Genomic DNA, 57,671 nt, shown 5'->3' with positions numbered 1-57,671 from the left:
CCCACCTGCTCGCCCGGATGGCCAATCACAATACCATGGCGTTCCGGCAGGCGATCGCGCAGGGCGCTGAAGGCGATGCCGCGATAGTCCGCCTGGATACCCAGCCATGAAGAGACCAGCGCCGCGGCGCTGAAGACGTCAGCTGAGGGCTTCGCCCCATAGGCGACCGCGATGTCCGCCGGGGTCATCTGCATGCTGTCAAAGAAGGGGCGTGGGAAGTGGCTCAGGTCGTCGCTGATGTTCAGTTGCTGGCTTTCCCAGCTGAAATGCGACGTGGGCAGCACCGTCACCCGCGATGAATCATGAATGTCACGCTGGCACTGCAGGGTATCGCCATCGTTGATCTTCACGCTCAGGTTATTGCTGGAGACCATCAGCGCAGGCGGAATATCCAGCTGATAATGGGAGACATCCTCGCCATCAGCACCCAACGGCAGGGTGCCGAGGGGCTGACCGTTGAGCATCAGTTGCAGGGTGGCGTTGCGGCTCGCCATTTCCGGCGATACGCGGACGGCAAGGCTGAGCTGGGAATGGATCACCACCTGGTCGGAAGGCAGCGTAAAGCTAACGCCCCCCTGCCGCTGGCCGCCGCTGAGGATAATGCCATCCGGCATCCCCATTTGCGCCAGATTCAGATCGCCTCCCCAAACCGGGGCGACGGGGATGACATCGGGCGCAACCGTGTCGCTCACCGGCGGGGTTACTGCGGGCATCTCAGGCACAGGCGTTGTCAACGCCGCATCGCCAGCGGGGGCGGTCGCTACCGCTGGCGTGGCCTCTTCTGGAGCGGCCGCCGGAGGTTCGTCACCGGGCTCATTGTCCGCCGCGCCGTTGAGCTGCGGAAAACTCAGCGGAGCTGAAGCGCCAGTAGCCGGCTCTTCACTGTGCAGCGCAGGCGCAGAGAACATCCCCGCCAGCAGCGCCAGCGTCGTTAATCGCTTCATAACGTCCCATCCTCCTGCGCCGTTTTCGCCACAGCCGTCCGGCTGCGCTGGCTGCGACGGGTTTTCCACGTCAACCAGAACAGTTCGAACACGCAGCGCAAAATGGTGAAGAAGGAGCGGAACGGGTTATCCTGCGGGCGCGGCGGATTAATCCAGGCATCCGCGCGGGCCAGCACCACCCGCACCAGTTCACGGCGGCGCGAGAGAGGAATATCTTCATCAAACTTGAGGCGCAGGAAGCGCTCGTCTGAGGTGACCAGCTGAGCCGGAATGGAGATAGCCCCGGACTGCAGGATCAGCTCAATCTCTTCGATATCATCCTCCAGATGGCGCATATCCGGCGCGGCCACGCGGCAGCCGCCCATCGACAGGTCCGCGGTATGGCTGCGGGAAACGATACCGCTGGCGTAATGGATCACCACCGGAATGTCGACATCGATACGAATGGTTTTTCGCACCTGCCGCGTTTCGCGCGCCACGGCAATCGCCGCCAGCAGGAAGATCAGACTGTAGATCCCCCACCCGACGTTGAGGGCGATAACGTTGGGATCCGAGCCAAAGTAGTCATGGCCAATCGCCCGGACGATGCCGACCACCACCCCCAGGGCCAGCAGGCAGGCCACCACCAGGTGCGGCCGCACCACGGTGAAATCGAAGTAACCGACGTCAAGCAGGCCACCCTTATCGGTAACGTTGAATTTGCCGCGTTTGGGGAAAATCATCGTCACCAGTGTCGGCAGCACCAGGTGGAAGGCCAGCACAATATCGTAGATCTCCCCCCAGAAGCTGTAGCGATAGCGGCCGTTCATTCGCGAACCAACGTAAATAGCGAGGAACAGATGCGGCAGGGCATAGGAGACAATCAGGCTCGCTGAAGAGTAAATAATATTGAGGTTAAACAGCAGATAAGCCAGCGGGGCGGTGACAAACACCACCCTCGGGAGCGCGAACTGGTAGTAGAGCATAGCGCTCAGGTAGCACAAGCGCTGCTGGAAGGTCAGGCCGCGACCAAACAGGGGATTATCGACGCGAAAGATCTGCGTCATCCCGCGCGCCCAGCGGGTACGCTGGATGACGTGCACCACCAGACGTTCGGTGGCGAGACCAGCCGCCAGCGGAATATCGAGAAAGGCCGACTTCCATCCCAGACGCTGAAACTTCAGCGCCGTATGGGCGTCTTCGGTCACCGTTTCGACAGCGAAACCGCCGATCTGCGCCAGCGCCTCACGGCGGATCACCGCGCAGGAGCCGCAGAAAAAGGTGGCGTTCCAGTTGTCGTTCCCCTGCTGAATCGGGCCATAGAACAACATCCCTTCGTTCGGGATGTTGCGCCCGACGGAGAGGTTACGTTCAAACGGGTCCGGGGAATAGAAATAGTGCGGCGTCTGCACCAGAGCCAGCATCGGATCTTTCAGGAAACCGCCGACGGTGGCCTGCAGGAAGACGCGCGTGGCGACGTGGTCGCAGTCGAAAACGCAGATAAGCTCCCCGTGGGTCAGGGTCAGCGCATGGTTAAGGTTCCCCGCTTTGGCGTGCTTGTTGTCGTTACGGGTGATATAGCCCACGCCGACGTCGGCGGCGAACACGGCAAACTCACTGCGTTTGCCATCATCCAGAAGATAGATCTTCATTTTATCTTTTGGATAATCAATGCATTGTGCCGCCAGGACGGTATCGCGCACCACCTCTAACGGTTCGTTATAGCTCGGGATATAGATATCGACCGTCGGCCATTTACTCATATCATCCGGCAGTGGAACAATGCCGCGCTTCAGCGGCCAGACCGTCTGCAGGTAGTTAAGCAGCAGCATCACCCAGATATAAACTTCCGCCAGAAAGAGTCCCATCCCGAGAATGGCTTCAATGGATGAGTTGAAGTGCAGGGTCTGCGTGAGGCGAAAATACATGTAACGCGTGGACATCAGCAGCGACGTGACGACCATAATGACCGATACGCTGCGGCGCTTGCTGAAGCCCATCAGAAAGAGAATACCGATACTAAGCAGACCAAAAATATACTGCTTTTGGCTGTCCATCGGCGTGATCACCACCAGCACGGCGACGGGAGACAGCACCAGCGCCAGCAACCAAAAAAGAGATTTTTTCATTCAGCAGCCCTGCAATAAGTTAAAGCCCTGACATGCGTGGCTGGCTGTGCACCGTGCCATCGCCAATATGGATACCCAACAGCGAAGATATTTTTTTAGCCATGATTTCAATATCAAAGGCCGCTGCGGAGGAGGCGTTGAAGTCCAGGATCGACTTCTGCGAGGCATTAGCCTCTACCACGCTTTCATCACGATGGATCACGCCAAGCAGGCGCTCGCCCAGTTTCTCTTCCATCAGGCTGGTGACGTCCCGGCTGACCTGGCGACGGCTATCGCTTTGGTTTATGACGAAATAGTGCCCGTGCTTATGATTCAGCGCCCCGCCGGTCAGGCGCTGCTTTTCCACGTGCGCCAGGGTCGACATTGAGGCGGTATCCGCCAGCAGCGGGATCAGATGCAGGTCCGCCAGCCCCGTCAGGGCCTTCAGCGCCGGTGAAGGCCCTGGCGGCATATCGGCGATGGTGATAAGCCCGGGATAGTTGAGCAGCGCCGACAGACCGCGCTGGAGAAAATGGTCATTGTGGGTCAGTTGCTCATCAAACGCCTGACGCTGCGCTTCGCTCACTTCGCCGTAAGGCAGGACGAAAATATTGCTGCCGGCGCTCAGCACACACTGGCTCCAGTCATGCAGTTCCAGCGCCTTCGCCACGTAGCCCCGCTCATCGCTCAGCGGCACGCCAAAATGCAAACGCAGCGCATTCTGGACGTCAAAATCCAGCGCCAGGACTTTGCTGCCGGTCCGCGCCAGCGAATAAGCTAAATTGGCCGCAAGGGTCGTTTTCCCCACGCCACCTTTCGGTGAACAGACGCAAATCAACGGCATGTTGCGATCCTTTCCAGAAGAGATTTCAAAGGCTGGTCTTTATTTTTCGCCACCGGCTCCGCGGTTTTTGCCGCGAACAGGTGGGCATAGTTGTCGGCGCCCGGCGCAGGCCGCGGGGCCATCCTCGGCGGCGGGGCCATCACCGGTTCAGGTACTGGCGTCGCTGCCAAGGGCTCTGCCGTCATCGCTGGCGCCGGAGCGACAGGTTCCGGCATTGCAGGTTCTGCGACCGGCAGTGGGATCGCGGCAATAACTGGGGGGACTGGCGCAACCGGAGGTGATGCTGGCGCGGCGACCACAGGGTCGACACGCTGGAAGAGATCCGCAGGCACGGGCTGCGGCAGTGGCGCGGAGACCGACCCTCCCAGCGCCAGAGAAGCGGGTTTCCCGGCGTCGGGATTCAGCTGATTGAGGATCGCCCAATCCCCATGTTCCCGCGTGGCGGCTTGCGAAGAAAGATCCTGAAATTTGAGGTTTTGCGTCCGCGTTTTTTCTTGAAAGCGCTGCAGATCATCATAATGGTTCATTGATAACCTCATGATTTTAAAAATTTCATATTAAGTTTGTTGTTATTTTCTGGGTATATTAAAAATATCGTGACGCTTCTGGTATGGCAGATAAAGCGCCGGTGGTGACGTACCAATACACACGATTGACAGGGTTATAATAGTTTAGAATTTGATTTTTGGGATGATTCCACGGCAGAAGTATCGCTACACTAACACTTCCCTTTCAGAAGGATAGCCCCATTTTTTAGGTATGCGTACATCCTTAACCCCCGCAACCATCGCGCTTCCCAGTCGTTTTTATATAAAAGTATTACGCAATGATGAAATCATAGCGTCAGTTGGACGAAAGAATAAACCTGAACCATTTTAATTTCTCTTTAATTCTATAAAAATGGACTGAAAGGCTTATTTTTTCGGATAATCGACGAAGAATGCTCCGAGAGTATGGCAGAAACTGCGGTAATAAACGGTGTTGCCAGGTTTCCTCTCCGGCGGAAGAGAAACTCCCGGTCCTGGGACCGGGAGTGTGCCATCAGGCGTGGGGTTTTTGCGGATTCTCATCCTGATCGACGGCAAAGCAGGCTACCAGCTGGCCGCCGTAATCCTTAAGCTGCGGCTGAAGCTGGGTGCAGGGACCAAAGCGTCGACGGCAGCGCGCGTTAAAGGCGCAGCCCGGCGGTGGGTTCAGCGGGCTCGGCAGTTCGCCGGTCAGCTTGATCCGCTCGCGCCGATCGTCCGGATTCAGACGCGGCGTCGCCGACAACAGCGCCTGGGTGTACGGATGACGCGGATTGTTGAAGATCTGGTCCTTGGTGCCCTTCTCCACGCAGCGGCCGAGATACATCACCATCACTTCATCAGCGATGTGCTCGACGACCGACAGGTCGTGGGAGATAAACACGTAGGACAGCCCTAAATCCTGCTGCAGATCCATCATCAGGTTCAGCACCTGGGCACGTACCGAAACGTCCAGCGCGGAAACCGGCTCATCGGCAATCACCACGTCCGGATCCAGCATCAGCCCGCGGGCAATAGCGATACGCTGGCGCTGACCGCCGGAAAACATATGCGGGTAGCGATCGTAATGCTCGGTTTTCAGGCCGACCTTCGCCATCATCGCCAGCGCTTTTTCACGGCGCTGCTCTTTACTCAGGCTGCTGTTAATCAACAGCGGCTCTTCCAGAATCTGCCCCACTTTTTTACGCGGGTTTAGCGAACCATACGGGTTCTGGAACACAATCTGGATTTTCTGCCGCCGGAGCTTCTGCGCCTGCGGGTCGTGCTTAAGCAGATCCTGCCCCTGATAATACAGCTCACCGCCGGTGGGGATCTCAATCATTGTCAGCAGACGACCGAGGGTCGATTTGCCGCAGCCCGACTCTCCCACCACCGCCAGCGTTTTACCACGCTCAAGGGTAAAGGAGACGCCGTCCAGCGCTTTCACCAGTCGTTCCGGGGCGAATATTCCCTTCTTCACCGGGTAGTGTTTTTTCAGATCAATGGCCTGCAACAGCGGTTGTTGCGTGGCGGCCTTTTGCGTACTCATAATCCAGGCCTCCCGGCATCATCGAGTGGGTAGTGACATTTAGACTGACGGCCGCCGGTAAGATCCGCGAGCGCGGGCTCTTCGCTCCGGCATTTATCCGTGGCATAGGGGCAGCGCGGGTTCAGCAGACAGCCGACAGGACGGTCATATTTCCCCGGCACCACGCCCGGCAGCGACGCCAGACGCGCCTTATCCTGGGCGAACTCCGGCAGCGCGCGCAGCAGCGCCTGGGTGTACGGATGACGCGGCGCGCGGAAGATATCCTTCGCATCACCGGTCTCCACCACCTGACCCGCATACATGACGATAATTTTATGCGCCGCCTCGGCCACCAGCGCCAGGTCGTGGGTGATCAGCACCAGCGCCATATTCTCCTGCTGCTGCAACTCCAGCAGCAGCTCGATGATCTGCGCCTGAATAGTCACGTCCAGTGCGGTGGTCGGTTCATCGGCAATCAGCAGTTTTGGCCGACAGGCAATCGCCATCGCGATCATCACGCGCTGACTCATCCCGCCGGAAAGCTGATGCGGATAAACGTCAAGCCGCGACGCCGGATCGGGAATGCCCACCAGGTTCAGCAGGTCGATGGCCCGCTGGCGGCGAGTTTGCTTATTGCCACCCTGATGGACCTTGATCGCTTCCATAATCTGGTAGCCGACGGTATAGCACGGATTGAGGCTGGTCATCGGATCCTGGAAGATCATCGCCACTTCCGCCCCCACCAGCTGACGCCGCTCTTTTTCAGAGATGCGCTGCAGGTCGCGGCCATTGAACTCCAGTTTGTCCGCCATCACCCGGCCGGGATAGTCAATCAGGCCCATAATCGCCAGCGAACTGACGGATTTACCGGAACCGGACTCCCCCACAATACCGACCACTTCACCCTGATTCACGCTATAGCTGATGCGGTCTACGGCGCGGAACGGCGCGTTCTCATCGCCGAAATGCACCGATAATTTATCTACATTTAATAACGCCATCTCGAACCTCTTACTGCTTCAGTTTGGGATCGAGCGCGTCACGCAGACCGTCACCCATCAGGTTAAATGCCAGCACCGTCAGCAGGATCGCCACGCCCGGGAAGGTCACCACCCACCAGGCGCTTTGCGCGAACTGCAATACGTCGGAGAGCATGGTGCCCCACTCAGGCGTCGGCGGCTGCGCGCCCATGCCGAGGAACCCCAGCGCTGCCATATCGAGAATGGCGTTAGAAAAGCCCAGCGACGCCTGAACGATCAGCGGCGCGAGACAGTTGGGAAGAATATTGACGAACATCTGGCGCATCGCGCCGGCGCCCGCTACGCGGGAAGCGGTCACGTAGTCGCGGTTGACCTCCACCAGCACCGCGGCGCGCGTCAGACGCACATAGTGCGGGAGCGCCACGAAGGTTAGCGCCAGCGACGCGTTGACGATAGATGGCCCGAAGATAGCCACCAGCACCAGCGCCAGCAGCAGGCTCGGCAGCGCCAGCATAATATCGACGACGCGCATAATGATGGAATCCACCACCCCGCCGAAATAGCCCGCCACCAGACCGAGCACCACGCCAAGGATCAACGACAGGACCACCACCAGGCAGCCCACCAGCAGCGACAGGCGGGCGCCGTACATCAGACGCGACAGAATATCGCGGCCCACGTCGTCGGTGCCGAGCAGATGCGCCAGGCTGCCGCCATCCTGCCAGAACGGCGGCGCCAGCAGCGAATCACGGAACTGATCCGCCGGGTTATACGGGGCGAGGAAGTTGGCGAACACCGCGATGATAATCATCACCGCCACGTACACCAGACCGACGACCGCGCCTTTGTTGCGTTTGAAATAGTGCCAGAACTCCTGCAGCGGGGTCATTGGCACCGGTGCAGCAATCGCTTTATTCTCAGTAACTTGTGACATGATGGCCCCTTACTTCTTATGCCGGATACGCGGGTTCACCACGCCATACAGCAGGTCGACCAGCAGGTTGACGAGGATAATCATCGTCGCCACCAGCAGCACCCCGCCCTGCACCACCGGGTAATCACGACGCTGCAGCGCGTCGATCAGCCAGCGGCCTAAACCAGGCCATGAGAAAATGGTTTCCGTCAGGATGGCGCCCGCCAGCAGCGTGCCCACCTGCAGGCCAATGACCGTAACCACTGGCAGCATCGCGTTGCGCAGCGCGTGGACCACAATCACTCGCATCCGGGTCAGCCCTTTGGCGCGCGCGGTACGAATATAGTCTTCGCCGAGCACTTCCAGCATCGACGAACGGGTCATACGCACAATCACCGCCAGCGGGATGGTGCCCAGCACGATAGCCGGCAGGATCATATGCATTAAGGCGTCAATAAAGTCGCCCTGCTCGCCCCAGATGGCGGTGTCGATCAGCATGAAGCCGGTCAGCGGCAGGGTATCGTCAAGGAACACCGTATCGCTGATACGCCCGGAGACCGGCGTCAGGTTCAGCTGCACCGAAACCAGCATAATCAGCATCATGCCCCACCAGAAGATAGGCATGGAGTAGCCGGTCAGCGCCAGACCCACGGCGGTGTGGTCAAAGATGGATCCGCGTTTTACCGCAGCCAGCACGCCCACCGGAATACCGACGGCGACAGCGAAAATCATCGCGCAAACGCCCAGCTCAAGGGTGGCTTTAAAGCGCGGGACAAACTCTTGCCACACAGGAATGCGGCTTTTCAGCGAGATGCCTAAATCACCGTGCAGTACGCCCCAAATGTAATGGGCATATTGCTGCCACAGCGGCTTATCAAGGCCCATTTCGGCCAGCAGCTGCGCGTGACGCTCGGGGGAAATACCACGTTCACCTGCCATAATCATCACCGGATCGCCGGGGATCATATGGACGAAGGCAAAGGTGAGAAGGGTGATACCGATAAATGTCGGGATGACGAGTCCCAGACGTCGGAGAATAAACTGCAACATAACCCGGATTCTCTCTAGTGACGCCCCGCCTGGCGACAGGGCGTCTGTATTGCTCACAAAAGCATTCCCCGGAATAGCGGGAATACGCCCCCTACCTCTCCCGCAAGGGGAGAGGAGGTCAGGCATCGTGCTTATTATTCGACGGAGACGTTATCGAAGTGGTGTTTGCCCAGCGGATCCACCACATAGCCTTTGACTTCTTTACGCACCGGCTCATAGACGGTGGAGTGGGCGATGATCAGCGCTGGAGCCTGGTCATGCATCACTACCTGAGCCTGTTTGTACAGTTCAATACGCTTGTTGTGGTCGTCGGTAGCGCGGGCCGGCTGAATCAAATCTTCAAACGGCTTATAGCACCAGCGCGAGTAGTTGGAGCCGTCTTTCGCTGCGGCGCAGCTGAACAGGGTCGCGAAGAAGTTATCCGGATCCCCGTTGTCGCCGGTCCAGCCCATCATTACGGTCTGGTGCTCGCCCGCTTTCGCCCGCTTCAGATATTCACCCCACTCATAGGTAACAATCTTGGCCTGGACCCCGACTTTCGCCCAGTCAGCCTGGATCATTTCAGCCATACGGCGAGCATTCGGGTTGTACGGACGCTGTACTGGCATTGCCCACAGGTCGATGGTGAAGCCTTTTTCCAGGCCCGCTTCTTTCAGCAGCTGTTTCGCCTTCTCCGGATCGTAGGTGTAGTCCTTAACGTCGTCGTTATAGCCCCACATGGTCGGCGGGATCAGGTTCTTCGCCGCCTGGCCTGCGCCCTGGTAAACGGCTTTGATGATCGCTTCTTTGTTCACCGCGTAGGTCAGCGCCTGACGAACTTTGACGTCGTCCAGCGGTTTCTTCTCGGTGTTGAAGGAGAGATAACCGACGTTCAGGCCCGGCTGTTCCAGCAGGGTAATGTTCTTATCTTCCTTCATGCGCGCGATGTCCGCCGGGTTCGGGTACGGCATCACCTGGCACTCATTTTTCTGCAGTTTGGCATAGCGCACGGAAGCGTCCGGGGTGATGGAGAAGACCAGACGATCGATCTTCGGCTTGGTACCCCAGTAGCCCGGGAAGGCTTTATACAGAATGCGGGAATCTTTCTGGTACTGCAGCAGCTGGAATGGGCCGGTACCGATTGGATTGAGGTCCACTTTTTCCGGCGTGCCAGCTTTCAACATGTTATCGGCATACTCTTTCGACAGGATGGAGGCGAAGTCCATGGCCAGATCAGCGAGGAACGGCGCTTCCGGGCGAGTCAGGACGAACTGGACGGTTTTATCGTCCACTTTCTTCACTTCGCTAATCAGGTCCGGTAATCCCATCCCTTCAAAGTATTCATAGCTGCCGCCAGAAACTTTATGGTACGGGTTATTGGTATTCTTCTGGCGATCGAAGGAGAACACGATGTCATCGGCGTTCAGGTCACGGGTGGGTTTGAAGTCTTTATTATCTTGCCACTTCACGCCCTGGCGCAGATGGAAAGTATAGGTTTTGCCATCAGGACTGACTTCCCATTTCTCAGCAAGCCCTGGAATAACTTCCGTGGTACCGGTTTTAAATTCGACCAGGCGATTATAGATCGGTACGGAACTGGCGTCATAGGTGGTGCCAGAGGTGAAGAGCTGTGGGTTAAAGCCTTCCGGCGAGCCTTCAGAACAATAAACCAGGGTTTTCGCTTGCACGCTGGCGGCGACGGTCATGGCGACCAGGCTCAGACCAAGCTTCAGCATCCCTGATTTCTTCAAGGAAATACTCATTATTCTGCTCCAAAACTGTGATGTTGTTTGCATATATCCGCCGGACCTTTATTTATTTTTATTCGTCCTATTTCAAACAACGGATGCGTTGGCTGCGCTCGATCATCCCAGTCACATCGTTATCTATGCTCAGGGGAGCTCGTACACTTGCCGCCTTTCCGCAGCTCGAACTATTTAGAATATACCCGGTCCAGTCGGTGGTGCCCGAAGGCGTAGAGAGAGATGGGGATTCCTTTCGCAAAAACGACTGAGTTGCAGTACGGATTCTCCATGAAATGCCCCTCATGCCCTACAATCTGTCAACAGAATGGGGAAACGTCAATACAGCCAGCCGGGTTTTACATCCAGCGTGAGAAACGGCAGGCAAAGATTAAAAAAACTTCAAGGCGCTATTTTCAGCAGAGAAATTTATGCTACGGGTCAATAAGCAGAATAATGACCTTAATAATTTGCAACACGCAGAGGGAAACAATTCCAACAAATGAGAAAAATTTCTTGCCGTGTGACCAATATGTGAGCGATTAATAGCGCGAACGTTAAAGCGCACAGCGGAAAATGCTACATTTAGCCATAAGCTTCGCGAAAAAAGATCTGTTCATCGATAAAAAAATGCAATGGAAGATGTCACAAAATAGCGAATAGCTGGCTGGAAACGTGGGTAAAGACGTTTATTGTGATTTTGGTGGAATTTTTGGCCAGTGGCGCACTGATGATGCCCGGCGGCGCTGCGATTGCGCGGGCCTACGGAACACAAGTCGAACTCTGCCCCCGGAGGTTCTCATCCTCACAGGCCTCAGATGCAAAAAAGCCTGCTCGTTGAGCAGGCTTTTCGAATTTGGTCGGTGATAGAGGATGACTCACCACTTCGTGGCTCGCCCTGCGGGCCGTTGCTGACGCAACGTTCTCTCGCTTCGCTCGAGTCGAACCTCCTGCCCCCGGAGGTTCTCATCCTCACAGGCCACAGATGCAAAAAAGCCTGCTCATTGAGCAGGCTTTTCGAATTTGGTCGGTGATAGAGGATGACTCACCACTTCGTGGCTCGCCCTGCGGGCCGTTGCTGATGCAACGTTCTCTCGCTTCGCTCGAGTCGAACCTCCTGCCCCCGGAGGTTCTCATCCTCACAGGCCACAGATGCAAAAAAGCCTGCTCGTTGAGCAGGCTTTTCGAATTTGGTCGGTGATAGAGGATTCGAACCTCCGACCCCTTCGTCCCGAACGAAGTGCGCTACCAGGCTGCGCCAATCACCGAATGCGGGGCGCATCTTACTGCTGGGATGCCTACCCGTCAATGCCTTATTTTCAAAAAATCGCTCAACCGGCGAGAAACTCAGCAGCCTGAGCAGCGAATCGCCGGTTGGTCATCGTTTTCAGCGGCAGGTCACCTCAAACGCTTTGCGATACTCGGATACCTTACAGGTCACCGGCTCACCGAGATAGGTCGAGCCCGCCGGGTTGAATTTAAATTCCCCCAGCAGCATCGTCAGTTCCCCCAGCTCCGGGCAGGATTGCTGATGACGCATAATATCCGGGCGGGTATCGTTATTCACCGCGCGGGCGATGTCGCTGTATGCCAGCTTGTCGGCAAAGGCATTAGCACAAAACTGCAGTTCACTTTGCGCCATATGCGCGGCCTGCCCCTTCAGCTCGGCATGCTGCGCCAGCAGCAGCTGGCGAACCTCGCCGGCCCGGCTGTAACCGATCGCCGTATAGCCGGCCTTATTGCTGAGGTTGACGCTGGCGCCAGCCTCAAGCAGCGCCTCGACATTGGCTTTATTATTCATTTTGACCGCCAGCATCAGCGGGCTGAGGTCGTTGGCGGAGACCTGGTCCACCTTTGCGCCGCGCTGCACCAGCGCCGCGATCACCGCAGGCGACCCCTGACCCGCCGCCACCTGCAGCGCCGTGAGTCCTTCACGGTTCGGCTTATCCACCTCCACACCGGAGGCCGACAGCGCCAGCACCAGATTGGGATCATCCCCCGCCGCCGCCAGCATCAGCGGGGTGGTGCCGGATTTATCCGCCAGGCTGGTGTCCGCCCCGGCGTTGGCCAGCGTCGTGATGGTTTCCGTCGAACGCGCGTGATCGACCGCGAGGAAAAAGGCCGATTCCCCTGACGCATTGACGGCCTTCACGTCCGCCCCATGCCTGATCAGCAGCGCCACGATCTCGTCGACGTTCTTCTTAAACGCGCCGGGCGCCAGTTGTAACGCCATGTCTTCGGTCATCAGCGCGCGGTTACCCGTCGCCAGCGATTTCGTCGCCGTTGCGCCGACAATTTTATCCAGCGCGCTCTCCTTCTCGACAGGCGCATCGGGCTTTTTCATCGCCAGAATATGCTGATAGTCGTTTCTGACGTCCCCGCCGTCGGCAATGGCGGACATCAATGCCGTACTCTTCTCGACGCTGGTCTGATTTACCGACGCGCCGGCCTGGAGAAGATCGCCGATAATCGCGGCATCGCTGCCGCGCGCCGCCGCCAGCATCAGCGCCGTGACGCCCTGGCGCGTCTGGAGATTCGGCTTCGCCTGACGCTTAAGCAGTAACGCTACCACATCACGACGATTTTCCGCGGCAGCGACCATCAGGCCACTTAAGCCGGTTTTATCCTGACCATCCACATCGATGCCATTATTCAGCATGGCTTCGATCGTCGCTGGCGCATCGTATTTACAGGCCAGCAGGAACTGGCTGGTCTCTTCCTCAGACTGGCAGCCCGCGAGCATCAACAGGCACAGTAAGGCCAACCCCTTTATCACCTTCATCCTTTCTCTCCATGAAAAGTTCGTGCACAGGGGGAGCGAGAAAACTGGAGGGTAATCAAAGAAGAAGAGGCAACCTGCCAGACACATCCACTGTGCGAAAAAAATCCCTCGCGCGGCGTCTGCCGGCGAGGGATTAGCTTATCCTGGGCTCAGGAAGGGAGAACAGACCCGAGAATCTGAAAATAAACCCCGAGCCTTACTTTTTCCACCGGCACCAGTTGTTATTCTCATTGATCCCGCCATCCGGCGAGGTATAGCCGAGACAGCCCATAATGGTGTCATACAGCTCGACGTGACGGCGCGGCACCTTCATCGCAGCCTGCTGCTGCAGATGGGCAAACGCGGCGGCATGATCGGGGTTCTCCAGGTATTTATCCGACATCCACACCATCATCGGCACGCGGAACTGCTCCGGCGGCGCCATCTTGCGCGGCGTTCCGTGCAGGTGTTCGCGTTCATTAATCGACTCCCCATGATCGGCGGCATAGAACACAATCGCTTTCTTATCCCGCAGCTGGTCGAGGACGCTGACGATAAAGTGATCGACGTAGGTCACGCTGTTATCGTAGGAGTTAATCAGCTCCGCTTTCGAGCACTTGTTGTCGACGCCGACGCACTCCGGCTTCCACTGGGCGAAGCTGCGCGGGTAGCGTTGGGTGTAGTTAAAGTGGGAGCCTTTGGTGTGGAGAATGATCAGATGCTTACCGGAGGCGTTGCCCTGCGCCATACCGCGCTTCATCTCATCCACCAGCAGCATATCGTCAACGCTCTTACCACGGTTGCGCGGCTCGGCGCCAATTTGCTCGCGGTAGGCGATATTGTTGGCCATCGTGTTGCTGTAGAACCACATCTCGCTCTGCATGGCATAGAGATTGCCGTTGAAGCCCAACTGATGAAGCACGGCAAAGACGTTCTGCTCTTTGAGCGTTCGCTGCGGGTTATCCTCCGCCCCGCCCTGACGCACAAACATACAGCGTAATGACAGCTTGGTGGCGGTATCGCAGGAGTAGCCGCGGAAAGCGACAAGATTCTTCTCTTTCTCCAGCTCTGGCGTGGTATTGCGGCTATAGCCAAGGATACCCATATGGTCCCAGCGGGTCGTTTCGCCAATGATAAACACCACGTAGGTGTCATCCAGGCCTTCCGGCGCGACGTAGGTAAACTTCTTCGCCGGGTTAATCAGCGATTTATTATCCGAGGATTCATCCACCTGCGCCCAGGCGTACAGCCCCAGCGCCGACAGCCAGTTTGATGGCAGATAGGAGTTGGCGATCACCCCGCCATAGCTCGGCATATCCACTTCCGAATGGCGCTCCACATCATGCTGACGCAGCTCAAGCAGGCGGATGGGACCCCAGACAATGAGTCCGGCCAGCACGACGATCAATACGTTTTTAACCCGCTGACCCGGGGTGCGCAGTTGGCGCAGCAGCGTATGGCGGCAGCGGTTGCTCCAGATGAACAGCAGCGGCGGCGCGCTCACCACCACCAGCCAGAGGATCAGGTGCCAGCCAATGACCTCTTTCGACAGGTCGATATCGGTGGTCATCACCGAAGCGATAATTCCGTAGCCAATCACCACATTGAGGAACGTCATGTAGTAACTGGCGGCGGCGGAAAACAGGACAATCAGCGTCGCCAGAATGCGCCAGATGCGGCGACCAAACAGTGACAGCAGACGTAACAGGAAGAAGGTGACAAAGACCGTGGCGACCAGTTCAACGACACCGGAAAGCCCTTTCCAGAAAGTGAACTCTTGAGCATAACCATCGAAACGCCGGAAAAAAACGGCGATGTTCATAAACCAGCCGATGTACAGCGCCAGCCAAAAACTAAGCTTCTGCTGCGTCATCGTTCTAATATATTTCATGCAAGCAAACCTGGAAAAAGAAGAATAAAACACCGCCTGACGCTGTGGCACGAGTCAGTAGGCTAATAGGGTGCGTTAGGGTTGGTTATCAGAAACCTCTACAAAGCGCGATAAGTAGACCACAGGGAACGGGAAAAGTATCAGGAGGGAATGTGATCCAGCCAAACATTTACAAAACATTTGGCTGGATTGGCACTATTTGCTTAGGGGATTAACCAGGGGCACGTTTCACGCTGCAGGTTTCAGGCGTGCGCCTCGCTATAAACACTGCCTTTCGGCTGACGGATGGTGGTGGACAGCGCCAGCGACAGAATCAGCAGGGCGAAGATCACGCAGAAGGTCACGTAGAAGCCGCCGAACAGCGAAGCGATGAGAGAGCCGCAGATGCTGCCGATACCAAAGCCCAGATAAATCACGCCGTAGTTTTTCGCCAGATTGTTCAGGCCAAAGAACTCACTCACCAGCGACGGGAAGACGGTGATGGTGCCGCCGAAGTTAAAGGCGACGCAGGCGATGGCGGCGAAGAAAGTCATGGCATTCAGCGGGGCGAACAGCAGCGCGGCCATCCCTACCAGCGACACGATCTGACCGAGGGTAATCACACGAATGCGGGAGATCTTGTCGGACAGGATGCCTAACACCAGGCGGCCGCTAAGGTTAGCAATCGAGATAACGGTTACCGCGTTTGCCGCCGTGGCGACATCCAGGTGGACCATCCCCTGGGCAATATCTTTCGCCACGCCAATCACGTACAGTCCGCTCATGCAGGCCGTCAGGAACATCACCGCCAGCATCCAGTACTGCGGTTTGCGCATCGATTCGGCGAGAGTAAAGTCATTTTCCACGACGCCGTTGGCCGCGGTGGTCGCCGTATGATTCGGCGCATCTTTCATCAGGGTCGCGCCAAAGACGATCATCACCAGCACGATAGCGCCCCAGATGACGAAGGTTTTTTCCAGGCCGACGGTGGCCAGCAGATGGGAATCAATGAATTTGAACCCCAGGCTGCCGAGCCCATAGGAACCAATGGAGAAAGCAGAGATCAGCCCTTTACGCTCCGGGAACCACTTCACGCAGTTCGACAGGGTCAGCAGATAGCCGGCGCCGTCCGCCAGCCCCACCAGCACGCCCGCGCTCAGCCACAGCATCATCAGGCTATTGGAGTGCGCGGTCAGGAAGAAGCCCAGACCGAGCAGGATCCCGGAGGCCATGGTCACACGCTTAACGCCAAAGCGTTCCTGCAACTTTCCGGCGACCGACGAGGAGAGCGCCAGCCCGAGGCTCAGCAGGCCAAAGGAGAAAGCCACCTGGCTGACCGGCTCGCCCAGTTTGTCAGACAGCGAACTATTAAACAGGCTCCAGGTATAGACCGAACCGAGAGCAAATTGGGTGATGATGGTGCCGATTAGCGTAAGCCAGCGGGTCGATTGACGGTTTGCAGCGTTCATAGCAGTTGTCCTGATAAATTAACTGCCGCCACAATAGCGAAGGCCCCTCATCCTGTGGGGAAAAAGGCATGAACTGCCACCAGCAGGGAATGAAATGCATTAATGGCGGAACGAATGACATTGCAAAACATTCATTCCGCGAATTTCAGGAAAAAAGTTAGTGTGCGCTATCTCACAGAAATGCGCCATTACTGAGATTTAACAATAACCGCGTCGTTTCAAACGCGTAACAATATCGGTCAAAAGTTGGCGCTGACGCCCATCAGATAGAGCGTATTTTCCCCGGATGGGACATTGTCCGCCTGCGACAGCGTCGCCCATGCCGCAACATGGGATCCCAACCGCATATCGGCGCCCAGGGTGACATCACTCCAGCCGCCCTCTCTGGCGCGGGTCGTCGGCGACCAGGCATCGCTGGTAAGCGACTGGTTATAGCTCACCTGAGCCCAGGGATGCACGCCCCACAGCGACTGATAATCCATGCGCCAGCCGAGCGTGTTGACATACCCCGTCTCGCCAGCGCTTCTCGTCACTGGCGCGGTGACGTCACTGCGCAGGCTGGCCACCGGCCCGGAGGTCATGCCATTAGCCAGCAGATAATTCCAGCCAACGCTCTGACCACGGCTGCTGTCCGGTGGCGCCAGCGCCTGGTTTAATGCCAGCCCGCCAGGCGCCTCTGAGGACTTCATCCGCTCAGCGAGAATATCTTCGTAACGTGGTTGGTGATCGCTATCCCATGTATAGCGTTCCGGCGTATTACTTTTTGTATCGATAGCGATATATTCCTGTTGCCAGGCATTCGCTCCAGAGACACACGTCATCCAGACGGATACGCTCGCCGGGAACAAGAAGCCCCGGAGGCCATTGCATTTCTTTATTATCATTAATGCGACTCCAGAAAAGAGCCGAATCGGCAATATTGCTGTGTTTTTTTTGGGGATACGATTTCCCTGTATTAACTATTATCTTTATCTTTCAGCCGTCAAGCCGGGGCGTCCACTTTTTTAGCGCAGAGGGAGAAATAGCTATGCAACGTTGCGGATGGGTGAGTCAGGATCCGTTATATATCGAATATCACGATACCGAATGGGGTGTGGCGCAAAAAGAGGGCCGCCAGCTGTTTGAAATGATCTGCCTGGAGGGCCAGCAGGCCGGTTTGTCATGGATCACGGTGTTAAAAAAACGGCAGAACTACCGTCAGGCTTTTCACCAGTTCGACCCGGTGCGCGTGGCAGCGATGGGGGAAGACGATGTCGAGCAGTTGCTGCAGAATGCCGGCATCATTCGCCATCGGGGAAAAATCCAGGCCATTATCGGCAACGCCCGCGCCTATCTGGCGATGGAGGAAAATGGCGAGTCGTTCACTGATTTTGTCTGGTCCTTCGTCAACAATGAGCCGCAGGTGACCTGCGCCGCGACGCTGGCGGAGATCCCCACCACGACGCCGGCCTCCGATGCGCTGTCGAAGGCATTGAAAAAACGCGGCTTTAAATTTGTCGGCTCGACAATCTGTTATTCCTTTATGCAGGCCTGTGGGCTGGTCAACGACCATATCACCGGCTGCTTCTGTCACCCTGGAGGTCAGGATGATCCGCAAGTGGGACACTAAAGATACCGCGCCGCTGCTGGCCCTGTGGCTGGACAGCACGATTCATGCCCATCCTTTTATCAGCGAAAGTTACTGGCGCGACAGCGTCGCGGTGGTACGGGATGTCTATCTTCCCGCCGCCAGCACCTGGGTCTGGGAACGCGATGGGGAATTAAAAGGCTTTGTTAGCGTGCTGGACTCCCGCTTCGTCGGCGCGCTGTTTGTCGCGCCGGACGCCATCCGCCAGGGCATTGGCCGGGCGCTGCTGGATGAAGTCAAACAGCACTACGCCTGGCTTAGTCTCGAGGTTTACCAGAAGAACGAATCGGCGGTCAGTTTCTACCATGCGCAGGGCTTCCGGATTGAAGACTGCGCATGGCAGGACGACACTCAGCACCCGACGTGGATTATGCGTTGGCCGGCGGATCAAATGCTGTAAGCGGCAGCGTCGGGCCGGTATATTTCTCCAGCCACGCCAGGGCGGTGTTCCCGGCACAGCCGTTGCCCAGCCGGGATGTCGGGATATCTTTGGTTAAGACATTCACCGCCCCGTTTTTGCAGATGCCCACCCGCGGATCCAGGTCGGGCCATGCCCCTTCATGCAGGCAAATCACCCCCGGGCGGATCCCCTCCGTCACCACCGCGCCGGCCAGCACCTGACCGCGGGCGTTCCACACCCGCACCAGATCGCCATCGGCAATCCCCCGGGCCCGGGCATCCTGCGGATGAATAGTCACCGGTTCGCGTCCGGCGACAGCATAGCGTTCGCGCAGCGTGGTGTGGTTCAGTTGACTGTGCAGACGGTGGGCCGGATGGGCCGACAGCAGCTGCAGCTGCCCCGCCTCAGCGTTGCCATGCCACTCGTCGGGCTCCAGCCACATCGGGTGCGGCGGGCAATCGGCGTAGCCAAAGGCGGCGATGGTCGGCGAGTGGATCTCAATTTTACCGCTCGCCGTTTTCAGCGGATTAGCCTGCGGATCGGCGCGGAAGGCGGCGAAGCGCGCAAAACGGGCATTCTCCGGCTCCTCTGGCATCTCAATCAGCTGGTTAGCCTGCCAGAATTCGGCAAACGGCGGCAGCGTCACCTGCTGGTGAGCCCCGCGCTGGGCGGCGATCCGATAGAAGGTCTCCAGCCACTGCAAATCACTCTTCCCTTCGGTGAAGCGCTCGCGGCCGCCCACCTCCCAGCGTTCGCTGAGGTCGGCAAAGACCGCGAAATCGTCGCGCGCTTCATCTCGCGGGGCGACCACCTGCTTCATCGGCACCAGATGCTGATTGCTGTAATCTCCAGTCATGGTCAGATCGTTGCGCTCAAACGAGGTGGTCGCCGGCAGGACGATATCGGCATGGCGCGCGGCGGCGGTCCAGAAGCATTCGGAGATGACGATCAGCTCCGGCTTCTGCCAGGCCTGAATCAGGCGGTTGGTGTCCTGATGATGAGTAAAGTTGGCCCCGCCGGCCCACCAGATAAAGCGAATATCGGGGAAGCGACGCGCCATGCCGTTGTGCTGATACTCCGCCCCCGGATTCTCCAGCGCCTCGACGATCCGCGCGACCGGGATCTTCTCCACCGCGTCCACGCCCCCGGCGACGCTTCCCTGCATCGAGCCCAGTACCGCCGCGCGGCGCGTCGGGTTGCCGCCGTTGGCGAAATGATAGGAAAGACCAAACCCGCCTCCCGGGGTGCCAATCTGCCCCAGCATGGCGGCCAGGGTGACCAGCATCCAGTGCTTCTGCTCGCCATACTGCTGGCGCTGCATGCCCCAGCCAGACATCAGCATGGTGGTATTTTCATGGAAAATTTTCGCCAGTTCACGGATCTTATCCGCTTTCACGCCGCAGATCGCCGCCGCCCAGTCAGCGGTTTTCGCTACGCCGTCGCTTTCGCCGGTCAGATAGCGGGCAAAAATATCGTAGCCGCTGGTGCAGCGGGTAAGAAACGCATCATCCTGCCAGCTATTCTCCACCAGCGTATGGGCGATCCCCAGCATCAACGCGACATCGGTGCCCATATGCGGGGCGATCCATTCCATCGAATCGCCAAAGAAATCGACGGTTTCCGATCGCATCGGATCGATGCAGATCAGGCGCTTACCGCTCTGGCGCAGCCGGTCGAACCACGGGATCCCCTGCTCGTCGGAGGCGTTCCAGGCAATTTTCAGCGTGTTCATCGGGTTGGCGCTCCACAGCACCACCACTTCGCTGTGCTCGAGCACCAGCGGCCAGCTGGTCTGCTGCTGATACACCTCATTGCCGCCCACGACGTAAGGCATGATCGCCTGCGCCGCGCCAGTGGAGTAATCGCCAAGATGGCCGGTATGGCCGCCCGCCAGGCTCATGTAGCGCTGCAGCAGGGTGGCCGCCTTATGCAGGACGCCGTTAGAACGCCAGCCGTAGGAGCCGGCGAAAATCGACTGCGGACCGTAGCTTTCGCGGATCCGCCGATGCTGGGCGTCAATTAAATCCAGCGCCTGATCCCAGCTCACCCGCACGAATTCATCCTGACCGCGGACCCCCTGGGGCTTGTCCGGTGAAGCAAGGAAGCCTTTGCGCACCATCGGATAGCGCACGCGGGTTTTGCTGTGGACCTGATCGCGCACCGCCGTTTGCAGCGAGTTGGCAAACGGTGTCGCCAGCGCGCCGCGGGAAGAGAGGACGTTTTCACCGTCCGTTTCCACCAGCATCGGTCCCCAGTGGGCGGCGGTTAAGATGGTTTTGGTTGCAGATGAGGTTGGCAAGGGCGGCTCCTGGTCAGCGAATGCAGGTGTCATGACGGCGTGATGGGCAACCGTTCAATGTTATTTACAAAATGAGATGGTATCCGGGGAATTTTCTACGTAATCACGCGTCATAATCAACCGTCACGTTCGCTGTGACAAAGAATAAAAAGGATTAAGGACATTAAATGAAAAAACGCGTACTTATGATTGCGGCGCTGGTCAGCGGCACTCTGGCCATTTCTGGCTGCACCACCAACCCCTATACCGGTGAACGTGAAGCAGGTAAATCCGGTATTGGCGCAGGTATTGGCTCCTTAGTGGGCGCTGGCGTCGGCGCGCTCTCCTCTTCCAAACATGACCGCGGCAAAGGCGCGCTGATTGGCGCAGCGGCCGGCGCGGCGCTCGGCGGCGGCATTGGTTACTATATGGACGTGCAGGAAGCGAAGCTGCGCGACAAAATGCAGGGAACCGGGGTCAGCGTGACGCGAAATGGCGACAATATCGTGCTGAACATGCCGAATAACGTCACCTTCGACAGCAATAGCGCCAACCTGAAGCCGGCCGGCGCCAACACCCTGACCGGCGTGGCCATGGTGCTGAAAGAGTACGAGAAAACCGCTGTTAACGTCGTCGGCTACACCGACAGCACCGGCAGCAAGGATCTGAATATGCGTCTGTCGCAACAGCGTGCAGACAGCGTCGCCAGCGCGCTGATCACTCAGGGCGTGGCGGCCAATCGCATTCGCACCACCGGCATGGGGCCGGCGAATCCTATCGCCAGCAACAGCACGGCGGAAGGCAAAGCGCAGAACCGTCGCGTGGAAATTACCCTCAGCCCGCTGCAATAAGCGCATCCTCATGTCGCCCGGCAGCCGCTCTGCCGGGCAAAATGCTTGATATCGCTATTTTTCGCGCTAAGGTGTTGGCAGATTTTCAGCAAAGGAAGCCACCATGGCGAAAGCGGCGCGTGCAACTATCAGCGATGTGGCGAAAGCCGCAAAGACCGGCAAAACCAGCATTTCACGTTATCTTAACGGCGAGAAGCATCTGCTTTCCGACGATCTGTTATCACGTATTGAAAAAGCCATTGCCGAACTCGACTACCGCCCCAGCCTGATGGCCCGCGGCCTCAAGCACGGCCGAACCCGCCTTATTGGCCTGATCATCGCCGATATCACCAACCCCTACTCGGTCAATGTCATGAGCGGCATTGAAGCGGCCTGCCGGGAAAAAGGCTTCACCCTGCTGGTGTGTAATACCAATAACGAGCTGGATCAGGAACTGCACTACCTGGACCTGCTGCGCAGCTACCAGGTGGAAGGCATCGTGGTCAACGCAGTCGGTATGCGGGAGGATGGCCTGAACCGCCTGCAGCAGTCGGCCCTGCCGATGGTGCTGATTGACCGTAAAATCCCCGACTTCGCCTGCGATGTGGTCGGGCTTGATAACGCCCAGGCCGCCACCACCGCCACCGAACACCTGGTGGAGAAAGGGTTTGAGGCCATCCTGTTTCTCAGCGAACCGCTGGGCTCGGTGAATACCCGCCGCGAGCGTCTGAGCGCTTTTCGCGCTACCCTCACTCGTCACCACGGCGTGGTGGCTGAAAACGCCGAAGTGCAGCTCAACGACGGCGCGATGATGGACAACGTCCTGCGCCAGTTCCACGCCCGTCACCGCGGGATGCGCAAAGCGGTCATCTCCGCCAACGGCGCCCTGACGCTGCAGGTGGCCCGCGCTCTGAAGCGCGTCGGCCTGATCTGGGGGAGCGATATCGGCCTGCTGGGCTTCGACGAACTGGAGTGGGCGGAGCTGGCTGGCGTCGGTATTACCACCCTCAAACAACCGACGTGGCAGATCGGCTACGCCGCGGTCGAACAGGTGATTCGGCGCATTGCCGGCACTAACGACCCCATCCGCGAGCGGGTCTTCTCCGGCGAGCTTATCGTCCGCGGATCAACCTCCCGTTAACGATCCTTCGTGATGCCGATCATAAATTAAACATCTCGCCCTTTCTTATGGAACCGATACCATCTAGCGTATTAAGGAGATTAAGCAACAAACGCCGGGAGTAAGAGCGCGATGGCCAGAAAAATTATTGTCGTTACCGCTGCGTATGGTAATGACCATGTTAAATCCTTAGGCGGCCAGGCCGCTGTCCTGCCGTTCATCGCCGACGCCGGTGCGGACGGTGTCGAAATCCGCCGCGAGCTGTGCAGCGCGGAAGAGCTCAACGCTCTGCCGTCGCTGGCGGCCACCATTGAGCGCCACGGCCTGCTGGCCTGCTACTCCGCGCCGCAGGCGCTGTTCGCCGATAACGGCGAGCTCAACCCGGAACTCCCGGCGCTGCTCGCGGAAGCGCAAACCCTTAACGCCCTGTGGCTAAAGCTCTCCCTTGGCCATTTCCTTCACAATCAGCAGTTGGATGAGCTGCGCGAGATCCTCCGCGATAGCGGCATGGCGTTGGTGGTAGAGAATGACCAGACCGACTGCGGCCAGCTGGCGCCGATGCAGCGCTTCAAAGCCGCCTGCCGGGTCCATCAGTTGCCGGTCACCTTAACGTTTGATATGGGCAACTGGCTGTGGGTCGGCGACTCGCCGGAAGAGGCGGCACGCCACCTTGCGCCGGCGGTCAGCTATATTCATGTGAAAGCGGCGGAGCCTCATCATGAGAAATTCCGCGCGGTACCGCCGGATCAGGCCGCCGATCGCTGGCTGGCCCTGCTCGATAATCTTCCTGCCGACGCGCCGCGTGGAATCGAGTTCCCGCTGACTGGCCATGACCTGACGGCCGTGACCCGCCGCTACGTCAACCTGTTACGCGAGGATTAAGCCGTGGAAAATTTAGATGTCATCACCATCGGCGAAGCCATGGCCATGTTTGTCGCCACCGAAACCGGCGATCTGGCCGAGGTGGAGCATTTCATGAAGCGTGTCGCCGGCGCCGAACTGAACGTTGCCACCGGCCTGGCGCGCCTGGGTCTGAAGGTCGGCTGGGTCAGCCGCGTCGGCAACGACAGCTTTGGCAGCTTCGTACTGCAATCGCTGGCGAAAGAGGGGATCGATAGCCACGCTGTCGCCATCGACAACCGCTTCGCTACCGGTTTCCAGATGAAATCGAAAGTCGAAAATGGAACCGATCCCATTGTGGAGTATTTCCGCAAAGGCTCTGCCGCCAGTCATCTGTCGCCGGACGATTTTCGCGCCGACTACTTCACCAGCGCCCGCCATCTGCACCTGAGCGGCGTGGCCGCCGCGCTCTCTGAAAGCTCATATGCGCTGCTGGAGCATGCGGCGAAGGTGATGAAAGCCGAGGGAAAAACCCTCTCTTTCGACCCTAATCTGCGCCCGGTGCTGTGGAAAAGCGAAGCCGAGATGGTGGAGAAACTCAACCGTCTCGCCTTCCAGGCTGACTGGGTTTTGCCAGGCTTAAAAGAGGGCGTGATTCTCACCGGCCAGCAGACCCCGGAAGGGATCGCCGATTTTTATCTCTCCCGCGGCGTCAAGGCGGTAGTCATTAAAACCGGCTGCGACGGCGCCTGGTTCAAGAGCGCCAGCGGCGAACAGGGAACGGTTGATGCCATTAAAGTCGAAAACGTCGTCGATACCGTCGGCGCCGGCGACGGCTTTGCCGTCGGGGTGATTAGCGCCCTGCTGGAAGGCAAAACCCTGCTTCAGGCGGTGAACCGTGGCAATAAAATCGGTTCGCTGGCGATTCAGGTCCAGGGCGACAGCGAGGGGCTCCCCACCCGCGATGCGCTGGGCGAATAACATTTATACGCAACAATAACAGCCGTCCTGTACCCTACCTGCAGCGCGGCACAGCAGCGTCCGTTTCGACGGACGGATGTCACCTCATTGACAGAGGCAAGCCTATGAATAGCTCAACAAATGCAACGAAACGCTGGTGGTACATCATGCCTATCGTGTTTATCACGTATAGCCTGGCGTACCTCGACCGTGCCAACTTCAGCTTCGCCTCCGCGGCAGGCATTACCGAAGACCTGGGCATCACCAAGGGGATCTCCTCCCTGCTGGGGGCCCTGTTCTTCCTCGGCTACTTCTTCTTCCAGATCCCCGGCGCTATCTATGCGGAGCGCCGCAGCGTTCGCAAACTGATCTTTATCTGCCTGATCCTCTGGGGCGGCTGCGCCTCGCTGACCGGTGTTGTGCATAATATCCCGGCGCTGGCGGCCATTCGCTTTATCCTCGGCGTCGTCGAAGCGGCGGTGATGCCGGCGATGCTGATCTATATCAGCAACTGGTTCACCAAATCAGAGCGCTCTCGCGCCAACACCTTCCTGATCCTCGGTAACCCGGTGACGGTCCTGTGGATGTCGGTGGTCTCCGGCTACCTGATTCAGGCCTTCGGCTGGCGGGAAATGTTCATCATCGAAGGGGTGCCGGCAGTGATCTGGGCCTTCTGCTGGTGGGTGCTGGTAAAAGACAAACCGTCGCAGGTTAACTGGCTGGCGGAGAGTGAAAAAGCCGCGCTGCAGGAACAACTGGATCGTGAACAGCAGGGCATCAAAGCGGTGCGTAACTATGGCGAAGCCTTCCGCTCCCGCAACGTGATCCTGCTCTGCGCGCAGTACTTTGCCTGGAGTATCGGCGTGTACGGTTTTGTACTGTGGCTGCCGTCGATTATCCGCAGCGGCGGTGAAAATATGGGGATGGTGGAAGTGGGCTGGCTCTCTTCGGTTCCGTACCTGGCGGCCACTATCGCCATGATCGTGGTCTCCTGGGCCTCCGATAAAATGCAGAACCGTAAGCTGTTCGTCTGGCCGCTGCTGCTGATTGGCGGACTGGCCTTCATCGGCTCCTGGGCGGTCGGCGCCAACCACTTCTGGGTGTCTTATACCCTGCTGGTGGTGGCCGGTGCGGCAATGTATGCGCCTTACGGCCCCTTCTTCGCCATTATTCCGGAAATGCTGCCGCGCAATGTCGCCGGGGGCGCCATGGCGCTGATCAACAGTATGGGCGCCCTGGGCTCCTTCTGCGGCTCGTGGTTTGTCGGCTACCTGAACGGTGCCACCGGCAGCCCCGCAGCCTCCTATATTTTTATGGGGGTGGCGCTTTTCGCCTCAGTATTGCTGACTTTGATTGTTAAGCCTGCTAATAATCAAAACATTCCGCTTGGCGCTCACCACGCCTGAACTATTTCTACTACGGAGATTCGCATGAAGCCGTCTGTCATTCTCTATAAAACGCTTCCCGACGACCTGCTACAGCGCCTGGAGGAGCACTTTTCCGTCACTCAGGTAAAAAACCTGCGGCCGGAGACCGTTTCGCAGCATGCAGAGGCCTTCGCCCAGGCTGAAGGCCTCCTGGGCTCCAGCGAAAAGGTTGACGCCGCGCTGCTGGAGAAGATGCCGAAGCTGCGTGCGACCTCTACCGTTTCCGTTGGCTATGACAACTTTGACGTCGAGGCGCTGAACGCTCGCCGGGTGCTGCTGATGCATACCCCGACCGTACTGACCGAGACCGTCGCCGATACGGTCATGGCGCTGGTGCTGAGCACCGCGCGCCGGGTAGTGGAAGTGGCGGAGCGCGTCAAAGCGGGCGAGTGGACGAAGAGCATTGGCCCGGACTGGTTCGGCAGCGACGTGCACCATAAAACCTTAGGTATCGTCGGCATGGGCCGCATCGGTATGGCGCTGGCGCAGCGCGCCCACTTCGGGTTCGGCATGCCGATCCTGTATAACGCGCGCCGCCAGCATCCGCAGGCGGAAGAGCGCTTCAACGCCCGCTATTGCGATCTCGATACCCTGCTGCAGGAAGCCGATTTCGTCTGCTTGATCCTGCCCCTGAGCGAAGAGACCCGTCATCTGTTCGGTCAGGCGCAGTTTGCCAAAATGAAATCTTCCGCCATCTTCATTAACGCCGGACGTGGCCCGGTGGTGGACGAGCAGGCGCTGATCGCTGCTCTGCAGGCGGGTGAAATTCATGCTGCCGGCCTTGATGTCTTCGAACACGAACCGCTGGCAAAAGACTCGCCGCTGTTAACCCTACCAAACGTTGTCGCGCTGCCGCATATCGGCTCTGCCACCCATGAGACGCGCTACAACATGGCGGCCTGCGCGGTGGACAACCTGATCGATGCCCTGAACGGTAATGTAGAGAAAAACTGCGTTAACCCGCAGGTCAAATAAGCCATAAAAAAACCCGGGTAGCGGCGGCAATCGCCCTCCCCGGGTTCTTTTTGCATCTTATCCATCATCCTGCTCGTTCGCCGCAGCCAACGTCAGCCAGATGAGACATTAACGGGTGGCGTTCACCGCTGCCGTCCATGCCTGATTAAACGCCTGATGCTGCGCCGCCAGCGGCCCAATCAGCGCATTGTACTGGCTGGCCTGCTGCGAGGTGGGGAACTGAATGCCGTTGGCCACAAAGCTCACCTGGGTCCCCTGCTGAGCGACAAAATCCCCCACCTGAACCAGCTGCTGGGTAAAGATTTGCGCGGCCGGGATCAGCGGCTGCAGCGCGTCAGCTGGCGCGGTCACGACCTTGGCGTAAACCTGATCGAAGACCGGCTTAAGATCGTCAGCCTGCTTCAGAGCGCTATGCGCGGCATCGGCCTGCATTTTCGCATTCTGCAGCTGCTGGCTGAGCACGCCCAGCGCGCCGTTCGCCTGACGCAGCGGCTCACGCTGGGTCATATAGTCCTGCGGGACGCGGATAGCATTGACGCTGTCCACCACCGGGCGCAGACCAGCGTCCATCGCCTGGCTCACCTGCTGCGAGTAACCGTAGATCACCGCGTAGTCAGAGACAAAAGGCCCAAACTGTTTTTTCTGATCGGCGGTCAGCGTCGGCAGACGTTCACCGCTACGCATCGCCGTATTCTGCAGGAAGTCGATAAACGCTTTGCGCTGATCGCCTTCTTTATCAAAACACCCACTCAGGCTAACCACCATCAATAAGGCCGCCATAGCCGCAAACCAGCGAGAGCAGGACTTTCCTGTCGCCATTTTTTTACTCCTTTCAGCCAAAAAAAGCGCACAACGACACACACGTGCCAGACGCTGACAAGGATAGTCCAGCTCGGCCTCGCAGGATACCCTTTACTGCTAATCTTACGCAGGAAAAACGCCATTTCGCACGCCATCGTCGCGGTGTAGAACGTCTGTTATGCACATCACAAATATAGTCATCACATTCTACGAGCGAAGTTTATATAACCATCTGATTTTTATGGCACTAAAAAAGTTTCCGTACGACGTGGCGTCCTAAAACGGACGATAATCGCACGCTTTGGCGCGCGCCTGCATTGCCTGCCCCCCACTTCAATGATTTGATGAATGAGCGATTAACGGCGATACGTTCGATTATCGCACAAATCAAACTCAATGACGCGAGGACGACGATAAAAACAGACCTCTGTCCCTCGCTCAGTCTGCCAGGAAAGCCGTATGACTAAGACAACCATCGACATTCAGGCCTTTATCAACGAGCACCCCTTCACCCGCTACCAGTGGATGATCCTTGCGCTCTGCTTTATCACCGTCGCGATGGACGGATTCGACACCGCGATCATCGGATTTATCGCCTCCGACCTGGTACAGGAATGGGGCGTGGAAAAATCGGCGCTCGGCCCGGTGATGAGCGCCGCGCTGGTGGGCCTGGCGGTCGGCGCCTTAACCGCGGGGCCGCTGGCTGACCGCATCGGCCGCAAAAAAGTGCTGATTATGTCGATCGTGGTGTTCGGCGGATTCAGCCTGCTTACCGCCTTCGCCACCAGCCTTAATCAGCTGACGCTGCTGCGTTTCCTGACCGGTCTCGGGCTCGGCGCGGCGATGCCGAATGCGGCCACCCTGATGAGCGAATATGCGCCGGAGCGCCGTCGGGCGCTGCTGGTGAACCTGATGTTCGTCGGCTTTCCGATGGGATCATCGCTGGGCGGCTTTTTATCCGCCTGGATGATCCCGCACTATGGCTGGCAGAGCGTGCTGGTGCTGGGCGGCGTGATGCCCCTCCTGCTGGCCGTAGCGTTAATTTTTCTGCTGCCGGAGTCTGCCCGCTATCTGGTGGTGAAGCAGCAGCCGGCGAAGCGCATTGCCGCCATCCTGAAACGCATTGCGCCGCTGCCGGAGGTGGTGGAATTTGAGCTGCGCGAAGCAGGCCAGGTGAAAGAGAAATCGGCCATCGGCGTCATTTTCTCCCCACGCTACGCGGTGGGTACCGTGATGTTGTGCCTGACCTACTTTATGGGCCTGCTGATTTTCTACCTCCTGACCAGCTGGCTGCCGCTGCTGATCCGCGAAACCGGCGCCTCGATGAGTCAGGCCTCCATCATCACCGCCCTGTTCCCGCTGGGCGGCGGGATTGGCGTACTGATCCTTGGCGCCCTGATGGACAAGATCAATCCCAACAAGGTGGTGGCCGTCGGCTGGTTGCTGACCGGCGTTTGCGTCTGCCTGGTGGGTTTCTCCACCAGCAGCCTGGTGCTGATGGGGGTGATGGTGTTTATCGCCGGTAGTATTATGAATGGCGCGCAGTCGTCGATGCCCGCGCTGGCGGCAGGCTTCTACCCGACGCAGGGGCGCGCCACCGGCGTCGCCTGGATGCTGGGTATCGGCCGCTTCGGCGGGATCCTCGGCGCGTTCAGCGGCGCCTTCCTGATGCAGGCGCAGCTCTCCTTTGAAACCATCTTCACTCTGCTGGCCATCCCGGCGTTCCTGTCAGCCCTCGCGCTGCTGATCAAATACCGGGTCAGTAAATCCGCGCCGGCGACGAAAGACGACGCGAGAGGTCTGCAGAAAGCCTGATTGTTAAGCCGGCGGCCCGCGCCGGCTTTGCCGCTTTTTTCTTATCCGTTTACAAAAATTTTCGAAGCCATCTCATCGCGTTAGTAATCATTCTCTTAGGCTCCACTGCCGTTTGGCTGCCGGGGCCGATTCGATAGCCTGTTGGCAAATAATCACGGACGTTACCATCCGCTGCACGATTTTCTGACTATTCTTAAAGAGCTTTATAAAAAATCTCTTCCGCTGTGTGATAAAAGGAGTTCTCAATGGAATATAAAGATCCCGTGTTTGAACTGCTGAGCAGCCTGGAACACATCGTATTTAAGGATGATAATCAGAAACTTACCTCAAACCGTAAGTCCACTGTGTTTAGTGAATTTGAGCAACTGCGTAAAGGCACTGGACTTAAGATTGACGACTTTGCCAACGTCATGGGCGTGAGCGTCGCCATGGTAAGAGAGTGGGAGTCGAGACGGGTTAGACCGTCTCCCACCGAGCTGAAATTGATGCGCCTGATTCAGGCCAATCCACAGCTTTCACGACAGTTACTCGATTAATCCAGCGCGCAGCGGCATGGGTCAGTAAGGGGGCTTTTGCCGCTGCACCGTAAAAAAAAGTTTGCTATCAGGTGCTGAACGTGCGTTAATGCTCGCAGGTTTGATGTACAGACCACAGAGCAGTCGAATAGAGCAGTCCTTCTAAGGTTATCCAAAGATACCCCCGTAGTGAACTTTCCCTTTATCGCTTTAAATCTGTAGTCCAGACCGCTACGCCGCAAGGCTCACTTATTTTTTTAAAGGTAATTCACTATGTCCGGTAAAATGACTGGTATCGTAAAATGGTTCAACGCTGACAAAGGCTTCGGCTTCATCACTCCTGACGATGGCTCTAAAGACGTGTTCGTACACTTCTCTGCTATCCAGAACGATGGCTACAAATCCCTGGACGAAGGTCAGAAAGTTTCCTTCACCATCGAAAGCGGCGCTAAAGGCCCGGCAGCTGGCAACGTAACTTCTCTGTAAGTTCAAGCCGCTAAGAATCGAGAATCCCTGCCTGATGGCGGGGATTTTTTTTATCTGTCGCCAACAGCCGCCAGCATACGATGGCGGCTGTTGGGCATTCAGAGCAGGGAAAAGTGCCAGCCCGTCTCCCGCCACGCCAGGCTATGGGTCAGCTTCAGACCGTGTAAAAAAGCCTCATCATGTGACACCACCAGCATCGCGCCTGGAAACGCCGCCAGCGCGCTTTCAATAGCCTGTGTCGATGCTAAATCGAGATGGTTGGTCGGCTCATCCAGCAAAAGCAGCTGAGCGGGATCGCGTCGCCAGAGCACGCACGCCAGGGCTGCTTTCAGACGCTCGCCGCCGCTGAGCGTCGCCAGCGGCAGAGTGACCTTATCCGCGCCAAGCTGGAGCTGCGCCAGACGGGTGCGCAGAAGGCCCTCATCCAGCGGGGTATCGTCCAGGCTCAGGTGCGCCATGACCGATAACGACAGATCCAGCTGCGTCAGATGTTGATCCAGATAAGCCGCGCTCACCGACAGCCGGACATCGCCTGAGAGGGCCTGCTCCAGCCCCAGCAGCGTTTTCAGCAAAGTGGTTTTGCCACAGCCGTTCGGTCCCTTTAGCGCAATACGCATCGGACCATCCATACGCCAGTCCAGCGGCGCAGCGGGTGAATGGGCGAGCTGCAATGCTTCCACCACCAGAACCTGCTTGCCGGCGGCCACTTCGCTACCCGGCAGGGTAAACATCACCGGATTGTCGTCTTCTACCCGCTCCCGTGCCTGCTGCACGGCGGCATTCAGACTGCTGTTCTGTTCACGATGCTGACGGCGCAGCGTTCCCGGGCGCTCTTTTGCCGCACCTTTGTACTTCACACGTTCAAACGAGGCGATATTTAGCGTATCAACGGTCCGCAGCGTCTGAGCCGAGCGCCGCTGGGCGGCGTCATGCTCCTTTTGCATTCGCGCGCGGGTGCGCCGTCGCTCGGTCACAGCATGCTCCAGCGCCGCGCGCGCAGCCTGCTGCTCCGCCATACGCTGGCGCTGATATTCATCATAGTTGCCGCCGTAGCTGTGCAGCGCCGTCGGCGTCAGCTCAATAATCCTCGGCATCCGCGTCAGTAACTCGCGGTCGTGGCTGGCGATCAGAGCCCCACCCTGCCAGCTTTCCAGTTGGTGATAGAGCCACTCCCGCCCCTGGCGGTCCAGATGGTTGGTGGGCTCATCCAGCAGCAGATAATCGGCGCCCGAGACGAAGGCGCCGCACAGCAGAGCCTTCATCCGCTCGCCGCCGCTGAGTGAAAAAGCGGGACGATCGGCAGAGAACGGCGGGAGAGCGGCTTCACGGAAAGCTAAACTCAGGCGATCGGGGAGATCCCAGTGGCCATCCAATAGATCGAAATCGGCAGCCAGCACTTGACCCTGTTCAAGGCGAGACAAGGCATCAAATATCGGCGCATAGCCCAGCAGCGCCGCGAGAGTCATCTCTGGCGTGACGTTCGGCTGCTGCGCCACCCAGGCAATAGAAGCCCCGCGCTCGATATAGCCGTCGGCGGGGGAATCCAGACCGGCCAGCAGACGTAGCAGACGCGTCTTACCAACGCCGTTACGGCCGACCAGGCCGCAAAGCGACGATTCCAGCGATAAATTCAGCGGACCAAAAAGCGTATCTCCCGTCGCAAACTGACAGGTGACCTGATGTAAAACAAAAGCGGGGATGTGGGCGCAATGAGCCATAAGCACTCCTGAATGAAATCAATACTCCCCTACCCGCAACATCTGCGAGGTAAGGCGTGAAATTCATCAGTCGTGTTTGTTCATTTGTGGGGAGCGCTCCGGTGAGACGAGGAATTCGTCGGGACATAGGATAGCCACACTCCGGTATGCGTTGCAAGCCTGTTTTATTCAACGATCGTGTAAAAATAAAAAGGCCTCCTGATATCAGGAGGCAAATGATTTATTTGGTGAACAATGAAAGGGTGCATTGAGAATGCCTGACACTGCAAGCATGGTGGGGATAGATCCCCACCAGATGCTCTTACTGTTTAATATCACAGGCTAAGAATGCCACCAGCTCAATATTTCCCTGCCTGAGCTGTAATTCACATAGCGAATCACGAACCATCCAGGTCAATAATAAAATAGTGAAGCAAATCACTACTAAGCCAAACAACAGATACTTTTGCGGCATTCCTCGCCTCCAGTGTTGATTTTCAACAAGTAAGAGGCTACTCTTATGGTGTTCATGCATAGGGGAGCCTCACTTTGATTACTATCAGGTGGGGCTTTTCTCTGTCTATCTCCCGCTGAATACCTGAGACACACAGTCTCAAGCACCCGCCGCCATTCTAGCGTAAATACCTCACGGAATTATGTTTATATATTCCTAAAACATTTCTTATCGATGAATGTAAATAATGGAGATATCAATGACAGAATTATTAACGGTTCATCTATTTATATTTCCCGTATAAAAAAACCTGCCCTGAGGCAGGTCTTTTATTATTACCGATACGCTTACTGCAGCAGAGAAATATCCGCGACCTGCAGGAACAGTTCACGCAGTTTGGACAGCAGCGTCAGACGGTTGATGCGAACATCTTTGTCTTCAGCGTTAACCATCACGTTCTCGAAGAATTCATCCACCGGCTCGCGCAGCGCAGCCAGCTCAATCAGCGCATCCTGATAACGGCCTGCGGCGAAATACGGCTGCAGTTTGTCGCGCAGCACCACCAGATTGCCCGCCAGCTTGATTTCCGCCGCTTCTTTCAGCACTGAAGCGTGAACGATGTCGTTCAGCGTCTCGTCGGATTTCGCGAGGATGTTGGAGACACGTTTGTTTGCCGCCGCCAGCGCGGAGGACTCTTCCAGGGTACGGAAGTGCGATACGGCTTTCATGCGCGCATCAAAATCCGCCGGGCGGGTTGGACGACGCGCCAGTACCGCCTGGATCGTGTCGACGCCGTAACCTTCGTCCTGATACCAGGCGCGGAAGCGGCCCAGCATAAAGTCGATCACATCATCAACCACGTTGGCGTTGGTCAGCTTCTCACCGTACAGACGCACCGCTTCTTCGGTCAGCGTTTGCAGATCGAGATTCAGGTTCTTCTCAACGATGATACGCAGCACGCCCAGCGCGGCGCGGCGCAGCGCAAACGGGTCTTTATCGCCTTTCGGATGCTGCCCGATACCAAAGATACCCGCCAGGGTGTCCATCTTATCGGCAATCGCCACCGCGCAGGCCACCGGGTTAGACGGCAGCGCGTCGCCGGCAAAGCGCGGCTGATACTGCTCGTTCAGCGCCACGGCCACGTCTTCCGCTTCGCCGTCATGGCGCGCGTAGTGCATCCCCATCACGCCCTGGGTGTCGGTGAACTCGAAGACCATGTTGGTCATCAGGTCGCACTTGGACAGCAGGCCCGCGCGGGTCGCATGGTTCACGTCAGCGCCAATCTGCCCGGCAATCCAGCCCGCCAGCGCCTGGATGCGATCGGTCTTGTCGCGCAGGGTCCCAAGTTGCTGTTGGAACAGCACGGTTTCCAGACGCGGCAGGTTATCTTCCAGACGTTTTTTACGGTCGGTGTTGAAGAAGAATTCAGCATCGGCCAGACGCGGACGAACCACCTTCTCGTTACCGGAGATGATCTGCTGCGGATCTTTGGACTCGATGTTGGCTACGAAGATAAAGTTCGGCAGCAGTTTGCCGGCATTGTCGTAGACCGGGAAGTACTTCTGGTCGCCCTTCATGGTGTAAACCAGCGCTTCGGACGGCACCGCGAGGAATTTTTCTTCGAACTTCGCCGTCAGCACCACCGGCCATTCCACCAGCGAGGTGACTTCTTCCAGCAGGCTTTCGCTCAGATCGGCTTGACCGCCAATCTTACGCGCCGCCTCTTCCGCATCGGCTTTGATTTTGGCTTTACGCTGTTCGTAATCGGCGATGACTTTACCGCGCTCCAGCAGGATCTGCGGGTACTGGTCGGCATGATCGATAGTGAACTCCGGCTCACCCATAAAGCGATGCCCGCGAATCACGCGATCGGACGGAATACCGAGGATAGTGGCCGGGATCACTTTGTCACCCAGCAGCAAAGTCACCGTGTGAACCGGACGCACGAAGTGGACGTCAGACGCGCCCCAGCGCATCAGTTTCGGGATCGGCAGCTTCGCCAGCGAGCTGGCAATCATGTTCGGCAGCAGCGCTTCAGTGCTTTCGCCCTTTACATGGGCGCGATACAGCAGCCACTCGCCTTTGTCGGTGGTCAGACGTTCGGCCTGATCGACGGTGATACCGCAGCCGCGCGCCCAGCCTTCGGCCGCTTTGCTTGGCTTGCCTTCGGCATCGAACGCCTGGGCAATAGCCGGGCCGCGTTTTTCCACTTCGCGATCGGCTTGCGCCGCCGCCAGGTTGGCTACCTTCAGCGCCAGACGACGCGGGGCGGCAAACCATTCCACTTTACCGTGTGCGAGGCCGGCATTACCCAGCTCCGCGGTCACGTTCGCAGCAAAAGATTCCGCCAGGCTGCGCAGCGCTTTTGGTGGCAGCTCTTCAGTGCCGATTTCCACCAGAAAAGTATTCTCAGACATGGCCGCCTCTTATTTATTCTTGTTGCACATCGGGAAGCCGAGCGCTTCACGGGAAGCGTAGTACGCTTCCGCCACTGCTTTAGTCAGGGTGCGAATGCGCAGAATATAGCGCTGACGCTCGGTGACGGAGATGGCTTTACGCGCATCCAGCAGGTTAAAGCTGTGAGCCGCTTTCAGAATACGTTCATAGGCCGGCAGCGGCAGCGGAGTCTCCAGCGCCAGCAGCTGCTGGGCCTCTTTCTCATACTGCTCAAAGCAGGAGAACAGGAAGTCGACGTCGGCGTATTCGAAGTTATAGGTGGACTGCTCCACTTCATTCTGGTGGAACACGTCGCCGTAAGTGGTTTTACCCAGCGGGCCATCGCTCCAGACCAGGTCATAAACGCTGTCCACGCCCTGGATGTACATCGCCAGACGCTCCAGACCGTAGGTGATCTCGCCGGTCACCGGCTTACACTCGAGGCCGCCCACCTGCTGGAAGTAGGTGAACTGCGTCACTTCCATGCCGTTGAGCCACACTTCCCAACCCAGACCCCAGGCGCCCAGCGTCGGGTTTTCCCAGTTGTCTTCGACAAAACGAATATCGTGAATGGTCGGGTCCATACCCAGCTCTTTCAGCGATCCGAGGTACAGCTCCTGAATGTTGTCCGGCGAGGGCTTAATCACCACCTGGAACTGATAGTAGTGCTGTAAACGGTTCGGGTTTTCGCCATAGCGGCCATCGGTTGGACGACGGGAAGGCTGCACGTAGGCGGTCGCCATTGGCTCCGGCCCTAACGCGCGCAGGCAGGTCATCGGGTGAGAGGTGCCGGCGCCGACTTCCATGTCCAGTGGTTGAACAATGGTGCAGCCCTGACGAGCCCAGTAATCCTGTAAGGTCAGGATCAGGCCCTGGAAGGTCCTGGTATCAAACTTTTGCATATGATTTCGTGCTGGATACGTGTGGATTTAAAGGAAGGAGTCAGTATACCCGCTGGCTGCGAGATATACAGTACGAAACGGCGTTGTTTCAGGAAAACGGACGAAATTTACGCCAGCCGGGGTCGATTCAGCGCATCGAAAGATGCATAAACTGGCCGTCCGGGTCAAAGGAACAGATGAAACGCTCATTCTTGCCGGTCCGCCCCGAAAGCTCATAGCTCGCCTGGAATTGTTCAAAATGGTTCACGTCAACGAGCTGCGTTTGCGTGTTGTAGCGAATAGCGGCCTGATCCTTGCAAAGCTGGGCCATATTGAGCGTCGTTTGCGGAGTAATGCGTGCGCGCTGCGCTTTTTGCGCCGGGGGAGAAATGGTCTCGCTGCAGCCCGCGAGGAGCAGCACCAGCATAACGGAAACAACACCTTTCACCACGTACTCCTCCACCGCCTTGTTAGCAAGTTGTTATCGTAAAGATTCAGTATTACAGGTATTTTGCGAATATCATAAAACCGCGACAAGTCTGTGACCGAAAACTCAGACTAATCTATTGCGACACCGGGACATAAGGCGGGTCAGACCTTATTTCGCCAGCAGACTTTGAGGGACTGATGCAAGAAAAGATACACTGGATCACCAACCTGCGCGGTATCGCCTGCATGATGGTGGTGATGATCCACAGTACCAGTTGGTATATCACTCATCCGCATGCCATCACCCTTATGGAATGGGACATCGCTAATCTGCTCAATTCCGCCTCCCGCGTCAGCGTGCCGCTGTTTTTTATGATCTCGGGATACCTGTTTTTTGGCGAGCGCAGCGCCCAGCCGCGCCATTTCTGGCGAATTGGTTTGTGCATTGCGTTCTATAGCGCGCTGTCTCTGCTGTATATCGCGCTGTTTACCCATATCAACGTCGAGCTATCGTTAAAGAATTTGCTGCAGAAGCCCGTCTTCTACCACCTGTGGTTTTTCTTTGCTATCACCGTCATCTACCTGCTCTCACCGCTGATTCAGGTTAAGTCCGTCAGCGGCAAAATGCTGCTGGCGCTGATGGCGATCCTCGGTATTCTGGCCAACCCCAATATGGTCAGCGTCAAAGCCGCCGGGATTGAGTGGCTGCCAGTCAACCTCTATATCAACGGCGATACCTTCTACTACGTGCTCTACGGCGTGCTGGGCAGAGCCATTGGCACCCTGGACACCGATAAAAAATGGCTGACCCCGCTCTGCGCCGCGCTGTTCATCGCCGCCGTGTGGGTTATCTCCCGCGGCACGCTGCATGAGCTGCGCTGGCGCGGAGACTTTGGCGACACCTGGTATCTCTACTGCGGGCCGGCGGTGTTCGTTTGCGCGGTCGCCCTGCTGACGCTGGCCAAAAACTGGCTTAACGCGCGTCCCCTGCCCGGTATCGCCTGCATTGCGCGACATTCACTGGGGATCTACGGTTTCCATGCCCTGATAGTGCATGCGCTGCGCGCCAGCCATCTGGAGCTGTCCCGCTGGCCGCTGCTGGACATTGTGTGGATATTTAGCGCCGCCCTGCTCGGCAGCCTGCTGCTGTCAGGCCTGGTGCAGCGGATTGATAGCCGCCGGCTGGTCAGCTAACGGTCCGCCACCCGGAGGGGCCCGACTTACGACTCAGGCCCCTCTTCCGTCACGCTGAGAGGTTCCCGTAAGCGCGTCGGGTCCCAGGCATCACGCACGTTTTTCTGCACCGCAACAGCGCCAAACAGGCTCAAAAAGTACGCCAGCCCATAGAACCCTTTCTCGCTGAGCAGCAGAGTGGCATTCCACAGTCCGATAACCAGCAAGCCAACAGCGATAACGAAGACCACCAGACAGGTGGTGTAGTACAGCGCGGTGGTCGGAATGGCTTCATACTTATCGCGCACCGTCTTTTGATAAGATGCCGCGGCAAACAGCCCCAGTACCAGGACAGCAAAATAATAGCCTTTCTCATTCAACTGCATATCGGCATTCCACAGCCCCACCAGATAGGTGACGATGCCGCCGATCAGGGCAATCCAGGAGATCAAATGAAACGCCGGAGAATACGTCGCGTGCTTGTTTTCCATCACTTTTTACCTTTTACGCGCCTCGGGGCGGCGCTTATTCCGTTTTTTGCATCGCCCGGGCGACGCGGGTCCGTTCGGGGGTTGCCGATGCGCCATATAAGCAGACAAACCACGCCGCGATATAGACGGCTTTTTCATGCCAGTCTGCCGGCACATACCAGGCGCCAACCAGCAGCAGGCCGACCGATAGCAGCAGCACCAGCCGACATAAGGCAATAAAGCCGTCGTCCTGTTCCTGCCACTGGCTGGCGCGCTGATGGGCGAGGACGGCAAACATCCCCATCACCAGTACGCCGAGAAAATAACCTTTACCGCTAAACAACGGGCAGGTTCGCCAGATACCGAGCAGATAAACCAGCGATCCTGCTGCCATCATCACCCTGGCAATGTTGCGTTTTGTGTTCATCTCACCTCCCTGGTCGACAGGGGCTGATTATGACCGACTCCCCCGGCGATGCCGCAGGTTACGCACCGGAAAGCGGAGATTTCGGAATAAACAAATACGCTTTTTTGGATGGATGTAGCTGGGACATTCAGGGAGGGAATCCGCCCGGCGCTGCCGGACGGACTGAGGCTAAGACATCAGCGGTTTCAGCTGCTGATAAATCTGGCGGAAGGTTTCCCGCTGTGGCGCATAGTGGGCCACACGGCGATCGTCCGGGCGATGCGCTTGTTCAAGCGGCAGCGGCTTCAGCAGCCCGGCGCGGTCTGCCTCGTCGTGCACCGCCAGCTGCGCCAGCCTGGCCGCCCCCAGCGCCGGGCCGACGTCGCCCCCGGTACGGTAATCGAGCTGCTGGCCGCTGATATCCGCCAGCATTTGTCGCCAGTAAGCGCTGCGCGCCCCGCCGCCGATAAGCGTGATGCTCTGCGGCTTGATGCCGCAGGCGTGTACCACGTCCATGCCATCCGCCAGCGCATAGCCCACGCCCTCCAGCACCGCTCGCGCCAGCTCTGCCGGCCCATGCTGATGCGTCAGGCCAAAAAAGACGCCCTTGGCCTGCGGGTTGTTGTGCGGCGTGCGTTCGCCCGACAGATAGGGAAGGAACCACACCGGACCGGCGCTTTCATCCGCCGTCTGCGCCGCCGCGATCAGCGCCGGCACGCTGGCCAGGCCGGTTAATTTCGCCGCCCAGTCCAGGCAGGAGGCCGCGCTGAGCATCACCGACATCAGATGCCAGCGGCCCGGCAGCGCATGGCAGAAGCTGTGCACCGCGCTTTCGGGTTTGCTGAGGAACCCTTCGCTGACGGCGAAGTAGACGCCTGAGGTGCCCAGCGACAGCATTGCCTGGCCGGCGTCGGCCATTCCGACCCCGACCGCGCCTGCGGCGTTGTCGCCGCCGCCGCCCACCACCAGCGCCTGCGGCATATTCCACGCCTGCGCCACCTCAGATCGCAGTTGCCCGGTGACGTCGCTGCCTTCAAACAGCGCCGGCATCGCATCCCGACTGAGATCGCAGGCGGCGAGCATCTCATCGCTCCAGTCACGCCGGGCGACGTCCAGCCACATCGTACCGGCGGCGTCAGACATGTCGCTGGCAAGCTCGCCGGTCATGCGCAGGCGCAGATAGTCCTTCGGCAGCAGCACTTTATCGACCTGGTTGAACACCGCCGCCTCGTGGCGCTGCACCCAGAGTAACTTCGGCGCCGTAAAGCCCGGCATCATCAGGTTGCCGGTGATCTGCCGGGAAGCGCTGACTTTTTCCTCCAGCAGCTGGCACTCTTCGGCGCAGCGGCCGTCATTCCATAAAATGGCCGGACGCAGCACCTGTAACGATTTATCCAGCAACGTGGCGCCGTGCATCTGCCCGGCGATGCCCAGCGCCTTCACGTCGCGCAGGCTATGCTGCGCGCCCAGGGCTTTCATCGCCGTGTCTGTCGCCAGCCACCACTGTTCGGGATCTTGTTCCGACCACAGCGGATGAGGACGCGAGACGGTGAGTTTTTCGGTATGCGATGCCACTACCTCACCCTGCTCATTCAGCAGAATGGCTTTGACGCCCGATGTTCCCAGATCGATGCCGATATACATACTACCTCTCCTTAAACGCGCGCCACGGCTAAGCGTGGCGCGAACAGAGCATCCTGGTTGCGACGCCGGTCATGCCGGGCGCCGCCGCATGATTACTTATCAAACAGATAATGGTTGACCAGGTTTTCCAGTTGTTCCTGCTGGCCGCTGCGATGCTGCGGCGCCAGCTGATGCTGAGTGGCATACTGGGCAATGTCGCTGAGGGTCATCTGCCCGTTAAGGATCTGCTGCCCCAGCTCACCGTTCCAGCCGGCGTAGCGTCTGGCCACGCGTTTATCCAGCTCACCGTCCTCAATCATCCGCGCCGCAACTTTCAGCGACAGCGCCATGGTATCCATCGCGCCAATATGACCATAGAACAGGTCGTATTTGTCGGTGCTCTGCCGGCGCACTTTCGCATCAAAGTTGAGGCCGCCGGTGGTGAAGCCGCCCGCTTTAAGAATTTCATACATCACCAGCGCATTCTCTTCGACGCTGTTCGGGAACTGGTCGGTATCCCAGCCCAGCTGCGGATCGCCGCGGTTGGCGTCGACGGAGCCGAACAGCCCCAGCGCAATGGCCGTCGCGATTTCATGATGGAACGAATGGCCGGCGAGCGTGGCATGGTTAGCTTCAATATTCAGTTTAATCTCTTTTTCCAGACCAAACTGTTTGAGGAAGCCGTAAACGGTAGAGGCATCATAGTCATACTGATGCTTGGTCGGTTCCTGCGGTTTGGGCTCAATCAGCAGCGTGCCTTTAAAGCCAATTTTATGCTTATGCTCCACCACCAGTTGCATGAAGCGGCCAATCTGTTCACGCTCCTGACGCAGGTCGGTATTCAGCAGGGTTTCATAGCCCTCGCGACCGCCCCACAGCACATAGTTTTCGCCTCCCAGCTGATGAGTGGCATTCATCGCGGTGACCACCTGGGTGGCCGCCCAGCTAAACACTTCCGGATCCGGGTTGGTGGCCGCGCCGGCGCCGTAGCGCGGGTTGGTAAAGCAGTTTGCGGTCCCCCACAGAAGCTTCACGCCGCTCTGCTGCTGTTTCTCTGCCAGTACCTCGACCATGCGGGCGAAGTTATTGCTGTACTCCTGCAGCGAGGCGCCTTCCGGCGAGACATCGACATCGTGGAAGCAGTAGTAAGGCACGTTGAGTTTGTGGAAGAATTCAAACGCCACATCGGCTTTACGTTTGGCCATCTCCAGGGCGTCGCCAGGCTGCTGCCATGGACGGTCAAAGGAGCCCACGCCAAACATATCGGCGCCATTCCAGCAGAAGGTATGCCAGTAACAGGCCGCAAAACGCAGATGATCTTCCATCCGTTTGCCCAGCACCAGTTCATTCGGGTTGTAGTGACGGAAAGCCAGCGGGTTAGTGGATTTCGGGCCTTCGTAACGAACGCGATCGAGTTGATCGAAATAGGTCTGCATAGAGAACTCCATATTCAGAGATGCGGCGAATAACCAATCAGATACCCTAAATAATTCGAGTTGCAGGAAGGCGGCAAGAGCGTGAACCCTCAGGCGCTGGCGCCAGCAAAGGTCGGAGCAACGAATGTCACCAACCCACCTACAACTTGAAGTATGACGGGTTTAAGTCAATATAGAATTTCACTTTCCTTCTCCTCAATTACGTTATTTCACACCGCCATTGAGAGAATCCACAAACGTGCGCCAGCTCGCAAAAAATAATATACTTCCGCCTTCTCCGTGCCTTGTCGGACAAGTCCAGTGCAATAATAAGAGTGTGCATGAATAAAATACGATCGCCGTCATAATTTGCACATTAAACGAAATTTCATAACGGCAAAATAAGAACCGGTAATTGCCAGCCCTGCTTTCCGCGTTAAGAATCTGTAACGTATCCGCAACCTCATGTATCAAACATTATTTTTCCGTTCGTCTTACCTACCCTTACAAAAAAGGTATCATTATTATGAAGATAAAGAACCTTTGCCTTACACTTTGCGCCAGCTCCCTCCTGCTCGCCAGCATGGCGGGGATGGCGAAAGAAGTGAAGATTGGCATGGCCATCGACGATCTGCGTCTGGAGCGCTGGCAGAAAGACCGTGATATTTTCGTCAATAAAGCGGAATCCTTAGGCGCCAAAGTTTTTGTCCAGTCCGCCAACGGCAATGAAGAAACGCAGATGTCGCAAATTGAAAATATGATCAACCGCGGCGTCGATGTGTTAGTCATTATTCCTTATAACGGTCAGGTACTCAGCAACGTGATTAAAGAAGCCAAGCAGGAAGGTATTAAAGTCCTGGCCTATGACCGTATGATTAATAATGCTGATATTGATTTCTATATTTCTTTCGACAATGAAAAAGTCGGTGAAATGCAGGCGCAAAGTCTGGTCGACAAAGTGCCGCAGGGTAATTATTTCCTGATGGGCGGCTCGCCGGTGGATAATAACGCCAAACTGTTCCGCGCCGGGCAGATGAAGGTCCTCAAACCGTATGTGGATGAAGGCAAAATTAAGATTGTCGGCGATCAGTGGGTTGACGGCTGGCTGCCGGAGAACGCGCTGAAAATAATGGAAAACGCGCTGACGGCGAATAATAACAAGATCGATGCCGTGGTCGCCTCCAATGACGCCACCGCCGGCGGCGCCATCCAGGCCTTAACCGCCCAGGGGCTGGCCGGTAAAGTGGCGATCTCCGGTCAGGATGCTGACCTGGCGGGTGTGAAGCGCATTATTTCCGGTACTCAGACGATGACCGTCTATAAACCGATTACCACCCTGGCCACCAACGCCGCTGAAATCGCCGTTGAGCTGGGTAACGATAAGCAGCCGAAGGCCGATACCACGCTTAATAACGGCTTAAAAGACGTCCCTTCGCGCCTGTTAACGCCCATTGAGGTAAATAAAGAGAATATCGACGCCACGGTGATTAAAGACGGTTTTCATAAAAAGAGTGAACTGTAATGGCTGACGCCCCGCTCCGGGGCGTCATTTTCATCCCGCCGGATATCACTTTTGCGGAGTCTTTATGGCCTGGCTACTCGAAATGAAGAACATCACCAAAACCTTCGGCGCCGTTAAAGCCGTGGATAACGTCAGCCTGCGTCTTAACGCGGGTGAGGTGGTCTCGTTATGCGGTGAAAATGGGTCGGGGAAATCGACGCTGATGAAGGTGTTGTGCGGTATCTATCCGCACGGAAGCTATGAGGGCGAGATTATTTTTGCCGGCGAAACGCTGCAGGCAAACCATATTCGCGATACCGAACGCAAAGGCATCGCCATTATTCACCAGGAGCTGGCGCTGGTGAAACATCTCACCGTGCTGGAGAATATTTTCCTCGGCGCCGAGATCTCCCGCCACGGTCTGCTGGATTATGAAACCATGACGCTGCGCTGTCAGAAGCTGCTGGCGCAGGTCAATCTGCCCATATCGCCCGACACCCGCGTCGGCGACCTCGGCCTTGGTCAGCAGCAGCTGGTGGAGATCGCCAAGGCGCTGAATAAACAGGTTCGTCTGCTGATCCTCGACGAACCGACCGCTTCCTTAACCGAACAAGAGACCGCGACGCTGCTGACGATCATTCGCGATCTGCAAAACCACGGTATCGCCTGCATTTATATTTCTCACAAGCTCAATGAGGTCAAAGCGATCTCCGACACGATCTGCGTGATCCGCGATGGCCAGCACATCGGCACCCGCGACGCCAGCGGCATGAGCGAAGACGATATCATCACCATGATGGTCGGCCGCGAGCTCACCGCGCTCTATCCCAGCGAGCCGCACGCCCACGGCGAGGAGATCCTGCGGGTCGAACATTTAACCGCCTGGCACCCGGTAAACCGCCATATTAAACGCGTCAATGACGTCTCGTTTTCCCTGCGTCGCGGGGAAATCCTCGGCATCGCCGGGTTGGTCGGCGCCGGACGTACCGAGGCGGTACAGTGCCTGTTCGGCGTCTGGCCGGGGCGCTGGCAAGGGGAGATCTTTATTGATGGCCAGCCGGTGAGCATTTCTAACTGCCAGCAGGCCATTGCCCACGGCATCGCCATGGTGCCGGAAGACCGCAAAAAAGACGGCATCGTGCCGGTGATGGCGGTGGGCAAAAACATTACCCTGGCGGCGCTCAACCAGTTCACCGGCGCGATGAGCAGCCTGGACGACGCCGCCGAGCAGCACTGCATTCAGCAGTCCATTCAGCGTTTGAAAATTAAAACCTCTTCGCCGGAACTGGCGATTGGCCGCCTGAGCGGCGGCAACCAGCAAAAGGCGATTCTCGCGCGCTGTCTGCTGCTCAATCCGCGCATTCTGATCCTCGACGAACCCACCCGTGGCATCGATATCGGGGCGAAGTATGAAATTTATAAACTGATTAACCAGCTGGTGCAGCAGGGCATCGCGGTCATTGTCATTTCATCAGAACTGCCCGAGGTGCTCGGTCTCAGCGATCGGGTGCTGGTCATGCACGAAGGTAGACTAAAAGCCAATTTGGTTAATCAACATCTGACCCAGGAACAGGTGATGGAAGCCGCGCTGAGGAGCGAACGCCATGTCGAAGAACACGTCGTCTGAAATCAAACTCACCCCAACCGCCCCCGCCGCCTTGCCGGCGCTGAAGGGGCTGAATCTCCAGGTCTTTGTGATGATCGCCGCCATCGTCGTCATTATGCTGTTTTTCACCTGGGTTACCGATGGCGCCTACCTGAGCGCACGCAATATCTCCAACCTGCTGCGCCAGACGGCCATCACCGGCATCCTCGCCGTTGGCATGGTGTTTGTGATTATTTCGGCAGAAATCGACCTGTCCGTCGGCTCGATGATGGGGCTGCTGGGCGGCGCCGCGGCAATCTTTGACGTCTGGCTCGGCTGGCCGCTGCCGCTCACCATCCTGGTGACCCTGGTGATGGGCCTGCTGCTCGGGGCGTGGAACGGATGGTGGGTGGCCTATCGCAAGGTTCCCTCGTTTATCGTCACCCTCGCCGGGATGCTGGCGTTTCGCGGCATTCTGATCGGCATCACCAACGGGACCACCGTCTCGCCCACCAGCCCGGCGATGGCGCAGATCGGCCAAAGCTATCTGCCAGACGGTATTGGGTTTGGCATCGGCGTGGTCGGCATGGCGGCGTTTATCGTCTGGCAGTGGCGCGGGCGGATGCGCCGTCAGGCGTTAGGTCTGGCGACCTCGTCCTCCACCGCCGCCGTTGGCCGTCAGGCCATTACCGCGGTGATTGTGCTGGGCGCAATCTGGCTGCTCAATGACTATCGTGGCGTGCCGACCCCGGTGCTGATCCTCGCTGCCCTGCTGCTGGCAGGTCTGTTTATGGCCACCCGCACCGCCTTTGGTCGTCGCATCTATGCCATCGGCGGCAACCTGGAGGCGGCCCGCCTCTCAGGGATCAACGTCGAGCGAACCAAGCTGGCGGTGTTTGCCATTAACGGCCTGATGGTCGCCATTGCCGGGCTGATCCTCAGCTCGCGCCTCGGCGCCGGGTCGCCCTCGGCGGGCAATATCGCCGAACTGGACGCCATCGCCGCCTGCGTCATCGGCGGCACCAGCCTGGCGGGCGGCATCGGCAGCGTCGCCGGAGCGGTAATGGGGGCGTTTATTATGTCAGCCCTGGATAACGGCATGAGCATGATGGACGTCGCCACCTTCTGGCAATATATCGTTAAAGGCGCCATTTTGCTGCTGGCGGTGTGGATGGACTCCGCCACCAAGCGGCGCGCGTGAGGAGAGACTCTCTGAAGAATGTCTGAATTCTTTGCGCTACCGCCAAACTTCGCCACAAGGCGCTTGAAATATCTCGGGCATTAGCCGGTAGTGTATACCCAACATCATTCGGGTTGCAGACGACGCCCCCGGGCCGCGTACCGGCGTACGTGGCCCGGGTGAGTGAGGAAGCCAGGCCATTGGCAACATCAAGAATGAAGGGGTATGACCGGGGTTAGAGCAGGAACATTATCTATGTTTGAAAAGCGTCACCGTATTACGCTGTTATTCAATGCCAACAAAGCTTATGACCGCCAGGTGGTTGAGGGCGTCGGCGAGTATCTGCAAGCCTCCCAGCTGGAGTGGGATATCTTTATTGAAGAGGATTTTCGGGCACGAATCGAAAACATCAAAGAGTGGCTGGGCGATGGCGTTATCGCCGACTATGACGATCCCGAAATCGAAAAGTTGCTGGCCGATGTCCACGTGCCCATCGTCGGCGTCGGCGGATCTTATCATCAGCCAGAGCAGTACCCGCCGGTCCACTATATTGCCACGGACAACGCCGCGCTGGTGGAAAGCGCCTTTCTCCATTTGAAGGAAAAAGGGGTGCACCGCTTCGCGTTTTACGGACTCCCCACCTCCAGCGGTAAACGCTGGGCGGTAGAGCGCGAGTATGCCTTCTGCCAGCTGGTCGCGAAGGAGAAGTATCGCGGCGTGGTCTACCAGGGGTTGGAGACGGCGCCGGAAAACTGGCAGCACGCGCAAAACCGGCTCGCCGACTGGCTGCAAACCCTGCCGCCGCAAACCGGCATCATCGCCGTCACCGACGCCCGCGCCCGCCACGTCCTGCAGGCCTGCGAGCTGCTGCATATCCCGGTGCCAGAGAAACTGTGCGTTATTGGCATCGATAACGAGGAGCTGACCCGCTATCTCTCTCGCGTCGCCCTCTCCTCCGTCGCCCAGGGCACCCGCCAGATGGGTTATCAGGCGGCAAAATTACTCCACCGGCTGCTGAATAACGAGGTGCTCCCGCTGCAGCGCCAGCTGATCCCGCCGATGCGCGTCGTTGAGCGACGCTCCACCGACTACCGGTCATTGAACGATCCCTCCGTGATTCAGGCGATGCATTACATTCGCAACAACGCCTGCAAAGGCATCAAGGTGGAACAGGTGCTCGACGCCGTGGGCATCTCTCGCTCCAATCTGGAGAAACGCTTCAAAGAGGAAGTCGGGGAGACCATCCACACGGTGATCCACAGCGAGAAACTGGAAAAGGCGCGCAGCCTGCTGGTGTCCACCAGCCTGTCGATCAATGAGATTTCACAAATGTGCGGCTACCCATCGCTGCAATATTTCTATTCGGTGTTTAAGAAGGAGTACGACGTGACGCCGAAGGAGTACCGTGACCGGCACAGCGAGGTGATGCTGTAGGGCAAAAAAATGCCCGGCGACAAGGCCGGGCATCCGGATTACAGATGGGCGGCGATGAGCCGCTGATTGTCCTGATACATCGCGAAGAGATAGTTGTTGTAGCTCGACCCTTTGGTCGAATAACCCTTCAGCTTATGAATCATGGTACTGGCCGTCACTTCCTGATCCGCCTTGCGCAGCTGCAGGCGCGATTTGCGGAATGAAGAATAAGCCGGGTGGGTGTTCAGGTTGGTGACATAAGCCTGCACCGACTGCTCCACTGATTCGAACTGCGAGTAGCCTTTCATCGCCCCGCGGCAGCGACCGGCGCCGCACTTCATGCCAAACAGGTTGTTGTTCTCACGCGCCAGCTTGGAGGTACCCCAGCCACTTTCCGCCGCCGCCATGGTTGCTACCATGCTGTTCGGAATAATGTCGACACGCTCAAGCAGCGCGTTCCAGGGCACATGACGCGTATTGCCTGACCACTTCACCTTATAACGGGCAGCGATATCTTTCAGGCGCGCCTTCTCAGTCGGCGACCAGCGAGCATCGTACTGCTTGGAAACAAGCCAGTTACGATCCGCAGTAATCGCCTGATTCTGCTTGGTAATATAAGGCATGACCGTCCGGAGAAACGCTTTTTTCCTTGGTGTTCCGGAAGGGTATTTTCGCAAGTCAGGAAGTGAACTGCTCTTTACACTATTGCGAGAATACTCTTGTTTACTGCTTACCTTAGTACTACTGATCTTCTTAACCGTTGGGGCTTTATGACTCTTTGTTGCTGTGTGCGTTGTTGCCAACACACTACCTGAAAATACACAGGTTAGTAACATAAGTATGGCGGCCCCATATCGTCGTATGGGATTCGATATCATCAGGTCTCCTGGTCGGATATATGCATTCCAACACCTTGTTTTTCACAAAAAAACGATAGCTGAATCGCTAATAGTATCAAAAATACGCAATGAGAGCATCAACAGAAATAGTCCAATTCCGAATTGGTGTCATCTGAAATCGGTTTCTGCGCCGCATCGCCAGTGCGAAAATGCTAGCTTCGTCTCATTTTTAGCCTATTTTTTGAGCGGTGTCACTCACCCCTTTTCATCCTCCTGGTAAAACGCCGGCCAGGAGGAGTTCACCCGTGCGGCAACAAGGCACACTAGATAAAAACCGCTCACAGGATCCCGCAATGAAACTCGCTGCGCTTGCCACGTTATTCGTGCCTGGGATGGCCTTTGCCGCCTGGACTACCACCGACTTCCCTGCCTTTACCGAAGAAGGGACGGGCCGATTCATCAGCCAGAAAGTGGTTGAGAAGGGTACACGTCCTCTGCAGCTAAACTTTGACCAGCAGTGCTGGCAGCCTTCCGGCGGCATTAAGCTCAACCAGATGCTGTCCATGGAGCCCTGCCGTGGCACCCCGCCGCAATGGCGCATCTTCCGCCAGGGGTTGTATACCCTGGAGGTGGATACCCGCTCCGGCACACCGACAATGATGATTTCGCTGGAGGAAAAAGAGGCCAGCGCCGCGGCGCCGCAGATCCGTCAGTGTCCGAAGTGGGATGGAAAACCGCTGACCATCGACGTCAGCAAAACCTTCGCCGAGGGCAGCAAGGTCCGCGATTTCTACAGCGGCAATGTCGCGACCGTCAGCGGCGGCAAAATCACCCTGCAGCCCGCCTTCGGCAGCAATGGCCTGCTGCTGCTCGAGCGTGCCGAGACCGCCGCCCCGGCGCCGTTTGACTGGCACAACGCCACTGTCTACTTCGTCCTGACCGATCGCTTTGTAAACGGTAACCCGGCCAACGACAACAGCTATGGCCGTCATAAAGACGGCATGCAGGAGATCGGCACCTTCCACGGCGGCGACCTGCAGGGATTAACCAGCAAGCTGGATTATCTGCAGCAGATGGGGGTTAACGCCCTGTGGATCAGCTCCCCGCTTGAGCAGATCCACGGCTGGGTCGGCGGCGGCACGAAGGGCGATTTTCCTCACTACGCCTACCACGGCTATTACACCCAGGACTGGTCGAAACTGGATGCCAACATGGGGACCGAAGCGGATCTCCGCCGGCTGGTGGATGAAGCGCATAAGCGCGGCATACGCATCCTGTTTGACGTGGTGATGAACCATACCGGTTACGCTACCCTGGCCGACATGCAGGAGTTCCAGTTCGGCGCCCTGTATCTGCAAGGCGATGAGCTGAAAAAAACCCTTGGCGAGCGCTGGACGGACTGGAAACCGGGCGCGGGTCAGACCTGGCACAGCTTTAACGACTATATCAACTTCAGCGACAAAGCCGGCTGGGAGAAATGGTGGGGCAAGAAGTGGATCCGCACCGATATCGGCGATTATGACAACCCAGGCTATGACGATCTCACCATGTCGCTGGCCTTCCTGCCGGACCTGAAAACCGAATCGAAGGAAGCCTCAGGCCTGCCGAACTTCTATAGCCATAAACCGGACACCGCGGCGAAGGCGATCCCGGGCTATACGCCGCGCGACTACCTGACGCACTGGCTGAGCCAGTGGGTGCGCGACTACGGCATCGATGGCTTCCGCGTCGATACCGCCAAACATGTGGAGATGGACGCCTGGCAGCAGTTAAAAACCCAGGCCACCGCCGCGCTGGCGGAGTGGAAGAAAGCCAATCCGGATAAAGCGCTGGATGCGGCGCCGTTCTGGATGACCGGCGAAGCCTGGGGACATGGAGTGATGCAGAGCGATTATTATCGCCACGGTTTTGATGCGATGATCAATTTCGACTATCAGGATCAGGCGGCGAAAGCGGCGACCTGTATGGCTAATATTGACCTCACCTGGCAGCAAATGGCGGACAAGCTGCAGAGCTTTAACGTCCTGAGTTACCTCTCCTCGCACGATACGCGCCTGTTCCGCGAAGGCGGCACCACTGCGGCGGAGCTGTTGCTGCTGGCCCCTGGCGCCGTGCAGATTTTCTATGGTGACGAATCATCACGTCCGTTCGGCCCCACCGGCTCGGACCCGCTACAGGGCACCCGTTCGCAGATGAACTGGCAGGATGTTAACGGCAAGGCGGCCCGCAGCGTCACTCACTGGCAGAAGATCGGTCAGTTCCGCGCTCGCCATCCGGCAATCGGCATGGGCAAACAGACAACGCTGTCGATGCCGCGTGGTTACGGGTTCGTGCGTGAGAGCGGTGAAGACAAAGTGATGGTCATCTGGGCCGGACAACAGCAGTAATCCACAGGTGGCTCTCCGCCCTGGCGGGGAGCCATTCAGAACAAAACGCTAACAAAATAGCAATTTACAGGATAAAGATAAAAAGCCGTCTCCTCCCGCCGATTTGCACCACGCTAGCGCTGGCGTTATGGTTAGCCACTTTCCAGAACCACCGATAGACTATTCGCGATGACATTTTCCCTTTTCGGCGACAAATTCACCCGTCATTCAGGCATCACCCGCTTGATGGAAGACCTTAATGACGGTCTGCGCACGCCGGGCGCTATTATGCTGGGCGGCGGCAACCCCGCTCAGATCCCGGAAATGAATGACTACTTCCAGCAGCTGCTGTCCGACATGCTGGATAATGGCAAAGCCCTTGATGCGCTTTGTAATTATGATGGGCCGCAGGGCAAAAGCGAGCTGCTGAGCCTGCTGGCGAACATGCTGCGCGACGAGCTGGGCTGGGAGATCGAACCACAGAATATTGCGCTAACAAACGGCAGTCAGAGCGCATTTTTCTACTTATTTAATCTGTTTGCAGGCCGTCGGGCAGATGGCACCACGCGTAAGGTACTGTTCCCACTGACGCCGGAATATATTGGTTACGCCGATGCCGGTCTGGAAGAGGATCTGTTCGTTGCCACCCGGCCGAACATCGAACTGCTGCCGGAAGGCCAGTTCAAATACCACGTTGATTTTGAACATCTGCAGGTGACGGAAGAGACCGGGATGATCTGCGTCTCGCGCCCCACCAACCCGACCGGCAACGTCATCACTGATGAAGAGCTGATCAAACTGGATGCGCTGGCGAATCAGCACGGGGTCCCGCTGGTGATTGATAACGCCTACGGCGTGCCGTTCCCGGGCATTATCTTTAGCGACGCCCGACCGCTGTGGAATCCAAACATCGTGCTGTGTATGAGCCTGTCCAAACTGGGCCTGCCGGGCAGCCGCTGCGGGATTATCATCGCCAACGAGAAAATCATCACCGCCATCAGCAACATGAACGGCATTATCAGCCTCGCCCCTGGTGGCATTGGGCCGGCAATGATGTGCGAAATGATTAAACGACAGGATCTACTGCGCCTGTCAGAGACGGTGATCAAGCCCTTCTATTACCAGCGGGTGCAGGAAACCATCGCCATTATTCGCCGTTATTTGCCGGAGGAGCGCTGCCTGATCCACAAACCGGAAGGAGCCATTTTCCTCTGGCTATGGTTTAAGGACCTGCCGGTCTCCACCGAGCTGCTGTATCAGCGGCTGAAAAAGCGCGGCGTGCTGATGGTGCCGGGGGATTACTTCTTCCCGGGTCTGGATAAGCCGTGGCCGCACACTCACCAGTGTATGCGCATGAACTATGTGCCAGACCCGCAAAAAATTGAGGCCGGGGTGAAAATTCTCGCCGAAGAGATTGAATTCGCCTGGCGCGAACAGGAAGCATAGCCGCTGACGCCACGGGCGGGTAACGCCCGTCAGCGCCCCCACTCACGCCAGCGCCAGCCGCTGGCGTTTTTGCGCACATAGCGCCTCCAGATCCGCGGGAACCATCACCCGCAGCGCCTGCGTCGGGCAGGCGGCCACGCAGGCTGGTCCTTCAGCGCGGTGATGGCATAGATCGCATTTCAGCGCCTGCGCCTGCTCCTTCACTACCGTAACGGTCATCGCGCCGTACGGGCAGGCCACCATGCAACTTTTGCAGCCGATGCAGCGCCGCTGATCGACCCACCAGACGTCATTGTCGCGCTGAATCGCCCCTTGCGGGCAAACGCTGGCGCAGGGCGCATCCTCGCATTGCCGGCACGCCGTCGCCATCGATATGTCACCGCTTTTCACCACCCGGATACGCGGCGCAAAATGGTTCGTCGACAGGGCGGCGACATCCTGCGCCTGCTGGTGCGCCACCGCACAAGCCACTTCACAGGTACGACAGCCAATACACCGCTGGGCATTGGCAATAAGAAACTGGTTCATCCTCTGCTCCCTGGGGATAAAACCGCAGGGTGCCAGAATAGTCCCTGCCCGCGCTTTGATCCTGAATGGAATCAGCGCTGTTTTTTGTCAGATGGCCTGCAGGATGTGGTCATTTGCCTGACGCTTCACGCACCGTGAAACCCAGCTCACGCGAAATTGCTTCGGCGGTCTCACGCAGCGGTTTTAACAAGTTCTTTTCGCCAGCTCCCCTGCACGAAGTCCGCCGGGGAGCTGGCGTGAATGATTACAGAAACAACGCCTTATCGCGCAGGATATGATCGTTACCGCGACGGCGGGTGAAGCCAATCCGATCAAAATACTCCAGGATCTGAATCGCCAGCTTCCGCCCGACGTTTAAGGTGTCGCGGAAATCCGCGGCGCAGGTTGATCCGCGCAGCTGATCCAGCTCGCGCACCCGTTGGGCGAACTGCACAATGCGATCGTTGCGGTAGTAACGATCCTTGACGATCGCGGTAATCATCCCCTGCTGCGCCGCCTGGCGCAGCACCGCGCGCATCAGGGACTCTTCAACATGGACTTCGCGCGCGAGATCGCGCACCCACCAGGGGGCATCGCCGAACAGGGTTTCCACCTTCTGCCAGACCGCCTGCTGCTCGTCGGTAAACCCGGCTTTATGCTCCGGCAAATGCAGCCAGCCGTGATGGCTGTGGACTAAGCCACTCTCACGCATCTGCTCAATCAGCAGCAGCACCAGCGCTTCATCTTCCATCGGCAGCGCGATGCGGCGCAGGCGCTCCCGGCCAGGGCCCGGCTCGTCGCGATGCTGCTCATGGTAGCGCGCCAGGGCATCCAACAATTTTCGCTGCCAGCGGGCGGCAAGCGGCGCACTGAGCAGGCGCTGTCCGGCCTGCAGATAGTCCGGTCGCTGGATCAGGGCCGCCATTCCGGCTTCGCTGAGCTGCCGCGCCCAGGCGAAGCGCTCAAGCCGGACGGCATCCCGCTGCAGATGCAGCTCAAGCGCCTGCGCATCGTCAGCGCCAACTGCCGCCAGGGCGTGCAGCCACTGCAGATATTCCGGTTTACGTTTGCCGCGGCGCGGGGGATCCAGCGTCACCACCCGTGCGCCGGCCAGCGTCAAGCGAGCAGAGATATCGCGGAGCACCAGCCGGTCGTTATCCGCCAGCCACAGCGGGGTATCCAGCACCAGCTCCGCCAGGTTGCCCTCGAGGAGCGACACCCGACCGGTAATGTGGCTGGCAGCATGGTGAATATGCAGCGGTTGCCACTGGCTGAGCGGCGTATGGCACTGCAGCTCGACAATCACCCGTTCCGCAGGCTCCGGCGGCGGTGAGGACAACAGCCAGTCGCCGCGGTGCACTGCCTCTTTCTGTGCATCGCCGACAATATTCAGCGCGATGCGCTGCCCGGCGTGCGCCTGCTCAACCGCTTGATTCTGGGCATGCAGGCCGCGGACGCGCATCGGCGTGTTGACGCCGGTAAGCCACAGGGTATCCCCGACCCGTACTTCGCCGGAGAGCGCCGTCCCGGTGACCACCAGCCCCGCGCCTTTGACGGTAAAAGCGCGGTCCAGCGCCAGGCGAAACCGCTGCTGCTGCGGGTGGGGGCGCTCCGCAAGCTGCAGCAGATGGCTGCGCAGTTCGGCAATACCGATGTTTTCCGCCGCCGCGGTGGGAAAGAAAGCGACGGCGTCAAAGCCCAGCTCGCGCAGAGTCTGCTCGACCTCCGCCCGGACCTCCTCCACCCTGGCGGCCGCCACGCGGTCCGTTTTGGTGAGCGCCACGGTCAGCGTCGGCTTTCCGGTCAACTGCAGGATCGCCAGGTGTTCGCGGGTTTGCGCCATCACCCCGTCATCGCAGGCCACCACCAGCAGCGCATGGTCAATACCCCCCACCCCCGCCAGCATGTTGGACAAAAACTTTTCGTGCCCGGGAACGTCAATAAATCCCAGCACCCGCCCGTCCGGCTGCGGCCAGTAGGCATAGCCGAGATCGATCGTCATTCCCCGCGCTTTCTCTTCCGGCAGACGATCGGCATTTACGCCGGTTATCGCCTGCAGCAGCGTCGTTTTGCCGTGGTCAACATGTCCAGCGGTGGCAATAATCATCGTAACAACATCTCCATAAACCGGGTTTCATCTTCCAGACAGCGCAGGTCCAGCCAGAGCCGACCATCATCAATGCGGCCAATCACCGGACACGGCAGCGCGCGCCAGCGGGCAGCCAGCGCCTCCAGCCGGCTGCCGCGGCCGTCATGCGGGGTAAAGGTCAACGCCGCGCTGGGCAGGCGGTCAACGGGTAACGAACCGCTGCCAATCTGCGACTGGCAGGCTGCCACGCTGACGGCAAAGTCAGCATAGTGTGCCGCCAGGTCAGGCAGCAGGCGTTCAGCCAGCCGGCGGATCTCTTCCGCCGGACGGGTGAGCAAGCGCAGCGTCGGTAATCTCTCCGTCAGCACCTCCGGGTGCTGATAGAGGCGCAGCGTGGCTTCCAGCGCCGCGAGGGTCATTTTATCCGCGCGCAGGGCCCGCTTCAGCGGATGGCTTTGCAGCCGGGCAATCAGCGCGCGTTTGCCGACGATAATTCCGGCCTGCGGGCCGCCGAGCAGCTTGTCGCCAGAGAAACTGACCAGGCTCACCCCGGCGGAGATCATCTCCTGCGGCATCGGCTCCTTCGGCAGGTCATACTGGCTGAGATCCACCAGCGACCCGCTGCCCAGGTCGGCCACCACCGGGATGTCCAGTTCGCGGCCAATGGCCGCCAGCTCCGCTTCGTCGACGGCTTTGGTAAAGCCTTCAATGCTGTAGTTGCTGGTGTGAACCTTCATCAGCAGCGCGGTATTGTCATTCACCGCCTGACGATAGTCTTTGGCATGGGTGCGGTTGGTGGTACCCACTTCGTGCAGCTGACAACCCGCCTGACGCATCACATCAGGAATGCGAAATGCGCCGCCGATCTCCACCAGTTCGCCGCGGGAAACCACCACTTCGCGGCCGCTGGCGGTGGCCGCCAGCATCAGCAGAACGGCCGCCGCGTTGTTGTTCACGATACAGGCATCTTCCGCGCCGGTGATCTGGCACAGCAGATCGGCAATGGCGCGATCGCGATGGCCGCGCCCGGCGTCGTCGAGATCATATTCGAGCGTCACCGGCGCGCGCATCGCGCTGGCAACCGCCTCCACGGCCGACTCCGCCTGGATGGCGCGCCCCAGATTGGTATGCAATACCGTACCGGTGAGATTAAACACCGGACGCAGGGCGCTCCGCTGGCCGGCGGTGAGCCGCTGCTCACAGGCGTGCAGCCAGTCATGGCTCCAGTCAGGGAGCGTCTGCCGTTGGCTAATCTGTTCCCGCGCCTCATCCAGCATCTGGCGCAGCTGCGCCACCACCTGCGAATGGCCGTGCTGCGCCAGCAGGGGAGAAAAAGCGGGGTCGCGTAGTAAGCGGTCAATGGCCGGAAGCCGGGTATAAAGCGCACGAATATCGGTAGTCATGAATGGGCCTGGCGGTAAGTTATTTCCCCCCTCCCGACGGGAGAGGGAGTCAACAATCAGCGGCGATTGTAACGCCTCCTTGCGCAAACTGTTACCTGCCTGGGTCAAGTCCGCGGCGGTTCGGTACGCGCAAAGCTGGCGCGCTGGAACAACGCATCCACCAGCTTCACCAGTTGCGGCCGGGTGGCGCACCAGCCGGGCGCGACCCGGCGAAAGTTCAGATAAGCAATGGCGCAGGCCGTTGAAATGGTCGCCAGATTAACCTCGTCGCCGCGCAGCGTTCCGTCTGCCGCGCAGGCTTCCAGCCGGTCGAGACCGCGAGCCACTTTCTCCCGCTGGCGGAGCAGCTCTTGCTCTGACTGTTGCGCGCCCGGGCGAGCCTTTTCACGCACCAGCGCCTGGGCGGCCTCCATCACTCCATCCGCCAGTGCTTCAAGCTGGCGCATCCTGAGAGCGGCTCTGGGGTCGGCGGGGATCATCGGCGGCGCCACGCCCAGTAGCTCCAGATACTGGGCGATGACCGGGGAGTCAAACCAGCACTCACCGTCGTCTGTCACCAGCGCCGGTACCTTGCCCAGCGGGTTATAGCGCGCCACACCGTTGCTTTCGCTGTAGGGGGATTCGTTGACAAACTCAAAAGGGATGCGCTTTTCCAGCAGGATCACGGAGATTTTGCGCACAAAGGGACTGGTGTAGCTGCCGATCAGTTTCATAGCCTGCTCCTTATCGCCAACAAATTATCGCCAACAAAGATATGAGTATGGCTCAGGGCGGGGCAAAAGGCAGGTGAGCGTCCCGCTCAACCTGCCGCCGATCGCATTAATGATCGAGATAGAGGTAGTGCATCCAGCTGGTCATCCGCAGCAACACTTTACGCATCACCGAGACGTGGGCGAAATGGTCGGAGTAGACCGCCACCTGCGCGTAGATACCATCAGGCAGCGCATCAATTTCGGCATTGGGGTCGAGCTCGATGGTCGCCAGCACGCCATCGCTGCCCGGCGTCACGGTCAGCGACTGTAACGCCCCTTGCGCCTGATAACTTCCTCCCGGCACCACCGGTAAAATACTCACCAGTTTGCCGTGGAACACCTGCCCGGGCAGAGCATTAAACACCGCTTCCGCATCGTCTCCTTTCTCCAGCCTTAACAGGGAATTTTGCCGAAACTGGGCGACGATCAGCCGTTTTTGCTCGGGGATAAACACCATCACCGGACGCAGCGGCAGCGAGGCGGCATAGGTCCCCGGGCGGATCAGCACCTGGGTGATATACCCATCGCTGGGCGCCCGCACAGTGGTCTGGTCGAGATTGTATTTCGCCTCCGCCAGCTGGGCGCGCAGGCTAACCACTTGCGACTGCTCGCCATTCATCATGCTGTCCAGCTGGCTCTGGATCTGCGCCTGCTCCGCTACCGACGCCTTGACCAGCGCGTCCTGGGCAAGGTAATTCTGCCTGGCGTTATCGATGTCACTTTCCGAGAACGGGTTCACCCGCGCCTGGCTCCCTTTCAGGTAGCGCTGATAGTCCTTGTATAAGCGATCGCGCTCCGCCGACACGCGGGTGGTGTTGGCCTGGGCTTCAGAGAGCTGCGCCTTGAGGGTGTTAATACT

Annotated in this window: 47 protein-coding genes, 1 tRNA gene, 2 other RNA genes and 3 pseudogenes (2 of these 53 running past the window's edge); 18 read left to right on the top strand and 35 right to left on the bottom strand. The window is 58.1% G+C overall.

From position 1 onward, the window contains the following. The 17 genes and pseudogenes from bcsB to AC3EMD_RS01005 form a co-directional block, all read right to left on the bottom strand. Positions 1 to 944: the 5' end (the start) of a cellulose biosynthesis cyclic di-GMP-binding regulatory protein BcsB gene (gene bcsB / locus AC3EMD_RS01085; protein WP_302073890.1), read on the bottom strand. 1,489 nt of this gene lie to the left of the window's left edge; the window shows 944 of its 2,433 coding nt (coding positions 1–944); its start codon is at positions 942 to 944; the stop codon falls past the left edge of the window. Further along, positions 941 to 3,052, bottom strand: a complete 2,112-nt coding sequence (bcsA, locus tag AC3EMD_RS01080; RefSeq protein WP_008806906.1) for a UDP-forming cellulose synthase catalytic subunit — start codon at positions 3,050 to 3,052, stop codon at positions 941 to 943. The genes bcsB and bcsA overlap by 4 nt, the downstream gene beginning before the upstream one ends. A gap of 19 nt (positions 3,053 to 3,071) precedes the next feature. Then, positions 3,072 to 3,864, bottom strand: a pseudogene (locus AC3EMD_RS01075) (cellulose synthase operon protein YhjQ/BcsQ). Position 3,865: 1 nt separating this feature from the next. Next, the gene (bcsO, locus tag AC3EMD_RS01070; protein WP_008806904.1) at positions 3,866 to 4,402 is read right to left on the bottom strand and encodes a cellulose biosynthesis protein BcsO; all 537 of its coding nucleotides are present in this window, start codon (positions 4,400 to 4,402) and stop codon (positions 3,866 to 3,868) included. A 316-nt stretch (positions 4,403 to 4,718) separates the two neighbouring features. Then, positions 4,719 to 4,892 (bottom strand): annotated as a pseudogene (locus AC3EMD_RS01065) (hypothetical protein); the annotation flags it as partial. A gap of 24 nt (positions 4,893 to 4,916) precedes the next feature. Further along, complete coding sequence (dppF, locus tag AC3EMD_RS01060; protein ID WP_008806903.1) at positions 4,917 to 5,930, bottom strand: dipeptide ABC transporter ATP-binding subunit DppF; 1,014 nt, start codon at positions 5,928 to 5,930, stop codon at positions 4,917 to 4,919. Next, complete coding sequence (dppD, locus tag AC3EMD_RS01055) at positions 5,927 to 6,910, bottom strand: dipeptide ABC transporter ATP-binding protein (RefSeq protein ID WP_012540347.1); 984 nt, start codon at positions 6,908 to 6,910, stop codon at positions 5,927 to 5,929. The genes dppF and dppD overlap by 4 nt, the downstream gene beginning before the upstream one ends. Positions 6,911 to 6,920: 10 nt before the next feature. After that, positions 6,921 to 7,823, bottom strand: a complete 903-nt coding sequence (dppC, locus tag AC3EMD_RS01050) for a dipeptide ABC transporter permease DppC (protein ID WP_032733925.1) — start codon at positions 7,821 to 7,823, stop codon at positions 6,921 to 6,923. Between the two features lie 9 nt (positions 7,824 to 7,832). After that, complete coding sequence (gene dppB / locus AC3EMD_RS01045) at positions 7,833 to 8,852, bottom strand: dipeptide ABC transporter permease DppB (protein WP_008806900.1); 1,020 nt, start codon at positions 8,850 to 8,852, stop codon at positions 7,833 to 7,835. Positions 8,853 to 8,986: 134 nt separating this feature from the next. Then, entirely contained in the window at positions 8,987 to 10,594 is a 1,608-nt protein-coding gene (gene dppA, locus AC3EMD_RS01040) for a dipeptide ABC transporter periplasmic-binding protein DppA (RefSeq protein ID WP_012540345.1), read from the bottom strand. Between the two features lie 836 nt (positions 10,595 to 11,430). After that, a non-coding RNA gene (locus tag AC3EMD_RS01035) (RtT sRNA) lies at positions 11,431 to 11,563 on the bottom strand. Between the two features lie 34 nt (positions 11,564 to 11,597). Next, a non-coding RNA gene (locus AC3EMD_RS01030) (RtT sRNA) lies at positions 11,598 to 11,730 on the bottom strand. Between the two features lie 34 nt (positions 11,731 to 11,764). Further along, positions 11,765 to 11,841 (bottom strand) — tRNA-Pro (locus tag AC3EMD_RS01025). A 119-nt stretch (positions 11,842 to 11,960) separates the two neighbouring features. Next, a complete protein-coding gene (locus tag AC3EMD_RS01020; protein ID WP_232673124.1) occupies positions 11,961 to 13,355 on the bottom strand; it encodes an ankyrin repeat domain-containing protein in 1,395 nt (464 codons plus the stop codon). Between the two features lie 196 nt (positions 13,356 to 13,551). Continuing rightward, the gene (gene eptB / locus AC3EMD_RS01015; protein WP_032733927.1) at positions 13,552 to 15,225 is read right to left on the bottom strand and encodes a kdo(2)-lipid A phosphoethanolamine 7''-transferase; all 1,674 of its coding nucleotides are present in this window, start codon (positions 15,223 to 15,225) and stop codon (positions 13,552 to 13,554) included. 242 nt (positions 15,226 to 15,467) lie between these two features. Further along, a complete protein-coding gene (locus tag AC3EMD_RS01010) occupies positions 15,468 to 16,673 on the bottom strand; it encodes an L-lactate MFS transporter (RefSeq protein ID WP_012540343.1) in 1,206 nt (401 codons plus the stop codon). A gap of 239 nt (positions 16,674 to 16,912) precedes the next feature. Beyond that, entirely contained in the window at positions 16,913 to 17,494 is a 582-nt protein-coding gene (locus tag AC3EMD_RS01005; protein ID WP_172092717.1) for an autotransporter outer membrane beta-barrel domain-containing protein, read from the bottom strand. 206 nt (positions 17,495 to 17,700) lie between these two features. Between AC3EMD_RS01005 and tag the strand changes: the two genes are divergently transcribed. Then, positions 17,701 to 18,282 (top strand): DNA-3-methyladenine glycosylase I, encoded by a 582-nt coding sequence (gene tag, locus AC3EMD_RS01000; RefSeq protein WP_008806894.1) that lies wholly within the window; start codon positions 17,701 to 17,703, stop codon positions 18,280 to 18,282. Next, complete coding sequence (locus AC3EMD_RS00995; protein WP_008806893.1) at positions 18,260 to 18,700, top strand: N-acetyltransferase; 441 nt, start codon at positions 18,260 to 18,262, stop codon at positions 18,698 to 18,700. The genes tag and AC3EMD_RS00995 overlap by 23 nt, the downstream gene beginning before the upstream one ends. Here AC3EMD_RS00995 and AC3EMD_RS00990 read toward each other — a convergent pair. After that, positions 18,669 to 20,999, bottom strand: a complete 2,331-nt coding sequence (locus tag AC3EMD_RS00990; RefSeq protein WP_302073889.1) for a molybdopterin guanine dinucleotide-containing S/N-oxide reductase — start codon at positions 20,997 to 20,999, stop codon at positions 18,669 to 18,671. The two genes, AC3EMD_RS00995 and AC3EMD_RS00990, sit on opposite strands and share 32 nt — an antisense overlap. A gap of 167 nt (positions 21,000 to 21,166) precedes the next feature. Between AC3EMD_RS00990 and AC3EMD_RS00985 the strand changes: the two genes are divergently transcribed. The 6 genes from AC3EMD_RS00985 to ghrB all read left to right on the top strand — a co-directional run bounded on the left by AC3EMD_RS00985 (position 21,167) and on the right by ghrB (position 27,130). Further along, positions 21,167 to 21,829: an OmpA family lipoprotein gene (locus tag AC3EMD_RS00985; RefSeq protein WP_002921917.1), complete on the top strand. Its 663-nt coding sequence runs from the start codon at positions 21,167 to 21,169 to the stop codon at positions 21,827 to 21,829. 103 nt (positions 21,830 to 21,932) lie between these two features. After that, complete coding sequence (locus AC3EMD_RS00980; RefSeq protein WP_008806891.1) at positions 21,933 to 22,949, top strand: LacI family DNA-binding transcriptional regulator; 1,017 nt, start codon at positions 21,933 to 21,935, stop codon at positions 22,947 to 22,949. 111 nt (positions 22,950 to 23,060) lie between these two features. Beyond that, positions 23,061 to 23,810, top strand: a complete 750-nt coding sequence (locus tag AC3EMD_RS00975) for a sugar phosphate isomerase/epimerase family protein (protein WP_008806890.1) — start codon at positions 23,061 to 23,063, stop codon at positions 23,808 to 23,810. A 3-nt stretch (positions 23,811 to 23,813) separates the two neighbouring features. Next, positions 23,814 to 24,749, top strand: coding sequence for a sugar kinase (locus AC3EMD_RS00970; RefSeq protein WP_117127138.1), 936 nt, complete (start codon positions 23,814 to 23,816; stop codon positions 24,747 to 24,749). 104 nt (positions 24,750 to 24,853) lie between these two features. Continuing rightward, the gene (locus AC3EMD_RS00965; RefSeq protein ID WP_008806888.1) at positions 24,854 to 26,134 is read left to right on the top strand and encodes an MFS transporter; all 1,281 of its coding nucleotides are present in this window, start codon (positions 24,854 to 24,856) and stop codon (positions 26,132 to 26,134) included. 24 nt (positions 26,135 to 26,158) lie between these two features. Next, the gene (gene ghrB, locus AC3EMD_RS00960) at positions 26,159 to 27,130 is read left to right on the top strand and encodes a glyoxylate/hydroxypyruvate reductase GhrB (RefSeq protein WP_064180618.1); all 972 of its coding nucleotides are present in this window, start codon (positions 26,159 to 26,161) and stop codon (positions 27,128 to 27,130) included. Between the two features lie 108 nt (positions 27,131 to 27,238). Here the strand turns inward: ghrB and AC3EMD_RS00955 are convergent, their stop codons facing one another. Beyond that, positions 27,239 to 27,949, bottom strand: a complete 711-nt coding sequence (locus AC3EMD_RS00955) for a DUF3053 domain-containing protein (RefSeq protein WP_012540337.1) — start codon at positions 27,947 to 27,949, stop codon at positions 27,239 to 27,241. 441 nt (positions 27,950 to 28,390) lie between these two features. Between AC3EMD_RS00955 and AC3EMD_RS00950 the strand changes: the two genes are divergently transcribed. The 3 genes from AC3EMD_RS00950 to cspE all read left to right on the top strand — a co-directional run bounded on the left by AC3EMD_RS00950 (position 28,391) and on the right by cspE (position 30,747). Further along, positions 28,391 to 29,746, top strand: coding sequence for an MFS transporter (locus AC3EMD_RS00950; RefSeq protein ID WP_023323379.1), 1,356 nt, complete (start codon positions 28,391 to 28,393; stop codon positions 29,744 to 29,746). A 245-nt stretch (positions 29,747 to 29,991) separates the two neighbouring features. Beyond that, entirely contained in the window at positions 29,992 to 30,282 is a 291-nt protein-coding gene (locus tag AC3EMD_RS00945) for an HTH-type transcriptional regulator (RefSeq protein WP_002921931.1), read from the top strand. 252 nt (positions 30,283 to 30,534) lie between these two features. Further along, the gene (gene cspE / locus AC3EMD_RS00940; protein ID WP_000014594.1) at positions 30,535 to 30,747 is read left to right on the top strand and encodes a transcription antiterminator/RNA stability regulator CspE; all 213 of its coding nucleotides are present in this window, start codon (positions 30,535 to 30,537) and stop codon (positions 30,745 to 30,747) included. Positions 30,748 to 30,845: 98 nt separating this feature from the next. Here the strand turns inward: cspE and AC3EMD_RS00935 are convergent, their stop codons facing one another. From AC3EMD_RS00935 to AC3EMD_RS00915, 5 genes are all read right to left on the bottom strand, one after another. Beyond that, complete coding sequence (locus AC3EMD_RS00935; RefSeq protein ID WP_302073888.1) at positions 30,846 to 32,465, bottom strand: ATP-binding cassette domain-containing protein; 1,620 nt, start codon at positions 32,463 to 32,465, stop codon at positions 30,846 to 30,848. Between the two features lie 301 nt (positions 32,466 to 32,766). Continuing rightward, positions 32,767 to 32,919, bottom strand: a complete 153-nt coding sequence (gene hokA / locus AC3EMD_RS00930) for a type I toxin-antitoxin system toxin HokA (protein WP_012967075.1) — start codon at positions 32,917 to 32,919, stop codon at positions 32,767 to 32,769. Between the two features lie 326 nt (positions 32,920 to 33,245). After that, positions 33,246 to 35,315: a glycine--tRNA ligase subunit beta gene (glyS, locus tag AC3EMD_RS00925; protein WP_211743751.1), complete on the bottom strand. Its 2,070-nt coding sequence runs from the start codon at positions 35,313 to 35,315 to the stop codon at positions 33,246 to 33,248. A gap of 9 nt (positions 35,316 to 35,324) precedes the next feature. Beyond that, entirely contained in the window at positions 35,325 to 36,236 is a 912-nt protein-coding gene (gene glyQ / locus AC3EMD_RS00920) for a glycine--tRNA ligase subunit alpha (RefSeq protein ID WP_004205014.1), read from the bottom strand. A gap of 127 nt (positions 36,237 to 36,363) precedes the next feature. Further along, a complete protein-coding gene (locus AC3EMD_RS00915; protein ID WP_077598891.1) occupies positions 36,364 to 36,663 on the bottom strand; it encodes a YsaB family lipoprotein in 300 nt (99 codons plus the stop codon). A gap of 179 nt (positions 36,664 to 36,842) precedes the next feature. Between AC3EMD_RS00915 and AC3EMD_RS00910 the strand changes: the two genes are divergently transcribed. Then, on the top strand, positions 36,843 to 37,838 hold the full coding sequence (locus AC3EMD_RS00910; protein WP_032736527.1) for an acyltransferase: 996 nt from the start codon (positions 36,843 to 36,845) through the stop codon (positions 37,836 to 37,838). 26 nt (positions 37,839 to 37,864) lie between these two features. Here AC3EMD_RS00910 and yiaA read toward each other — a convergent pair whose 3' ends face one another. The 4 genes from yiaA to xylA all read right to left on the bottom strand — a co-directional run bounded on the left by yiaA (position 37,865) and on the right by xylA (position 41,752). Next, positions 37,865 to 38,311 carry an inner membrane protein YiaA gene (gene yiaA, locus AC3EMD_RS00905; protein WP_008806879.1) on the bottom strand — a complete coding sequence of 149 codons (447 nt, stop codon included), beginning with the start codon at positions 38,309 to 38,311 and terminating at the stop codon, positions 37,865 to 37,867. 31 nt (positions 38,312 to 38,342) lie between these two features. After that, a complete protein-coding gene (yiaB, locus tag AC3EMD_RS00900) occupies positions 38,343 to 38,714 on the bottom strand; it encodes an inner membrane protein YiaB (protein ID WP_008806878.1) in 372 nt (123 codons plus the stop codon). A 168-nt stretch (positions 38,715 to 38,882) separates the two neighbouring features. Continuing rightward, entirely contained in the window at positions 38,883 to 40,337 is a 1,455-nt protein-coding gene (gene xylB / locus AC3EMD_RS00895; protein ID WP_110190697.1) for a xylulokinase, read from the bottom strand. Positions 40,338 to 40,429: 92 nt separating this feature from the next. Then, positions 40,430 to 41,752 carry a xylose isomerase gene (gene xylA / locus AC3EMD_RS00890; protein WP_087498423.1) on the bottom strand — a complete coding sequence of 441 codons (1,323 nt, stop codon included), beginning with the start codon at positions 41,750 to 41,752 and terminating at the stop codon, positions 40,430 to 40,432. Between the two features lie 505 nt (positions 41,753 to 42,257). On the opposite strand from xylA, the gene xylF reads away from it, so the two are divergent. The 4 genes from xylF to xylR all read left to right on the top strand — a co-directional run bounded on the left by xylF (position 42,258) and on the right by xylR (position 47,431). After that, positions 42,258 to 43,253 carry a D-xylose ABC transporter substrate-binding protein gene (gene xylF / locus AC3EMD_RS00885; RefSeq protein ID WP_004210164.1) on the top strand — a complete coding sequence of 332 codons (996 nt, stop codon included), beginning with the start codon at positions 42,258 to 42,260 and terminating at the stop codon, positions 43,251 to 43,253. A gap of 64 nt (positions 43,254 to 43,317) precedes the next feature. After that, positions 43,318 to 44,859: a xylose ABC transporter ATP-binding protein gene (locus AC3EMD_RS00880; protein ID WP_012540329.1), complete on the top strand. Its 1,542-nt coding sequence runs from the start codon at positions 43,318 to 43,320 to the stop codon at positions 44,857 to 44,859. Then, positions 44,837 to 46,018 (top strand): xylose ABC transporter permease XylH, encoded by a 1,182-nt coding sequence (gene xylH / locus AC3EMD_RS00875; RefSeq protein ID WP_008806873.1) that lies wholly within the window; start codon positions 44,837 to 44,839, stop codon positions 46,016 to 46,018. The genes AC3EMD_RS00880 and xylH overlap by 23 nt, the downstream gene beginning before the upstream one ends. Before the next feature lie 234 nt (positions 46,019 to 46,252). After that, on the top strand, positions 46,253 to 47,431 hold the full coding sequence (xylR, locus tag AC3EMD_RS00870; protein WP_008806872.1) for a D-xylose utilization transcriptional activator XylR: 1,179 nt from the start codon (positions 46,253 to 46,255) through the stop codon (positions 47,429 to 47,431). Between the two features lie 38 nt (positions 47,432 to 47,469). On the opposite strand, the gene AC3EMD_RS00865 is transcribed toward xylR, so the two are convergent. Beyond that, positions 47,470 to 48,288 carry a protein bax gene (locus AC3EMD_RS00865; RefSeq protein WP_008806871.1) on the bottom strand — a complete coding sequence of 273 codons (819 nt, stop codon included), beginning with the start codon at positions 48,286 to 48,288 and terminating at the stop codon, positions 47,470 to 47,472. Positions 48,289 to 48,602: 314 nt separating this feature from the next. Between AC3EMD_RS00865 and AC3EMD_RS00860 the strand changes: the two genes are divergently transcribed. Continuing rightward, positions 48,603 to 50,636 (top strand): alpha-amylase, encoded by a 2,034-nt coding sequence (locus tag AC3EMD_RS00860; RefSeq protein ID WP_008806870.1) that lies wholly within the window; start codon positions 48,603 to 48,605, stop codon positions 50,634 to 50,636. Between the two features lie 168 nt (positions 50,637 to 50,804). After that, positions 50,805 to 52,061 (top strand): valine--pyruvate transaminase, encoded by a 1,257-nt coding sequence (gene avtA, locus AC3EMD_RS00855; RefSeq protein ID WP_008806869.1) that lies wholly within the window; start codon positions 50,805 to 50,807, stop codon positions 52,059 to 52,061. A 42-nt stretch (positions 52,062 to 52,103) separates the two neighbouring features. Here avtA and AC3EMD_RS00850 read toward each other — a convergent pair whose 3' ends face one another. The 6 genes and pseudogenes from AC3EMD_RS00850 to AC3EMD_RS00825 all read right to left on the bottom strand — a co-directional run. Next, positions 52,104 to 52,589 carry a 4Fe-4S dicluster domain-containing protein gene (locus AC3EMD_RS00850; protein ID WP_302073887.1) on the bottom strand — a complete coding sequence of 162 codons (486 nt, stop codon included), beginning with the start codon at positions 52,587 to 52,589 and terminating at the stop codon, positions 52,104 to 52,106. Positions 52,590 to 52,698: 109 nt separating this feature from the next. Continuing rightward, a pseudogene (locus AC3EMD_RS00845) lies at positions 52,699 to 52,791 on the bottom strand (IclR family transcriptional regulator); the annotation flags it as partial. A 42-nt stretch (positions 52,792 to 52,833) separates the two neighbouring features. Then, the gene (selB, locus tag AC3EMD_RS00840) at positions 52,834 to 54,675 is read right to left on the bottom strand and encodes a selenocysteine-specific translation elongation factor (RefSeq protein WP_302073886.1); all 1,842 of its coding nucleotides are present in this window, start codon (positions 54,673 to 54,675) and stop codon (positions 52,834 to 52,836) included. Then, entirely contained in the window at positions 54,672 to 56,060 is a 1,389-nt protein-coding gene (gene selA / locus AC3EMD_RS00835; RefSeq protein WP_302073885.1) for an L-seryl-tRNA(Sec) selenium transferase, read from the bottom strand. Before selA ends, selB begins: the two co-directional genes overlap by 4 nt. A gap of 104 nt (positions 56,061 to 56,164) precedes the next feature. Continuing rightward, complete coding sequence (locus tag AC3EMD_RS00830) at positions 56,165 to 56,773, bottom strand: glutathione S-transferase (protein WP_004145238.1); 609 nt, start codon at positions 56,771 to 56,773, stop codon at positions 56,165 to 56,167. A 106-nt stretch (positions 56,774 to 56,879) separates the two neighbouring features. Further along, positions 56,880 to 57,671, bottom strand: the 3' portion of a protein-coding gene (locus AC3EMD_RS00825; protein ID WP_302073884.1) for an HlyD family secretion protein. It continues 345 nt past the right edge of the window; 792 of the gene's 1,137 nt are visible here — the last part of the coding sequence; its start codon lies off the right edge, out of view — the gene reads right to left on this strand; the stop codon is at positions 56,880 to 56,882.

The organism is Klebsiella sp. PK18 (genome assembly GCF_057784655.1).
Note: the sequence above shows the minus strand (reverse complement) of the source record. Positions and strands in the feature narration are given on the sequence as shown.

Bases quoted from the DNA above. Each gene is read 5' to 3' on its own strand.
- cspE (WP_000014594.1), top strand. From the start codon at position 30,535: ATGTCCGGTAAAATGACTGGTATCGTAAAATGGTTCAACGCTGACAAA.
- AC3EMD_RS01020 (WP_232673124.1), bottom strand. From the start codon at position 13,355: ATGAAGGTGATAAAGGGGTTGGCCTTACTGTGCCTGTTGATGCTCGCG.
- selB (WP_302073886.1), bottom strand. From the start codon at position 54,675: ATGATTATTGCCACCGCTGGACATGTTGACCACGGCAAAACGACGCTG.
- yiaB (WP_008806878.1), bottom strand. From the start codon at position 38,714: ATGAACACAAAACGCAACATTGCCAGGGTGATGATGGCAGCAGGATCG.
- eptB (WP_032733927.1), bottom strand. From the start codon at position 15,225: ATGAAATATATTAGAACGATGACGCAGCAGAAGCTTAGTTTTTGGCTG.
- bcsO (WP_008806904.1), bottom strand. From the start codon at position 4,402: ATGAACCATTATGATGATCTGCAGCGCTTTCAAGAAAAAACGCGGACG.
- AC3EMD_RS00880 (WP_012540329.1), top strand. From the start codon at position 43,318: ATGGCCTGGCTACTCGAAATGAAGAACATCACCAAAACCTTCGGCGCC.
- AC3EMD_RS01010 (WP_012540343.1), bottom strand. From the start codon at position 16,673: ATGAACGCTGCAAACCGTCAATCGACCCGCTGGCTTACGCTAATCGGC.
- dppD (WP_012540347.1), bottom strand. From the start codon at position 6,910: ATGGCGTTATTAAATGTAGATAAATTATCGGTGCATTTCGGCGATGAG.
- AC3EMD_RS01005 (WP_172092717.1), bottom strand. From the start codon at position 17,494: ATGACGTGTGTCTCTGGAGCGAATGCCTGGCAACAGGAATATATCGCT.
- AC3EMD_RS00860 (WP_008806870.1), top strand. From the start codon at position 48,603: ATGAAACTCGCTGCGCTTGCCACGTTATTCGTGCCTGGGATGGCCTTT.
- dppA (WP_012540345.1), bottom strand. From the start codon at position 10,594: ATGAGTATTTCCTTGAAGAAATCAGGGATGCTGAAGCTTGGTCTGAGC.
- selA (WP_302073885.1), bottom strand. From the start codon at position 56,060: ATGACTACCGATATTCGTGCGCTTTATACCCGGCTTCCGGCCATTGAC.
- bcsA (WP_008806906.1), bottom strand. From the start codon at position 3,052: ATGAAAAAATCTCTTTTTTGGTTGCTGGCGCTGGTGCTGTCTCCCGTC.
- AC3EMD_RS00995 (WP_008806893.1), top strand. From the start codon at position 18,260: ATGATCCGCAAGTGGGACACTAAAGATACCGCGCCGCTGCTGGCCCTG.
- tag (WP_008806894.1), top strand. From the start codon at position 17,701: ATGCAACGTTGCGGATGGGTGAGTCAGGATCCGTTATATATCGAATAT.
- xylB (WP_110190697.1), bottom strand. From the start codon at position 40,337: ATGTATATCGGCATCGATCTGGGAACATCGGGCGTCAAAGCCATTCTG.
- AC3EMD_RS00985 (WP_002921917.1), top strand. From the start codon at position 21,167: ATGAAAAAACGCGTACTTATGATTGCGGCGCTGGTCAGCGGCACTCTG.
- xylA (WP_087498423.1), bottom strand. From the start codon at position 41,752: ATGCAGACCTATTTCGATCAACTCGATCGCGTTCGTTACGAAGGCCCG.
- xylH (WP_008806873.1), top strand. From the start codon at position 44,837: ATGTCGAAGAACACGTCGTCTGAAATCAAACTCACCCCAACCGCCCCC.
- avtA (WP_008806869.1), top strand. From the start codon at position 50,805: ATGACATTTTCCCTTTTCGGCGACAAATTCACCCGTCATTCAGGCATC.
- glyS (WP_211743751.1), bottom strand. From the start codon at position 35,315: ATGTCTGAGAATACTTTTCTGGTGGAAATCGGCACTGAAGAGCTGCCA.
- ghrB (WP_064180618.1), top strand. From the start codon at position 26,159: ATGAAGCCGTCTGTCATTCTCTATAAAACGCTTCCCGACGACCTGCTA.
- AC3EMD_RS00850 (WP_302073887.1), bottom strand. From the start codon at position 52,589: ATGAACCAGTTTCTTATTGCCAATGCCCAGCGGTGTATTGGCTGTCGT.
- AC3EMD_RS00830 (WP_004145238.1), bottom strand. From the start codon at position 56,773: ATGAAACTGATCGGCAGCTACACCAGTCCCTTTGTGCGCAAAATCTCC.
- xylR (WP_008806872.1), top strand. From the start codon at position 46,253: ATGTTTGAAAAGCGTCACCGTATTACGCTGTTATTCAATGCCAACAAA.
- AC3EMD_RS00945 (WP_002921931.1), top strand. From the start codon at position 29,992: ATGGAATATAAAGATCCCGTGTTTGAACTGCTGAGCAGCCTGGAACAC.
- dppF (WP_008806903.1), bottom strand. From the start codon at position 5,930: ATGAGTACGCAAAAGGCCGCCACGCAACAACCGCTGTTGCAGGCCATT.
- AC3EMD_RS00965 (WP_008806888.1), top strand. From the start codon at position 24,854: ATGAATAGCTCAACAAATGCAACGAAACGCTGGTGGTACATCATGCCT.
- hokA (WP_012967075.1), bottom strand. From the start codon at position 32,919: ATGCCGCAAAAGTATCTGTTGTTTGGCTTAGTAGTGATTTGCTTCACT.
- AC3EMD_RS00975 (WP_008806890.1), top strand. From the start codon at position 23,061: ATGGCCAGAAAAATTATTGTCGTTACCGCTGCGTATGGTAATGACCAT.
- AC3EMD_RS00955 (WP_012540337.1), bottom strand. From the start codon at position 27,949: ATGGCGACAGGAAAGTCCTGCTCTCGCTGGTTTGCGGCTATGGCGGCC.
- dppB (WP_008806900.1), bottom strand. From the start codon at position 8,852: ATGTTGCAGTTTATTCTCCGACGTCTGGGACTCGTCATCCCGACATTT.
- AC3EMD_RS00950 (WP_023323379.1), top strand. From the start codon at position 28,391: ATGACTAAGACAACCATCGACATTCAGGCCTTTATCAACGAGCACCCC.
- xylF (WP_004210164.1), top strand. From the start codon at position 42,258: ATGAAGATAAAGAACCTTTGCCTTACACTTTGCGCCAGCTCCCTCCTG.
- AC3EMD_RS00865 (WP_008806871.1), bottom strand. From the start codon at position 48,288: ATGATATCGAATCCCATACGACGATATGGGGCCGCCATACTTATGTTA.
- AC3EMD_RS00980 (WP_008806891.1), top strand. From the start codon at position 21,933: ATGGCGAAAGCGGCGCGTGCAACTATCAGCGATGTGGCGAAAGCCGCA.
- AC3EMD_RS00935 (WP_302073888.1), bottom strand. From the start codon at position 32,465: ATGGCTCATTGCGCCCACATCCCCGCTTTTGTTTTACATCAGGTCACC.
- glyQ (WP_004205014.1), bottom strand. From the start codon at position 36,236: ATGCAAAAGTTTGATACCAGGACCTTCCAGGGCCTGATCCTGACCTTA.
- AC3EMD_RS00910 (WP_032736527.1), top strand. From the start codon at position 36,843: ATGCAAGAAAAGATACACTGGATCACCAACCTGCGCGGTATCGCCTGC.
- dppC (WP_032733925.1), bottom strand. From the start codon at position 7,823: ATGTCACAAGTTACTGAGAATAAAGCGATTGCTGCACCGGTGCCAATG.